We start from the raw sequence: 55,544 nt of genomic DNA, 5'->3' as shown, positions 1-55,544 counted from the left end.
CGGCGGATAGAAACTGACTTCTCGCGATGTATGAGGCTTCGATGTCGCAGCCTTATTCTCAGAGTAAAAGTGAGTCTCTTGCCTCCTTGGTTAAAACTGCCTTATCTGTTGAAGATTTCAACATGGCGGTAATTGCAGCAGATAAAATTCCTTATGCAAGGAGCAAGGCCGATGCTTTCCATTTGGTTGTGGAAGAGGCTGTAAAAAATAAGTCATCTATTGGGTATGCTGTCGTAGCAGCAGACAAAATGCCCTATTCAAGCGATAAAAAATCCGCCTTGGATAAAATTATAAAGGCATTCGATGTTCTTTCGAAATCGGAGGCATCAGCTAACAAAGCGCTCAATGCTCAGACTGCGCCTGCTAGGATGCCGAAAGGCGGCGGCCATTAGCGCGGCGGTAAAAGGAGTTAAATTATGTTCTGGCAAGTATCTTTCTGGATACTGGTTGCATTAATCGTTCTGCCGCTTCCGTTCAAGGTCTTTGAGTATGTGTCTGGTAAGGATAAAAGCCCTAGGATCGTTAAAGTAGAAGAATTCTCCAACGCCATATTTATGGCATTGGGGTTAGTCGCTTTTCACGGTTTTATTACAGACACGGTTTATCTTACCCCTGCTTTCTGGCAGGGATGGTTAGTCATTGCCATAGTATGGTCTGTATTACCTAATTTTTGGTCACCTAAGTTAGCTTACGCTGCTGAGGTTATGGGTAAAAATAAAATGCGCGTAATGGCTGGAGCAAGCTGCATTTTGTATTTGCCGTTACTTTTAGCGGTGTACTTTTATGCATTTTAAACGTATCAATGTACATTATTCGGGGTCTATAGATGAGATTATTCAAGGCAAGCTTTGTTGGGTTCTTTTTGATTCTGCTACTAGCTTGTTCTGATAGCTCTCAACAAGCCGATCCAGACTTTACCCCCCAAAATACCCACAAAACCTTTTCTGAGCAAAATAGCCCTGTGGTATTTATAGACGAAGCGCACAATAATTTTTTAACTGTAAATGGACGGTATAGACCGTTTGCTCAAGTTCTTAAAAGTGATGGTTATACGGTAAAACCTAATAAAAGTCGTTTTTCATCAGACAGCCTGAGTAGTGCTGATATATTAGTTATTGCAAATGCACTGGATAAAAGCAGAAGGGACTGGAACCCTCCTTTTACTGAGGCTATAACCAATGAAGAAGTCTCAAATATTAAGAGATGGGTACTAAGGCGTGTTGATCTTTCGCGATTAGTTTTTGAGCGGCATGGTAAAGAGTTATAATTTGTTTCGCCAAAAATAAACTAACAACTCAATACCATGCCGAGACTAATGCTAACTGATAAGCGGTGGAAAAAGCTACTTCAAGTAATGAAGAGCACAGGCCGCATTTACAATAAAACAGAACACAGAATGACGTTTGAAGGGATATTATTCCGGCTGAGAACCGGAATTCCGTGGCGTGACTTGCCATCGGAATTTGGTGATTGGAGCGCGGTTTATCGCCGGTTCAATTTGTGGTCGAAGAAAGGTTTATTAAATATGTTATTCAATGAGTTAGCAAAACTATCTGATTACGATTGGGTCTTTGCTGACGGCTCTATTGTTAAAGCTCATCAGCATAGTACCGGAGCGGCTACCGTGGATAATGAGTGCATTGGAAAGAGCCGAGGTGGTAACTCTACAAAAATTCATTTAGTCGTGGATAGTGGCGGCCTTCCTATTTATTTTGAACTATCAGAAGGCCAGAGAAATGACATAGCTCGGGCTCAAAGTCTGGTAGACCATTTGAGGGAAGTAAACATTTTCGTAGGCGACAAAGGATACGATAGTGACGCATTGAGGAAATATGTTGAAGTCAAAGGAGGGACTTCAGTCATACCCAAACGTAATTATGGCCAGGATATAGACAAATGCAGTGTCGATTGGTGCCTGTATAAATATAGGCATTTAGTTGAAAATGCGTTCGCACGAATAAAACATTATCGTTCAATATCAACCAGGTATGAAAAGTTAGCGAGAAATTATGCCAGTATGGTGTCACTGGCATTTTCATTGATGTGGCTACCGATGTATTGCTGAACAAAATATGTACAGGAAAGATCAACACGCCCTAGAAGGTGGCTCGCTTTTTTTAGTTGCAGACCACACACCATTTCCTAAAGTCATTGAAAATTTAGCTAGTGAATTTGGCTTTGAATTTAGTAATGGTCATGTTGGCAATGCGGTGTTTTATGCCAAGAATAAAACGCTCGGTGAGCATGACATTACTCTTGGAACAGGTAAGGCAGGACAAAGCTTATATCTACCTTCCACTTTAGTTGGAATGACTGAAAGTGCGATTCAATCTAATCGTATAGAGCGGGTTAGAACATTTGGTGGTTCAGCTTTTAAAACGCCACCAGAAGCTACGTCACTATTAAAGCTAGGCAAGGGAGCTGTTTCTGTTGTTCCTGAAATACCTTTTCAAATAAATTCTGACACGCCTAGAATGTCTATGAACGGCTGGAGTCAGGGGGCTGTATTAGAGATTGGAAAGGGGCGGATAGCTGTGTTTGCTGAAGGCATGATGTTTTCGTCTCAACTAGATACTAAAACGAATAGAAAAATTGGTTTGGTATCTAAAGGTGCCGAACAAAATGAAAGGTTTTTATTGAATGTTATGGGTTGGTTAGCCGAGCGTTAGCTCACAAAGGAGAGTTTGGTGGAATCACCGTCGCTAAGTATGAAGTTCGAAAGTGCGAGTTAATCAAGCAAGAGTAAGAAATGAAATGCTTTGTTTATATCGCCACCAGCACTAAAGGAACCTCATGGAACAGTTTCAGAAAATTGACTCACTCGGGCTTTCCGACAAGCATTATAATTTGTGCAGAATACGCATTTCATCGCCGTTTCGCGCGCCCGGGATAAATCACGCACGGCTTCGTCCTCAGGCTCAGGTACATAAATCGGGGTGAGATCCTCTGACTTTAAAAGCTTTACCAACTTCAGCGCATCACGGCGGTCGGTTTTAACTCGCTCGCCCGGTTTTTTCGGAATAAGTGACGGCGCAACGACATAACAACAGTGCCCGAGGCTGGTGATGAACCGATAAATCCAGTAACCGCAGGGACCGGCTTCGTAAACCACATGCAACGTGGCGCCGGGGTATTTGGATTCAAACTGGCGTATCAGCTTTTTCAGGCTGACTTTAGACGACGGGATACGGCCATAGTGAGCGGGCACAGCTCCTCGTTGCTCTTCACAATAGGCGACTTCGTGAAACTCTTTATGAGTATCTAATCCGATAAAAATCATGCTATGTTTGTTCATGCTAGCCTCCAAATGATTGAGTTTTGAACAAACTAATTATGGCACTGGCTTTCAGCTAACCCAGGAAAATGCGGAGGCTAGCATTTGAGCAGGGAGTCATTGTGTCTATGTTCTTGGGAGAATCTGACAGTAAGCTATGAAACTTGAGAATATTGAATTACTTGAAGATGTGACTGAACGACAAATATTTGTGGACGAGATCAATGAGTAGTGGGCAAGACGCTGTTCACGATTGTGACGGCATGCCGAAGCACGGCGTATCGATTAGGCTGGATAAGAATCATGTAGGGCGTGAAAATTTCGTATGGTGCCTGTTTGTAGAAAGGCAAGCGACGGAAGACGATTTAGAAGAAAACCATCAACTTGAGGAGGTTGGTGAAACGATTTGGGTTACGGTTGTTGAGGTTGGGTTCTGCCCATATTGCGGGCAAGAGCTTGTCGTCGCTCCAGACAACAACGAGCCAACTGATTTCGGTCGCTTTACTCATATCGACTGCTCAGCGTGGACGAGCCGACGGTAAAATATAACAGGCCATGCACCGGATGCCAAAACCTCCGCTTCGCTGCGGTTCTGTCACCGGTGATGGCTGGCGTTACAACGTCATTTTGGTCGTTTGAGATCGCGGTAGAAGTTTTCGTGTGAGCCTAGGGCCATCAGTTCAAGGACAAGAGCGCCATCATCAAAACTGTAGCCGAGTAGAGTCAGTTGCTTGTTCATCTTGAACTTATGGACTCGCAGAAAGGCCAGGTCCCCTTTCTTTTGTTCTCCGATGTTGGGGTTGGCCATAAGCTCCTTCACGGCTAAATCAACGTCCTCTTTCTGGTTAGGCTTGACCTTTTTTACCGCTTTCTTGAATGTAGGGGTCTGTAATACAGTTGTGGCTTTAACCAAAATCGTAGGCCTCTAGCTTTCCGGCGTCCCGTTCTGCCTGCGCGATGATGGCCTGCCTTACAAACTCGTAGGGTAAATCGGGGTTATCTTCCATTATTTCGCCGATTTTTGCCCAATGTTCTATTTGCTTGGGCGGGGTTCGATTAAGCGCTTTGGCCATAATAGTTGCCTTTTCGATTAGGTTTTGATCTAAGCGAATGCTGTTCGTAGCCATTTGTACCTCCAGAGTTGGATTTTCTTGATTGTAGCAGCATGCTACAATTGATGCAAGTTGTAACAAGCGGCTGTTGTCGGACTGCTTTTCCGATGGCGCTACAAAGCAACCGCGCAGGGGGGCGTTACAGTTGTTTAAGTTGTAATTCAACATCCATGCTTTTATGAAGAATACGAACAATCAAAATTGAGTTATCTTTATTTTCATAAAATATGGTATGGCTTTTATGGCGGTGTTTTCTTAAGCCAGAGATTATGTAGCCACAAGGAGTGCCAGACATTGGGTTTTCTGCTAAAAAAAGGAAGGCTAGATCAAGTTCTTTTATGTAGGATCTTCGCTGCTCAGCATCCCATGTCTTTTGGGTATATGCCGCTATATTTTTTAAGTCTGCACGCGCTGCCCTTGAAACTAAAACTAAACTCATTTACCAAGTTCGTCATCAAGCTCAGCCATCAAACCGTCATAACTGTATTCGGCGGTACCGCTGGCTATACCTTCTTGTATAAGCGCGCGAAGTGTTTCAAGCTTTTGGTTATCCTCCTCAAGCTTACGCAGTCCGGCACGAATTACTTCACTAGCAGAGCCATAGCGTCCATCAGCTACCTGTCGTGCAATAAACTGATCAAAATGGTTACCCAAGCTAATACTTGTGTTTTTAGCCATACATCACCTCAAAATTACCAATATATATTATATTTTGGTATAAAAACTATAACAAGTCAAAGCTTTCATCGGGCAGGTTGTTTGAGCGTAAACCGCTAAGGGTGGGTCAATTTTACTTTACCGCTAAGTGGGTCAAAATTAGATTGCCGTTGACAGTCATGTTGTTACTCGATAAATAAAACACGCTCATAGTGAAGAAATAATGACTGTACCGACCGAAAATGAATACGACCAATTATTTGAAGGTATTCGCAACGAAGTTCGACAGGCTAAGACGCTGTAAACTCGGCTCTCTTGTTCAAGCGAAAAGTGGTCAGATTCAGTTTTCTAATTTCGCAAAATCTGCTATATTTTCAATCAGTCCTTAAAAAGTCTTTTTAAAGGTTGTTATGAAAACGGAAACGGTTACTTATTTAAAAGAAAATGCGAATTCCCTCGAGTTGCAAGAGGATTTGCTAGTCACAAAAAAAGGTAAGCCTGCGTATGTAGTGCAGTCTTATACTGATTATGAGTTTCAGCAGGAAACTATGGCTTTACTTAAACTGCTTAAATTGTCCGAAAAATCTTTAAGCAAGGAGGCTTTGAGTCTGGATGAAGCCTTCGAATAGCCGTTATGCTGTGGTTGCTTCGCCTCTATTCAGGTTATCACTGCAACGCTTTAAAGCTTTTTTAAAAGGTAAGTATTCAGAGTCTACAGCTTTAAAAACCGTAGAGGCAATAAAGTTTCGCATTCAAACAGAGTTGCCGGACAATCCTCAAATAGCTCCCATTAGCGAACGACTTTTTGATTTGGGACTAACAGATTATCGGCAATTGTTGATTGATGAACATAATCTGGTTCTTTATAAAGTGAACAAGATCGAAAGTAGAATCGAGTTATTATTGGTTATGGACTCCAGGCAGAGCATCCGAAAGCTTCTTTTTGAGATGAATCTGCTTGTTTGATAGCGCGTTAATGTAAGCTGAGCGCTAACTACCCAAAGCGGTATCCAGTACAAACATCAGCACAAAACCCAGCATAAGACCATTAGTAGCGGACATTTCATGCCCTTGTTTGTGTGATTCGGGAATCATCTCATGGCTGATAACAAACAGCATAGCACCGGCAGCCATTGCCAGCCCCCAGGGCAACACGGCGGAGTTGGTCAATGCAATGGCACCAATAACAGCCATTAGTGGTTCTACTAAGCCAGATAGCAAGCCGACCCCAATTGAGAGCTTACGACTGTAACCGGCAGCCAGTAAAGCCATAGCTACGACAAAGCCTTCTGGTATATCCTGAATAGAAATACCGGTTGCCAGAGTAGAGGCTCCAACGTTATCGTCGCCTGCATAAGCTACGCCTATGGCAAGCCCTTCAGGAATATTGTGCAGAATAATTGCAATGACAAACAACCAGCTGCGCTTTAATATCAGTGCCTGATGTCCTTCAGTCCCTTTAATAAAATGCTCATGCGGTACACTGCGCTCCAAAGCCATCATTAAAAAAGAGCCCAGAAGAATCGCAGCCGCTACTTTCAAAGGACCTTGCCAGGTAGTTTGTGCTGTTACTTCAAATAAATCTAACGCTGGTACAATGAGAGAAAAAATACTGGCTGCCAGCATGACGCCACCACCAAAACCCAACATGGCGGCATGTAAGCGAGTGGATAGCCCACGTGAAAACAGCGCGGGCAGGGTGCCTGCAGCGGTAGCCGCCGCAGCCACCATTCCGGCGTAAAACGCATAACGCACATGGTCGTGATGCTGCATTAGCAAAATGAGTTGCTGCAGACCATAGCCAACAGCCAAAACTAGAGCGCACCAACCGAGTAGCTTACTTCCTCGCCGCCAACCCGGTTGAATTAATGCCATCACTTTCATTTATGTTCCTCAAAACGCCTGGCAACTTCTGGCCAGTGGATCACTTTATAAAATGCTGCAATATAGTCTGCACGTTTATTCTGATATTTCAAATAGTAAGCGTGCTCCCATACATCAAGCCCGAGGATGGGAGTCTGCCCGTCCATTAAAGGACTATCTTGATTGGCTGTGCTGGTTATTTCAAGTTTTTCATTAGCATTAATAACTAACCAGGCCCAGCCGCTACCAAAGCGACTGACCGCTGCCTGGGTGAACTGTTCTTTGAAATTCTGAAAACCACCTATGTCGCTCTCAATAGCTTTAGCGAGTTTGCCTGTTGGCTCACTACCACCCTGAGGAGACATGACTTGCCAAAATAATGAGTGGTTTGCATGACCACCACCATGATTACGCACAGCAGGCTGCATATTACTAGGTATACTCTGAATCTGTCGTAACAGTTCAAATAAATCCCATTTTTCGTAATCACTGTCGGCCAGTGCCTGGTTCAGTCCGTTGACATAAGTTTGATGATGCCGCTGGTGATGAATTTCCATAGTCATCGCATCGACATAAGGCTCAAGTGCATCGTAAGCGTAGGGTAATGTGGGTAATTCAAATGACATAGTTTACTCCTTATAAAGGTGAAGTTAACGGCAATCATTATCATTTGCATTTAATTAAATTGCAAGGCATGCTGATGAATAAAACAGGAGGTCGTTATGGAACTTATTGAGAATTGGAAAACGTTACAACGTATCGGTAATTATGAGTTTGAACAGGGGCAATGGCAAAACGCCAGTCATTACTACATGAACAGTATTTTGCTGCTACGGCAACATTTAAGTGAAATTCTTGAACAGCAACATGAGGACGCTGGCGAGGTTATTATTTGCCTGTCAATTGCTGTACAGAATCTAGCTGATACATATTATCGGCAGAGTCGCCCGAACTGTTGCATTTCTCTGTTAAACCGTGCGTTACGCAATTTTCAGCAGTTGCAGAATAGGTTGTCGCCAGAGCATCCGGCGGCTGTAGCTTTGCTTCGAGAAGCCTGTCAGTTACGGCAGCTACTGTTTATGCACAGGGAGACAGATAACCCGACGATGACCGTTGGCGACACTGCCGTTTCTGGATATGACAAGCCAGCTTGTTCGCGGCTGCATTAATGCGCTTTCTAATGCAAATGATAATGGTTTTTATTACTGTGTTTTTTGTGATTTAATACGGCTCTGTCAAAAATAAGAAACACCATTATTATGAAAACACGATTCAGAGATAGTATGACCTGGCTCCATACGTGGGCTGGTTTAGTGGTGGGCTGGATTTTATTTGCGGTCTTTCTGACCGGAACATTAGCCTATTTTCAACTCGAAATTACTCAATGGATGCTGCCCGAAGTAAAGCAGAACGCCACCCCTGAAAAGGCGGTTGCACAAGCGCAACGTTATCTTGAAGAACATGCCCCAGACTCTTCAGGCTGGTCCATTACTTTGCCGGATGAACGCTCCACTACCACTAGAGTTATTTGGCGTGATCCTAACGCCAGCAGCGGCCGTGGTTTTGATTACGCCGTTCTTGATGGTAACGGCAGTAAAATTGAGCAGCGCCAGACTCGCGGCGGAAACTTTTTTTATCGCTTTCACTTCGACTTACATTATATGCCGACTATTGTGGCCCGATGGCTGGTTGGTCTTTGCGCCATGCTTATGTTGATAGCAATTGTTACCGGCGTTGTTATACATAAAAAAATATTTAAAGATTTTTTCACCTTTCAACCGGGCAAAGGGCCGCGTAGTTGGCTGGACGGACATACCATCACCTCGGTGCTGGCTTTACCTTTTCATTTTATGATCACCTACACCGGTTTGGTGACATTAATGATGATGTACATGTCCTCGGCGGTATCGTTAAGTTATGGTGACAGGGGCGAATTTTCTAACGCCATACAGTCCCAGCCACCTGCGTTACAGGCAAGTGGCGAGAGTGCAGCTTTAACTGACTTGCAGGATCTTTACTTTAAGGCACGAGAAGCCATAAACGGTAATCCAATTCGTTTGGCCCGTATTAGTAATCCCGGTGATGAGAATGCCACCATTCGTTTTCTCGAAGCGCCTACCCAATCGCTCATGTCTGACTATACGACACTGACTTATTCAGCCGTCAGTGGCGAGCAGTTGCATGCCCAGCCTGTTGAAAATAGCGCAGAACTGACACGACGCACCATGATAGGCCTGCATGCCGGGCGTTTCGCCGACACACAACTGCGCTGGTTGTACTTCTTTTCGGGAATTCTGGGCACATTGATGATAGCCAGTGGTTTAGTGCTATGGTTTGAAAAGCGAAAGAAAAAACTGCAAGCCGCAGGCGGTCTTTCTTTTGGTCATTACTTAGTCAGCGGGCTAAACGCTGGTTTTATTATGGGGCTGCCACTTGCCGTTGCCGTTTACTTCCTTAGTAACCGGTTGCTTTCTGTCAGTGCAGATAATCGTGCGGAACTGGAAATAGGCTGCTTCTTTTTTGCCTGGCTGTTCATGATTGTTTATCCGTTGCTTCGCGGTGCAAAACATACATGGAGAGATGGCGCATTAATCAATGGTGTGGCTTATCTCAGTTTACCCTTCGTTAGTTTTGCCACGGTATCGAGCCATTTGGCAAGTTACCAGTACCCTCGCGACTGGCCCTTGTTTGGCATGGACATCAGCTTTTGGGTTATGGCCATCTTCTTTTTAGGACTGACCCGATACTTATTCCGAAAGGAAGATAAAAAGGAGAGTGCAAAATGATATTTGGAAAAAAGGAAGCCAATGCACCGACCCGGCTGGAGATAACCTACCGCATTATGCTGGCGACTTTCGGCGGGTTTATTTTTACTCTCATTGTTACGGTTTTTACACCTGAGCTGTTTTTATGGCTTTTCGGCTGGAACAAAGCGACAAGCTTGTTGTGGATGATGTTGCTGAGCTTTGGTGTCTACTGTGGGTTAGTTATGTGGATTATAGCCACTCGAAAACTACTGAAAACAAGCCTTATACTGTTGGTTTTTGGAATTGCCTTGTCTATTGGCTTTACGCAGCTGCAAACTCACAATTCGGGTCAGTTAGCAGCGCCCAGTGAGGTGACATCATGATATCCGTCATTATTTGGTTGCTTAGTTTGGTGGGTTTTTGGCTATTGTGTATTGTGACAGCCCGTCACCGTAAGCTATTTTATTTGAAACCTTTAAGCCAACGTGCAGAGCAAAGTTATAAAATCACCGGTTTTATCCTGCTCAGTATTGCTCTAGTCTGTACAAGCTTAATGCCCAATCCGATAGACGGAATACTGGCATGGTTTGGTATTCTAACCTTTGCTTCACTGTTTATTTCTGCGCTAATAGCCTTACGGAAACAGCGTGTCCAAGCTCGTAAAAGCTGCAGGCAGTAGTGTAACGAAGGAAGTCGATTTTGGCAGTCGGTATGTCACACTGGACCTTATACTCGCAATGGCAAAGCCAGCAATGTTGTGATTCATGAGTTTGCTCATAAACTGGATATGCTGCGTGACGGTGCTAACGGCGCACCGCCAATACATCCCGATATGCGACCGGGTGAATGGCATGATATTTTTTCCGCCGCCTGGAACCGGCTGAAAAATGACTTACATACCCATCAACCCTTGCCAATAGATGGCTATTCGCTGACCAATCTCGCCGAGTTCTTTGCGGTTTGCAGCGAAACGTTTTTTGAAGCGCCAAAAAACATGAAAGAACACATGCCTGAGGTTTATCGGTTATTGTGTCAGTTCTACCGTCAACAACCATAATAACTAAAACATCCAGCAAAGCCATATATTAGAAGGGCGAGGACACTATTAGTACATTGCCGCGATTCATTCTCTGCTATTAGTTAATTGAACGTTCAATTAATTTAAAGCACAATACCATTCAAAGCTCGAACAATACTCTGGTTATAAAGGCAGTCATTTCATGCGAATTTTTAAAAGCACAGCGATAACATTCTTATTGGGCTCAATGCTAAGCTCCCTTACATATGCGGATGTCACCGTCACCACTGGCAAAACGATGATTCCGGATGGCGAAGCTACCCACCTACAAGACATTACCGTAAGCAATGAACACCTTGCATTCGCATTAGCGGTCGAATCAAGTGCGCCGTGGGGCGTTCCGCGTGGTGCTTTGGTTGATTTAGCCGCGGTGAAAAACGGTCAATTGGATCTTGATCGCATAGCTTTTGCTGACTTTATACCCAATAGCTGGTCTGCCTGGCCGAACAGTCGCAAGTCTGTGTATATTATTGAAAACACGAATGAAAGAGCCGTCATTAAAGTAAGCCGTAATTTTGGTAACGTCGATATAACCACTTGGTACACTTTGGCTTCCGGTTCTGATGCTATTGAATTAAAGACGGTGATGACGAACCAGGGGAAAGACAAGCTTGAGCTAACTTCGGGGTTCACGCTATGGCCAGATGCGGGCACTATGTTTGCGGTGCCCGGCCTGGGGGAAGACGGAGCCGTCAGCCCCAATAAAACCCTATCGGATCGCACGGTAGGCTATGACAGAGACTGGGTTTTTGCGCTGCATGCGCCATATTTTGACCGCAATACCTACGGCGGTCGTGATATGTATCTCGGGCATAGTCTTAAAGCCGGTGAAAGCCGAACCTTTGAAGCTGAGTTACAAGTTGTGCCAAATGGTGATCTTGCGCCTGTGGTTGAAGCGGAGGCGAAACGCCGTGGCGAGCCAACCGGGAGCATTACCGGACAATTGCGTGCAAACGAGGGCAGCATTCCGGATGACGCCATTGTTATAATCGAAAAAGAAAATGAACTGTATGGCTGGACCTTAGCTAAAGAGGGTGAATACAGCATAGCGTTGCCGCAAGGTGAATATCAGGTTTACGGTACTGCCACCGGTCACGCGAACAGTGAAGTAGAAAATATCAAAGTTAAGGCTGACGGCACACAAACACTAAATTTCACTAACCTGGCAGCACCGGGAACACTCTCTGTGAGTGTCGAAGAGGCAAGCTCAGGCATAGCTAAAGATGCACGTGTTAGTATTGTTGAAGGCCAGGAGCCGCCTGTTGCGTTTCTGGGTAAACGTTCCTTCTTTACTGAACTGTTGCCAATCGGTCAGGCAAAAATAGAGCTGGCGCCCGGCGAGTACACCATAAGTATAGACTCTGGTGCGGGCTTTATCAGCCAGATGAAAACGTTAGATGTGAAACTGGCGTCTGGTAAAACCAGTCAGCAAAACGTCAAGATAGAGCAGGTGACTTATCCTAACCAACAACACTGGTACGGAGCCGATCTGCACCATCACGGCAATATTTTAGAGGCCGTAACACCCCCAGAAACCGTGGTGCGCTCTCAGTTAGCTGCAGCACTGGATTTGACCTTTATCAGTGAGCATGACTCTACGGTTAATCAGGAAATATTCAGTGAACTGTCTGCTCAGCGTAAGGTTCCTTTTATTCCATCCATTGAAGTGTCACCCTCCTGGGGCCATATGAACCCGTTTCCTATAGATGCAGATGCTAAACTGACTGCGGATCCGGGCACCGACGATGTGCAAGCTCTGGTTAAGGACATGAAGGCTATGGGAGCGGAAGTCATTCCCATGAATCATCCTTTTAACGACTATGGTTACTATACCAATCTGGCAAATAACAATGTGCCCGGTGGCGCAACCGATGCCTTTGATTTGTTAGAGCTGAATATTGCCGTTGATAACGAACCGACATTGAAAAAAGCCCACGAACTGTGGGATAACGGCGAAGCAATGTACTTCACTGCCGGCACTGATACACATGACGCCTGGAACCAGTTATCGGGCAGTATTCGGATGATGGCTCATGTGGCTGGTGAACTGACACCGCTCAACTTTGCTAAAGCTCTGAAAGCCGGCCATGGTTATGCGACACAAGGGCCTATTTTATACCCGCAAAAAATTATGTTTGGCGAGCAGGCACAGACGGGCGATGAATGGCCGGTAAAAGTTGTTGCAGTGGATGGCGTAAAAGAAGTGCGCATGCTCAGTCACGGTGGCGAAATCATCAAAACGATTACCCCGGAAGACGCACCACAGAAACTCGAGCTGACTTTATCAATTCCAGAGGAAGCTGAAACCTGGGTGAGTCTGGAAGTTGAAGATAAAGACGGCAGTATGGCCTGGACGAATCCTGTGTGGATACCATAGTGAGTCTTCGATATCTTGAGCTATCGAATTTAAACTCGGTGCTGGTGCTCATGGTTTAAATTCGATAAAGTAGCGGGCATGAAAATCCCATGGTTACTTATTACTGTCATACTGATACACAGTTTTTTCACCTGTGCGGCGGCGGTGGGTCATATGGAAGACTCAAGCCACAGCAGCGTGGATATTGTGTTTGATACTAACCATGATTTAGAGCATCGTTCCGATTCTGAGGCAAGTCATGAGGTTAGCCATGATCATCAGTTTCACGCACACGTTAGTTGCATTACCGGTTACGGTATTTGTTTTTCTGCCTGCCCTGTTATTACCGATGCGCAGCCAACGTCCGTTACTTTTGATAAAAGCTTAGCTCACCAACCGCCGGTTCCCCCACCAAACGCTTAATCTCCATTTTTACTGTCATTTCTAAATAACGAACTATTGGAGAAAAACATGAAGCGTTTGAGCTTCGTGGTAGCGTTTTTGGGTATCTTATTGGTGCTCCCGGTTAATGCTGCCGCGTCTGATCTAACCTTAAGCGATGCCTTAAGCCGCACGCTAAAGAGTAACCCTGATTTACAAAAGTACGAATACCAACGGCAGGCGGCTGAGGCGTTAACTCTGCAGGCTGAATTTTCGCCTAATCCGAAAGTTGGACTGGAAGTCGAAAACTTTGCCGGTTCGGGCGAAAACTCTGGTCTGGATAATGCGCAGATGACCTTGTCGTTTTCTCAGGTCATTGAATTGGGAGGAAAACGCCAACAGCGCGTTAATGCAGCCACCGCTGAGGAAAAAGTGCAACAAGCAGAGTTTGAATACCAGCGTATTGAGGTGCTGGCGCAAACTACGCAACGCTTTTACCAGCTCATGAAGTTGCAAGAGTTGATCAATCTCAGCAAAAAGCAGCTTCACCGAACTGAGAGCCTTTTAAAAACGGCTCGCGAGCGTTCCGAAGCCGGAGCCGTGGCTCACTCTGAAGTAACACGAATTCAATTACAACGTGAACGGCAGCTAACGGATAGAGATGAAATGAAAGGCAAGTTAGCTCAGGCGCAAGCAAAGCTCAGCGCTATGTGGGCTGAGGAGCCTGACTTTCAACAAGTGTCAGGGCATTTTCGTTTTCCTTTGAGTTTGCCGGAAAAGTCAGAGGCTTTACGTGCCGTAAATAAGGCTCCCGAATATTTGCGGTTGTTAGATTCTGAACGCTTATTACGCGCTCAGGCTAAAGCCCTGAAAGCCGATTCATCCTCGGATTTAAGCCTGGGTCTTGGCTTGCGTTATAACAACCAGTTAGACGATACCGGTTTTGTCGTGGAAGCTTCAATGCCGCTTCAGTTGCAGAACCCGAACATAGGGCGAATTAAGCAGCGCCGGGTGCTGCATCAGTCAAACTTGCAACAACAAAAGCTGGTGCGGACTCAATTACGCTCTTTGGCACTGGCGTTAGTAAACAGCCTGCAAACCCATCAAAGCTACCTGACTAAAGTGAAAAACACATTATTGCCACTGGCACAGCAACTTCTTGAACAAACGAATAAGGGCTATATGCGTGGTACCCACTCGCTATTGCAGGTACTGGATGCGCAGAATGAGCTAGCCGAGCTCGAGTATCAAAGAATTTCACGGGAGCACACCATTTACAGTGATGTGATTCAACTGGAGCGTATGACCGGACAAGCATTTTTAGGAGAACCGCAGTGAAGTTACCAACCTATTATTTAGCCGCCGCTTTGTTAGCGGTCTTTGCTTATACACAACCGGTGTGGGCGTCGGAAGATGACCCACATGAAAAGCGTCATACCGAACTGAGCGATAAAGCCATTAAAAATGCAGAGCTGACTATGGGACAGGTTGGTCTACAGCGCATGGCGGTGACTCAAACCGTGTTTGGTGTGATTGCCCCGAAGAACAACAATATTGCGCATATTAGCGCTCGCTATAAAGGCATTGTAAGTTCGCTTAATGCAAATATTGGCGACTCAGTTAAAAAGGGCGACGTTCTGGCTGTGGTCGAAAACGTTAGCACGGGTACTAAATTCGACGTGATCAGCCCGATTAATGGTGAGGTGTCTGAACGTTTTACCAATGTCGGTGAATTAGTTGAGCAGCAGCCGTTATTTCAGGTCATTAATACCGCTTCAGTCTGGGTGGAGCTGTCGGCTTTTCCTGAAAACGTTGAAGCAATGCAGGAAGGTCAAACCGTCAATGTTTACGGTTTGCATCACCATAAAACTGTAAGCGGTACGGTATCTTACATTGCCCCCCAAATGACAGGCGGGCATATTGCCCGGGCGCGCGTGGTGTTATCCAACCAGTCAGGACACTGGCGACCCGGAATGCACGTCAAAGCCGATGTTATAACCGACACTTTTACTGCCGGTGTCGCGGTAGAGTCTGACGCCATTCAGACTTTAAACGGAGAAACCGTGGTTTTCATCCGCAACGGCAACCGTTTTGAAGCAAACGAGATTAAAGTCGGTCGCAAATCGGGTAACTACGTGGAGGTACTTTCAGGGCTTGAGCCAGGCGCAGAGTATGTTGTGGGCAACAGCTACCTGATTAAAGCCGACATTCTCAAGCAAGGCGCAGGCCACAGCCACTAAGGGGAATATCATGATTGATGCACTTATTCGCTTTGCGGTTGAACGCCGCTGGCTGGTGGTGGCTGCGACCTTTTTGATTGCGGCTGTTGGTGTCTATAACACCATGAAACTGCCCATTGATGCAGTACCGGACATTACCAATGTGCAGGTACAGGTAAACACCGAAGCGCCGGGCTATTCTCCGCTGGAAACGGAGCAACGTATTACTTACCCGGTCGAAACCGCTATGGCGGGTATTCCGAAACTTGATTATACCCGTTCAATTTCCCGTTACGGACTCTCGCAAGTAACCGTTGTGTTCGAAGAAGGCACCAATATTTACTGGGCTCGGCAGCAAATTAGTGAGCGGCTGCAGCAGGTTAGGGGGGAACTGCCACAGGAAGTTGAACCGACAATGGGGCCTATTGCCTCGGGTTTAGGGGAAATTTTTAACTACGTGGTAAGAGCGGAACCGGGCGCAACCGACGCTGACGGTAACCCTTACACGTCGGAAAGCCTGCGCACTATCCAGGACTGGATCATCAAACCGCAGTTGGTAAAAGTACCGGGCGTTACTGAAATAAACAGTGTGGGTGGTTATGAGAAGCAGTACCAGGTGGCGCCTGATCCGGGTCGTATGTTGGCCTATAAAGTGACCATGCAGGACTTACTCAAAGCGCTGGATTTAAACAATCGCAACGCTGGCGCCGGTTATATAGAGAAGAACGGTGAACAGTGGCTGGTGCGCTCGCCCGGTCAGTTAAAATCGCTGGAAGACATTGGCAATGTGGTTGTCTCAAAACGCGATGATGCGCCGGTTCGGGTTCGTCATATTGCCGAAGTCAAATGGGGAGAACAATTGCGCACCGGTGCGGCCACGTCTAATCAGGAAGAAGTGGTGCTGGGTACGGCCATGATGTTGATTGGTGAAAACAGCCGCGTGGTAGCGCAAGCGGTTTCCGAAAAACTGGAACACGTGCAACAAAGCTTGCCTGAAGGTGTGGTCGCCGAACCTATTTATAATCGTACGACCTTAGTGGATAAAACCATTGCCACGGTCGAGAAAAACCTGTTTGAAGGGGCCGTTCTGGTTATTGTGGTTCTGTTTATTCTGCTGGGTAATATACGAGCAGCCTTGATCACCGCCTGTGTTATTCCTCTCAGTATGCTTTTCGCTATTACCGGAATGGTCACAAACAAGGTGTCCGGCAACCTGATGAGTCTGGGCGCAATAGACTTTGGCATTATTGTCGATGGTGCCGTCATTGTGGTGGAAAATGCTTTGCGGCGATTGGGCAATGCGCAGCAACGGTTGGGCAGGGTGCTGAATACCCGCGAACGTTTAATCGAAGTCACGAAAAGCACCCGTGAAGTGTTTAACCCTGCGGTATTCGGTGTGTCGATTATCATGCTGGTGTACTTACCCATTTTTGCGCTAAGCGGTGTAGAAGGAAAGATGTTCCATCCGATGGCCTTTACCGTGGTTGCCGCATTATTAGGGGCCCTGATTTTCTCTGTCACCTTTGTGCCTGCCGCTGTCGCGATATTTGTACGGGGCAATATCAAACACGACGAAAACAAAGTCATGCACAGTGCGCGTAAAGCCTATCAACCGGTATTACGAGGGGCGTTAAAACTCCCTGTGTTAGTTATTGCTATCGGTTTTGGTTTGTTTGCGGTTTCATTACTTCAGGCCAGCCGTATGGGTACCGAGTTTTTGCCGCAGCTGGATGAAGGTGATATCGCTATGCACGCGCTGCGGATTCCGGGCACCGGCCTGCAGCAGTCAGTGAATATGCAAAAAGGCGTAGAAGCTGTGATTGTCGAATTTCCGGAAGTGAAACGGGTGTTTTCAAAAATCGGAACGCCGGATGTGGCAACTGACCCCATGCCACCAAGTGTGGCTGATACTTTTATTATGCTGAAGGAACGTCAGGACTGGCCTAATCCGGATAAAAGTAAGGAACAACTGGTCAGCGAAATTCGTGAAGCGGTAAAAGAGTTACCGGGTAACAAGTACGAATTTACCCAACCCATAGAAATGCGGTTTAACGAGCTGATTGCAGGTGTCCGGGCTGATTTGGGCGTGCGTATTTACGGCGATGATCTTGACCAACTGAAGCAACTGGGTGACTCGGCAGCGGCGATTATCAGAGAGGTGCCCGGCGCCTCCGGTGTGCGGGTTGAGCAAATGACAGGTTTGCCGATTCTGTCTGTTGAGCCAAAGCGCGACCATTTGGCGTTGCTGGGGCTTTCGGTCGCTGATGTACAAAATACCGTGCAGAGCGCTGTCGGTGGCATTGAGGCGGGTGTTATCTATGAAGGTGACAAGCGTTTCAAATTAATGGTTCGGCTGGATGATGACTGGCGACAAAGCATTGATAAACTGAAACAACTACCGCTGGATGTGCCTGCAGCAAATAACCCGGAACTCCAGTACGTGCCTCTGGGGGAAGTGGCTAAACTGACTCTGGCCAATGGCCCTAATCAAATTAACCGCGAAAGTGGTAAGCGCAATGTCATTGTCAGCGCTAACGTTTTCGAGCGTGACTTAGGTTCCTTTGTGCAGGCCGTCCGTGAAAACTTAAATGCGCAGCTGGAGATGCCAAGTGGTTACTGGATTGACTATGGTGGTACTTTCGAGCAGCTACAATCGGCCTCACAGCGGTTAAGTCTGGTGGTTCCTTTAACGCTACTGCTGATTCTGGGTCTGTTGTATAGCGCATTCGGTTCTTTAAGCAGCGCATTGATTATCTTTACCGGCGTGCCATTGGCTTTGACTGGTGGTATTTTCGCTTTGTCATTGCGAGGTATGCCGCTGTCCATTTCTGCCGCGGTTGGTTTTATTGCCTTGTCCGGTGTCGCGGTTCTTAACGGGGTTGTTATGCTGTCCTTTATCCGGCAATTGCTTCGGGATGGCTTAGAGCTGAAAGACGCCGTATTCGAAGGGGCACAACAGCGCTTAAGGCCTGTATTGATGACCGCGCTGGTGGCAAGTCTAGGCTTTGTTCCTATGGCATTTAATACCGGTACCGGGGCCGAAGTACAACGTCCACTGGCCACGGTTGTTATTGGCGGTATTATTTCGTCAACGCTTCTGACTCTGGTGGTATTGCCCGCGCTTTATTATTTAGTTAGCCGGTTCAGGCAACCACAAAGCTAATTAATAAGGCTTATTCAAAAGCACGCCCGTTAAACGGCGTGCTTTTTAGTTACCCGCAACATCCAGAAATATCAGTTTTCTCACCGGCTTTCACGGCGCGGGCGTCGTGAATAATGCGGATTGCTGAGCGCAGCACAATTAAAGCAATAGCGGTGGCGATGACTAAATCCGGCCAGGCCATATCAAGCTGGGCGACTAGCAGTGCAGAGATAATCACACCGCTATTCATCAGCATGTCATTGCGGGAGCAAATCCAGCTGGCGCGAATATTAATATCGCCATTACGCGAGCTGTATAGCAGGGCAAAACACAAGACATTAACGGCAAGAGCGAGAAAAGCGATCCAAAGCATCATATTCGCGTTAGGCTGACTGCCAAACACTAATCGTTGCAGCACGTCTGCCAATACTACAAACGCTAATACGGTTTGCAGTGTGCCGTTAAAAATCGCGGCATTGGCTTTGTATTTTATAGCTTTTCCCACAGCGTACAGGCTGACTGCATAAACGAGTGTATCAGCCAGCATATCCAGTGAGTCGGCAATCAGACCGCTCGATTCGGCGAGCCATCCTGCGGTAAATTCAACAAAGAACATCACGCCGTTAAGAAGTAGGACTGTCCACAACAATCGCTTTTGTGTTTTGTCCATTTGTGCCTGAGCTGTACTACTGCAAGAACTATCACAGCATGATGACATTAAATAACTCCGAGGGTGTATTTTGACTGGCGTAATACTATCAAAAGTGCTTTGCTAATGACTAGGTTATGCGCTTTTTATTTGTTGTTACGGGCGTCTTTCGGTATACTACTTTCCCGTCTGAATCCAATCCCAAATTTGCTCTGACCAACTAGGTATCACATGGCGACAAACTATATTTTCGTAACCGGCGGAGTTGTATCCTCGCTGGGTAAAGGCATTGCTGCAGCCTCCCTGGCGGCAATTCTTGAAGCACGGGGCCTTAACGTAACTATCATGAAGCTGGACCCCTACATTAACGTAGATCCGGGTACCATGAGTCCAATTCAGCACGGTGAAGTTTTTGTCACCGTAGACGGCGCTGAGACTGATCTCGATCTGGGTCATTACGAGCGTTATATCCGCACCCGTATGACCAGCCGCAATAACTTTACCACCGGTCGTGTCTACGAAGACATTATCCGCCGTGAGCGTAAAGGTGAGTTTTTAGGAGCGACCATTCAGGTCATTCCGCATATTACCAACGAAATAAAACGTCGTGTACTTGACGGCAGTAAAGACTTCGATGTTGCCATTATTGAAATTGGCGGTACGGTCGGTGACATTGAGTCACAGCCTTTTCTTGAAGCAATTCGACAGCTGGGCACGGAAATTGGTCGTGACCACACGTTATTTATGCATCTGACTTTAGTGCCGTTCTTAGGTGCTGCGGGTGAGGTGAAAACCAAACCGACTCAGCATTCAGTGAAAGAGTTGCGTTCTATTGGTATTCAGCCAGATATACTCATTTGCCGTTCAGATCGCTCTTTACCGGCAACTGAGCGTTCAAAAATTGCCTTATTTACCAATGTAGGAGAACGTGCCGTTATTGGTCTGCGTGATGTTGACAGTATTTACAAAATTCCGTCGATGCTCAAATCTCAGGGGTTGGATGATATTGTCACTAAACGTTTTCGCCTGGACTGCCCTGAAGCCGACCTGCACGAATGGGAAGAAGTGTTGTATCAGGAGTCTAATCCGAACGGCGAAGTGACCGTTGGATTTGTCGGTAAGTATGTGGAACTGCCTGACGCTTATAAATCGGTTAACGAAGCATTGGCTCACGCTGGTCTGAAAAACCGTTTAACCGTGAATATTCGTTATATTGACTCACAAGATTTAGAAGCTAAAGGCATCTCAAAACTGCAAGACGTGGACGCCATTCTGGTGCCGGGAGGCTTTGGTGACCGTGGTATTGAAGGTAAGTTGATTGCCGCAAAATATGCGCGTGAAAACAACATTCCTTACTTAGGTATTTGTTTAGGTATGCAAGTGGCAATGATTGAGTTTGCCCGTAATGTCGCCGGTTTAGCTGGTGCTAACAGTACTGAGTTTGATGAGAACTGCAGCGACCCTGTGGTTGGCCTTATCACCGAGTGGATGGACGCCAGTGGTCAGAAAGAGCTGCGCGATAAGCACTCTGATCTCGGCGGTACTATGCGTTTGGGGTCGCAGGAGTGTCACTTAGAAGAAGCTTCTCAAGCCCTGAAAATGTACGGTAAAGAGGTGATAGAAGAACGTCATCGTCATCGTTACGAGGTGAATAACCATTACGTTGAAGCCTTAGAAAAGGCGGGTTTGAAAATTACCGGTTATTCGCACGACAAACAGCTGGTTGAGATTTTAGAGAATCCGAAGCATCCGTGGTTTGTAGCAGTGCAGTTCCATCCGGAATTTACTTCAACGCCGCGTGACGGACATCCGTTATTTAAAGGCTTTATCGAAGCCGCCGGCGAATTTCATAAACAGCGTTTGGGTTAATAACCCGGCTAATGATGAAGCAAAAAACAGGATTTAAGAATGAGTAAGATTGTTAAAGTTGTTGGTCGTGAAATTATGGACTCCCGCGGGAACCCGACCGTAGAAGCTGACGTGTATTTAGAGTCGGGTCACATGGGCCGTGCGGCGGCACCTAGTGGTGCGTCGACCGGTTCACGTGAAGCTTTAGAGTTGCGCGATGGTGACAAGTCGCGTTACCTGGGCAAAGGCGTTGAAACGGCGGTTGCGAATATTAATGGAGCTATTGCCGAAGCGTTAGACGGTATTGATGCGGTTAATCAAGAAGCGGTTGATAACATCATGTTGAAACTGGACGGTACCGACAACAAAGAAAAGCTGGGGGCGAATGCGATTCTGGCAGTGTCTTTAGCGGTTGCAAAAGCGGCGGCCCTGAGCAAAGGCATTGAGCTTTATGAGCACATTGCGAACCTGAATAACACCAGCGGCAAATACAGTATGCCATTGCCGATGATGAATATTCTGAACGGCGGTGAGCATGCAGACAATAACGTCGATATTCAGGAATTCATGATCCAGCCGGTTGGCGCAGAGAGCTTTAAAGAAGGCTTGCGGATGGGCGCTGAAGTGTTTCATGCACTGAAAAAGGTTCTGCAAAAGCGTGATTTAAGCACGGCTGTTGGCGACGAAGGGGGGTTTGCACCGAATTTAGCGTCTAACGAAGAAGCTTTGCAGGTCATTGTCGAAGCGGTTGAAAACGCGGGCTATAAAATGGGCCGCGACATTACCCTGGCGCTCGATTGTGCGGCGTCTGAATTTTACCGCAATGGCAAGTATGAATTGTCCGGTGAAGGTAAATCATTCACGGCTGAAGAGTTTGCTGACTATCTGGCTGAACTTTGCGACCGCTACCCCATTATTTCTATTGAAGACGGCCTGGACGAGAGCGACTGGGACGGCTGGAAAGTATTAACCGCGAAGCTGGGCAGCAAAGTACAGTTGGTCGGCGATGACCTGTTTGTGACCAATACGCGTATTCTGAAAGAAGGCATTGATAAGTCGATTGCTAACTCAATTTTGATTAAATTTAATCAAATTGGTAGCCTGACAGAAACCTTAGCAGCCATTGCAATGGCGCGCGAAGCCGGTTATTCGGCGGTCATTTCTCACCGTTCGGGTGAAACTGAAGACGCGACTATTGCGGACTTGGCGGTAGGCACTGCAGCGGGCCAGATTAAAACCGGTTCCTTGTGTCGTTCTGACCGGGTTGCTAAGTATAACCAATTATTGCGTATAGAGGGCGATTTGAATGGCCAAGCGCCTTACCGCGGACGACAGGAAGTCAACGCTGGCTAATCAACAGGCGGACATATTCCAGCCGCTGGCACAGCAGGGCGATTTCGCCGAGCTGTGCTCAGCGCTGTATGAACGCGAATTACCGCAACTGGCGCAGGTAAATGATATGCCGGTTACGGCTTTGCAACGTCGTCTGGCAAGTCTCCCGCATTATATACGTCACGCCGCTCATGGCTGTATTAATGCCGTGCAGTATTCGCCGTTAAAGCTGGATGTTCAGAACGCCAGCTGGCAGGCTCCTCAGCCAACAAAAGTTCCCTCCGCCCGTATATCTGCCGAAGGTCAGAGCCAGTGGTTCGCAAAAAATGCGGCTTTAGGTTTGGTGGTTCCGGTTCGCTATCAAACGCCGGAATTCACCACCATTATGCTGGACAGTATCGATCGCGTTGATCAGGATAAAAAGCGCTTGCACCTGAATTACCGTGGCTGGTTTGATTTTACCGGGCAGGGTGAGCATAGTCAGGAGACTTTACTCAAACCCAACAAGCGCATTATGACTGCCGCCAGTTGCGGCCATCAGTGGAATCATAAAGGCCGGATCAACCCACGCACCTTAACGCTGCGTGAGCTGTTACTGGTTGCTACTCTGGACTGGAAAAAGTTTCAGGTGGCATTGCGGATAGCTCGTTAAGCCAGTCCTGCCATACCGGTTGTAATCCTTTCGCTTTTATCGCTTTAGCGACCTCGTTGACGGTTCTGTCATCATCAATGGAAAACTGCTCGAGCTCGTGTTGTTCATTTGCGTAACCACCGGGTTGAGTCTTTGATTCGGCGCTGACCGATGTCACGCCTAAATTAAATAATCCATCACGCAGACTTTGCTCTTCGCGGGTGGAAAGGCTGAGTTCAACTTCCGGAAAGCGCAGCCGATACGCACAAATTAGCTGAACCAGTTGCTTATCAGACATGCTCTGTATGTTATCGACACCGCCAGCGCACGGGCGCAATCGTGGAAAAGAAAGTGAATAGCGACTGCGCCAGTAGCGCCGCTTCAGATACTCCAGATGAATGGCAGTGAAAGTGCTGTCGATGCGCCAGTCCTCCAGTCCAATCAGCGAACCTAACCCCATTTTATCAATGCTGCATTCGCCCAGACGATCGGGCGTTTCCAGTCGCCAGCGAAAATCACGTTTTTTTCCCTTTAAGTGATGCTTAGCGTAGGTATTGGCCTGATAGGTTTCCTGATAGACCATCACCGAATCCAGTCCCAGTTGACGCAGCTCGCGGTACTCGTCGGAGCTGAGTGGCTGCACTTCAAACATCACATAACTGAAATAGCGTTTTATAATGGGTAAAGCCTGCCGGAAATAGTCGATGCCCACTTTACTCTCATGTTCGCCGGTCACCACCAGCAAAGTGTCAAAGCCTTTGGCTTTTATAGCCCTGCATTCTTCTTCGATTTCAGCCAGCGACAGCGTTTTGCGCTTCAGCCGGTTGCTCATAGAAAAGCCACAATAGCTGCAGTCGTTCGCACAAAGGTTAGACAGATACAGCGGAATAAACAGCTGCAAGGTATTACCGAAGCGTTGCCGGGTCAGTTGCTGCGAGCGCTGCGCCATGGCGGGCAGGTAAGGTTCTGCTGCGGGTGACAGCAATGCCATAAAATCATCGGTATTGAGTTGCTGTTTGCTCAAAGCCACTTCAACATCTTTGCGGGTTTTACTGTATAGCTGCAGGCGAATATCGTCCCAACTGAGTGTTTCCCAAACGGAATAAAAGCTCATAACGACTCCAAAAAGTCAGTTAAGGGGCTGGAGGCTGTGGCTTTCAACGACGCGTTCTGACTTAACCCGGCTTCATAAGCCATGCGGCCTGCAATAACAGCATTGCGAAAGGCTTGTGACATAGCAACCGGGTCATTAGCGGTGGCAATGGCGGTATTGACCAACACCGCATCTGCACCCATTTCCATGGCTTCAACGGCGTGGCTGGGCGCGCCAATACCGGCATCGACAATAACAGGCACCGAAGCTTGTTCGATGATAATTCGTAAGAAATCGCGGGTCAGTAAGCCCTGATTTGAGCCAATGGGAGCCCCCAGTGGCATCACTGCGGCACAACCAACGTCCTGCAAACGTTTGCAAAGCACCGGATCAGCGCCGCAGTAGGGCAGTACGGTGAACCCCTCTTTTACTAAGGCCTCGGCAGCATTTAACGTTTCTATCGGGTCCGGCAACAGGTAGTTGGGGTCTGGGTGTATTTCCAGTTTCAGCCAGTGCGTACCTAGAGCTTCACGAGCAAGCCGTGCGGCAAATATCGCTTCCTGTGCCGTTTTTGCACCTGAAGTATTCGGCAGTAGCTGCAAACCTAAATTTTGGATAGGTGTCACAATGTCATCGCCCGGACGGTCTAATTGAACACGCTTTAACGCCAGTGTTACGAGTTCACTGCCCGAAGCGGCTAGCGATTCCTGCATCACATTGGCACTGCTGTATTTGCCGGTGCCTATTAATAAGCGCGACTGAAAGTCACGATCGGCTATTCTGAACATGGTTATCCCCCGGCAACGGCCTGAACCAGAGTAATGGTATCGCCGTCGTTGAGTTTGGTTTGCTGCCAGTGTCCGCGATGCATAATTTTCCCGTTCAGTGCAACAGCAATGGCCGTGGTATCAATATTCTGTGCCGATAAAAGTTCCGCTAAAGAGCTCTGTTCCGTCAGCTCCAGACCCTGATCGTTAATTTTAATGCGCATGTTCACCTCCGCATACGGGGCAGGACGTATCCCGTGGTAAATAAAGTGTCTGCCAGTGTTGGGTTAAGCCGTTAAAACTTTGCAGATAACCCCAGGGCAGCTTGTCGATTGTTAATGCATTCGGGGTTATGGTATCCAGGGTTAAGTAATTAATAGCGTTTAAGGCCTGACTGGCCCCTATAATGCCGACTACTGGCGCAGCGATACCGGCATTACTGCAATTCAGTGGTTCGGTGACGCTATCCGGGTATAGGCATTGGTAGCAGCCGTGATCATGTTCAGGGTTAAGCGCTATGAGTTGTCCATTAAAACCCCGGGCCGCCGCCGAAATGAGAGGAGTTTTCAGGCGGTAGCAGCTTTGGTTAATCAAGTATCTTGTCTTGCGGTTATCAGTACAGTCGAGTACTAGATCAGCCGCCGCGACAAGCGTTTCCAGATTCTGCTGAGAAGCTTTTTCAGTCACTGCTGTCACATTAATGTCGGGGTTCGACCTTAATAAACAATCAGCGGCCTGCTTAGCTTTGTGTAAGCCAATGTTGGTTACCGAATACAGTGTCTGCCGTTGCAGGTTACTGAGGCTAACGGTGTCGTGATCCACCAGTGTCAGTTGACCCACACCCGACGACGCCAGATATTGACTGGCGGGGCAGCCCAGACCGCCTAACCCAATAATCAACACATGACTTTTCAACAGACGCTGTTGTCCGGCTTCGCCAATTTCTTTCATGAGAATGTTACTGCTGTAACGCAATAGTTGTTCGTCATTGAGTTTATTGTGTACCACAAGCAGCCTCCGTTTCAGCCTTAATTTCAGCCTGTAGCTCGCGAACTGCCTGCTCCGGGTTATTGGCTTTGGTAATAGCACTGACTACGGCAATACCGTTCACTCCGGTCGCTTTCACTGCGCTTATGCATTCTAAGGAAATGCCGCCAATAGCAACCGTGGGTATGTGAGTCGGTGCTAATAGCTCAACGTAGCGTCGTAATTGTTTAAGCCCTTGCGGTTTAGAAGGCATGGCTTTAGTCTGTGTCGGGAAAATATGACCTAAAGCGATGTAAGAAGGCTGATATGAGTAGGCAATTAAAAGCTCGGTGTAACTGTGGGTGGAAATCCCGAGCCGTAACCCTGCCTGCTGAATGGCGTTCAGGTTGGCGTCGGTTAAATCTTCCTGGCCTAAGTGCACGCCATAAGCCCGATGTTTTATCGCCAACTGCCAATGATCGTTAATAAACAGTTGGGCAGAATAGTCCTGCGCTAATTGAACACTGGCTCTAATAGCTGATTCTAATGTTGGATCATCCGGGCTCTTGATACGTAACTGCAGTGTCTTTATACCCAGTTTTAGCAGTTTTTTTATCCATTCAACGGAATCAACCACGGGGTAAAGTCCCGGCTCCTGATGCAGTTCAGGAAACTGTAAACCGTTGTCAGGCAACCACGGCATGACTACTTCTGGGAAATAACTGAGCTGTCGCGGCCAATGCGTATGAGCCACAGGGCCTGGACCATCGCCAACACCGCATGCTTGCAAAAGACCTTTATGCACATAAGTACTAGCCAGCGTAATAGCATCGTCCAGTGGGCAGTCGTGCGCCATTGCTGCTGCAATAGCTGACGACAAGGTGCAGCCGGTCCCATGATTGTGGAGCGTATCTAAACGCTGTTGGCAGTATTGGATTGGCACGTCAGCGCTAAAATAATGATCACAAATGCTTTGTGGATCAGCAAAGCACACACCCGTTGCCAACACGCCGGAAGCGCCTTGTTGTAAAAGTTTTTCTGCGGCGCTTTGCAGGGACTCAGAGTCTTTAACGGTAAGGCCGGTTAACCAACTCAGTTCCTCTGAATTTGGCGTGATAATATCCACTAAAGGTATTAACTCAGTGCAATGTTCGGGGCTAAGTTCGGACAAGGTATCCTGCTGAGTACTGACAACGACCGGGTCCCAGACGACAAAAGGGCTGGGCAGGGTCTCAGGCCAGCTTTTCAGGAAATCCACAATAACCCGCAGTTGCTCAACATTGCTGAGCAACCCAATTTTTATCGCAGCTGGGGGCATATCCTGCTGCAGGCAGTCCAACTGCTGACGGACAGCATCAGCAGTTAAAGGAAAGAGACCGATGCTTGCCACCGAGTTTTGCGCAGTGACCGTGGTTATCACGCTGCAGCCATGCACCTCCATACTACGAAAAGTGTGGAGGTCTGCCTGAATACCCGCGCCACCGCCGCTGTCAGAGCCAGCGACAGTCCAGACAACAGGTACCGACATTACTCAACCCCTTCAGCAGCGGCGTCTTTTACGTTTACATCGATGCGCTTGTCCGCATGATACTGCCGCACTTCGTGTGAAATTTTCATGGAGCAGAACTTAGGCCCGCACATAGAACAGAACTGCGCAGTTTTGTTGGAGTCCTGCGGCAGGGTTTCATCGTGGTAACTCCGTGCGGTAACCGGGTCCAGCGCGAGGTTAAATTGGTCTTCCCAGCGAAACTCAAAGCGGGCTTTTGACATGGCGTCGTCACGCGCCTGAGCGCCCGGATGACCTTTGGCTAAATCGGCAGCGTGCGCGGCAATTTTGTAGGCAATCATTCCTTGTTTTACGTCTTCTTTATTGGGCAGGCCTAAGTGCTCTTTGGGGGTTACGTAACAGAGCATGGCGCAGCCAAACGCACCGATCATCGCAGCACCAATACCGGAGGTAATATGATCGTAGCCGGGGGCAATATCGGTAGTCAGCGGACCGAGTGTATAAAATGGCGCACCGTGGCAGTGCTTTAACTGCTCGTCCATGTTCTCCTGAATTTTATGCATCGGCACGTGTCCGGGTCCCTCAATCATTACCTGCACGTTGTATTCCCAGGCAATTTGAGTCAGTTCACCCAGAGTTCGGAGTTCAGCAAACTGAGCGTCGTCATTGGCATCAGCTATGGAACCAGGGCGCAGACCATCACCTAACGACAAGGACACGTCGTATTTTGCGCAAATTTTGCAGATATCGCGGAAGTGCTGGTAAAGAAAGCTTTCCTGCTGATGGGCCATGCACCATTTAGCCATAATAGAACCGCCACGGGAGACAATGCCGGTAACTCGGTTTGCGGTCAGTTTGATAAAGTCGTGCAGCACGCCGGCATGAATGGTGAAGTAATCCACACCTTGTTCAGCTTGCTCCAGCAGTACGTCTTTAAAGACTGGCCAACTCAGATCTTCGGCAGTGCCATTAACACGCTCCAGTGCCTGATAAATCGGCACCGTACCGATGGGCACCGGGCTGTTTCGTAAAATCCATTCCCGGGTCTTATGGATATTACGGCCGGTGGATAAATCCATCACGGTATCTGCGCCCCAGCGCGTGGCCCAGACCAGCTTTTCAACTTCTTCTTCAATGGAAGAGCTGACCGACGAATTGCCGATATTGGCGTTGACCTTGACCAAAAAATTACGGCCAATGATCATCGGCTCAGATTCCGGGTGGTTCATATTGGCAGGAATAATGGCTCGTCCGCTGGCCACTTCGTCGCGGACAAACTCTGGTGTTACAGGGTTCGCTAAATGTTCGCGTCCCATATTTTCCCGCAGCGCAATAAATTCCATTTCAGGGGTGACTATGCCGCGTCTGGCATAGGCTAACTGCGTTATTCCGAGACTAAATTTTTTATTGTCTTGGTAACGCTCGGTTATCCAGTCAATTCGTAATTTTTCTAAGCCAGATTTAACATCGATGCCGGCCTTCGAATCGCCATAGACGCTGGAGCTATCGTAAACATCAATCGGTTTGTTGGGCGGAAGCTTTGCACCGGGAGTGGGTTGATGCAGAGTTTCGCTTAAATGAATACGGCGAAAGGGCACACGAATATCGCTACGGCTGCCCGATAAAAACTCACGAGTAGAGCTTGGGTAATATTCCCCGGAAAGCGAGGACAGAAATGACTGAGCCTGTTGGCGGTTAATGCGGTTTGTTGATGACATAGCATGCTCTCATTTTGTTGGTTAGAGATGCTTGTCAGGAGTGTTGAAAGGAACACCAACGCAGAAATGGCGATAGATTTAAGCGGGTGCTCTCTTGTTCCCTTCGCAGGTATTAGCCTGATCAGGTTCAACGGATCCCGCAGTTGCGGTCTCAGCCTGTCGCTTTAAGAATGAAAAGCAACAGGCACTCCGACAAGATTCTTTTTTAGTGGAACAAAAACTTAGAGCGAATGCAACTGCTGTTAATGTTTAAATGCTACGAGCTTCTAACTCAATACGCGACGCTGCACCGTAAATTTTACTGGGGTCGCCTTTGAATTCACCTTTTGGGGTGGTGGTCGGCCAGAGGTTATTCAGGTTGTTAATTACCTGGCGAGTTTCATTGATCGCTTCTTTTGCTTTTTCAGCTTCTTTATCATTAATGCGATTCAAACGTTCCAGCGCAATTTCCTTAAAGCCCATAGCGTCCTGATACTCGTGAACATTTGCGACTTCGCCATTTTGAATACCAATAGCGTATTCGTCAGCCGCTACCATTAACATAGATGAAACGCTCAGTATGACGTCTTGTGCCGACATTTCAGTAATAGGCTCATTAGCACTGATAGACTCCAGCAGCGCGTTGTAATTACTCATCACCGTGTCTTCATTTTGATCATTGATGACACTTTCTGCCAGCCTATTCAACGGCTCAGCAAAACCGGGTAATCCGCGCGCTTCAAAAGCCTCTGTTAAGCCGCTGTAAAGTTCGTCGCCGGGGTGTTTCATATGAGTTTTTGCCATTTCAATGTGACCTTGCTCATAAAGTTTCATGCCCACCCATAAGTGCCCGCGAATAAAACCGAGCTGAGCCAGGAAAGCTGTGTCATTGGTGTTTAAGTTAATTTCAGGAGCGGCCATTTCGCCTTCTGCCATGGGAGCTGCCATAAACATTGCCGGTGCGGCATTGGGTTGAGTCAGTGGTGCTGCGCAGATTTGCGACGCTGTTACCGTGGTGGCTAAAACGCTGCCAACACTCAGCCAAACTTTTTTCTTTTCAAACATAGAAAAACCTTAGTAAGCTTTTTTAAGTGAATTAACTTCTGTATATTTGCAGAAATGATAACTATTCGCAAGTTTAAGTGAACTGAAAATGATACTACAAATTAGTAATGCCATTGATACAGAGACTGTAAAGAATATTGTTTCAGGGCTGGATGACAGTCAGTTCAGTGACGGTAAAGCTACCGCAGGCTGGGCGGCAAAAGATGTGAAAAATAATCAGCAGTTGTCGGGCAAAAAGTCACAGGCGGCGACTCAGGTTTTGCTGGACCGGTTGCAAAAAAATAGTTTGGTGCAGTCGGTTATGAGGCCTAAACAGGTTGCGCGGGCCAGTATTAATCGGTATCAGCAAGGCGAATACTACGGTACGCACATGGACGATTCCTTAATGAATGGTGCCAGAACCGATATATCTTTTACGCTGGGCTTATCAGCTTTAACTGAGTTTGAGGGTGGTGAGCTCGTCATCGAAGACCCAAGCGGAGAGCGAAGCTGGCGGCTGGACGCTGGCGATATTCTGATTTATCCCAGTCATTACCTGCACAGGGTTAATCCGGTAACCAAAGGGGCGAGACTGGCGATGATAGGGTGGGTACAAAGTTTGATTAAACAACCCAGTCACAGAGAGCTGTTATTTGATGTTGAACAGTCCGTGAAAGCCGAGTTTGACGCCAATGGAAAATCTGAAAACTTTGACCGACTGACTAAGGTATTTCATAACCTGTTAAGAGAATGGGCTGATGTTTGATCAGCCCATTTTGTTGTTACACCAGAGTAATGCCACACAAGATAAGCAAAGCGACATTTGCGGCCAAACCAATCATAAAGAAGTAACTGCGCGGGCTTGGGTTTTTCTCGGTAGCTATCGCGTAGTAAAGCATCATATGGATTAAGCGGGCAATAGCGAAAATCCAGATAAATAAGCCTGTCCAGAACGCGCTGGCACCGACGAAGAAGGCAAGGAACACGGTTCCCAGCATCAATGGGTAATTTTCCAGAGAGTTCATAAGTGTGCGATGAGCACGAAATACAAAAGAGGAATGACTCAAAGAGTCGTCGATTTTGCCGGGCACAGCTCCCGGTTGCTTAGCTTTTTGGCCACTGGCAATAAGCCACTGAACCAACAGGATAACCAGTGCAATGAGTACGCCCCAGTAGGCTATTGTGTAAGTTTCACTTCCGTTCATTTTTTTCTCCTTTCAAAATTAAGAGGGGGTATTTATCGAACTAATTCGCAAACTGCCTAATAGCGTAAAGTCTGGGATGCAAAGCAGCATATACTCATATCCCTTAATTATTTTAAGCCGGGTTTCCGCAGCTCCAGCAAACTTCAAAAGCGGCTCCGTTCACTTCCTGGCAATTATTGCAACGCCAGTCAGCACCATTAGCCTTCGCTTCTATATCATCAATCAATGTTTTAGCCTTAGCGAATTGTGTTTCTTCAACAATCCATAACTCAGGCCAGGTATCCAGCGGGGCTAAGTCACCTGCGGCACCGCTGGAGAACTCATTTTTTATAACAGTTTCAATACCTTCCATCTGCAGTAGGTTACGGGCATTTTCCACTAATAGTTTATTTTCGTGAGTATAAATAAGTTTCATAGGCAATTTTAAGAGTAAACTCCAATCTTTATTGCTTCGTAAGTTACAGTTAATGTATCAGACTCATCGTTAGTTTGTGTTCTCCATTTTAATTTAAGGGGTTAATTATGGCCGGTGGCTGGTCGCACGACGGCGCAGTTCAGGAGCAGATTGATGCCAGCACAGAAGACGAAGTAAAGCGTGTACGCAGTAAATTGTCAGTTGGCGAGAGTCTGGCGTATTGTGAAGAATGTGGTGAATCGATACCCGAAGCCAGGCGTAAAGCCATTGCGGGTGTTCGCTTATGCGTTAGTTGTCAGGCGGAACAGGATAAACAAAATTCAGAAAAGGGCGGCTTTAACCGTCGTGCGAGTAAAGACAGCCAGCTTCGTTAAAATTTATTGGCTGTCTTTAGGGCGTGTTGATCTTTGCTGATTGCTTTTGCAGCAGCTTGGCTGATATTTATACAAGGCAGAGCTTATGATGTGTAGTTATTCTACATGAACAAGCGATAACGCCGTAGAAATGTCAGCCAAGTGCTGCCCGAAGGGTTCGTCTGGCGACGCTTTGCTCTTTGTCACTCGTCGCTTATTTAGAATAACTAAACTTCGTTCCTCGTTTCGCGATCAAAACGTCGCCAGAACGAACAAAATCTAATCAGCAAAGATCAACACGCCCTAATAAAGAAAACGCTGTTTCAGGTTTCGGGTAAGGGTTTGCTGAACATGCGCGATCCAGCATATTGAAGACGAAGGATACATCAAGAATGTTTTCCATAAGCAGACTTTCAGTCAACTCAAGTTTAAGTTGATGAGCTGTTATGACAACAGCAAACTCGATGGCGCTTAAACGCGCAAAAAACGATTTCAACCTCGACTTGGTCAGAAGAGCCGCAGTATTGAGTACTACGACTATTTGATACTTTGTATTACAACACTCAGTCCTGAAAGTACCATAAGTAAAAGAGTGAGTTGTCGAAAACGTTGTTCTGATACGTGATGCTGAAGTTTATGGCCAATACCGGCGCCAATAAGAGCACAAGGCAACAGCGCTAAAATAAGATAAAGATGTGTTTCTGCGTAAATAGATTGACGTGAAAAGTTTGCGACATTGGCTATGGCAATGCAGCAAAAGAATAAGCTGAGCGTTGCACGGAACTGTTGTTTAGGTATACGGGCATTGGCTAAAAACAAAACGATGGGTGGTCCGCCTAAAGTCATTAGTCCATTAAGCAGTCCTGACCCGGCACCTACGGCAATATGACCCGGCGCATGTTCGGCTGTTGGCAGCTGTTTGCCGCTGGCTAAAATAAGCGCGACAGCAAGAATAATAAAACCGAGGATGAGCTTAATAAACTGCTCGTTAACGGTTAACAATAACGAGCCGGATACCAGCGAAGCAATAACGCCCGAAAAAATCAGCCATTTCCATTGAGACGGTCGTGCCGCTTCCTTGTTTTTCCAGTAAATCCAGCCACCAACAATAATATTAATAACCGATAAAGCCGGTGTGAGAACACTAATAGGGAACCAAAGTGCAAGAATTGGCACGGCTAACAACCCCGAACCGAAACCGCTGACACCCTGAAGTAAAGCAGCAAAAAAGAACACCAATGCGGCGGCAAAATACTCCAAATGAACCTCTTTTGTCTGTAAATTCTGAAAACGGCTTTTCAGTCACGTCATTAGTCTTCATAATGATAACAGGAAAAAACAACGGAGCTGAGCATGCGGGTGACTCTGGTCGTGTTGTTGGCCTTGTTTCTTGCGTTACAATACCGCTTGTGGTTTGGTAAAAACAGCTTACCGGATTATTGGCGGTTGCAGCAAGAAGTCAGTAATCAAAGGACAACAAATGAAAACCTGGAAAGGCGCAATCAATTGATTTACGCAGACATTGAAGATTTGCGTGAAGGCGAAGATGCGTTGGAAGAACGTGCTCGCAATGAACTAGGGATGGTAAAGAAAAATGAAGTTTTTTTCCGCTTTGTTCCCGATCGCAACCCCTAGCGTGAGAGAGCAAACAAGGTGAATAGTGCAGCGAAAGACACAGTGATTAATGAAAACCGTCTGCTCATGGCGGTGATTCCGGCAGCTGGTAATGGCAGCCGAATGCAATCTAAGGTGTCTAAACAGTTTCTGACCGTAGCTGAAAAAACCTTGCTGGAATACAGTATTGAAGCGGTGACCCGGGATCCTCGTGTCGAGCACGTGTTTATTGCCGTTTCTGACCCCGAAGCTGATTATTTGGTTGGTATTAAAAAGCAATTCACAAAGATTCATTTTGTTAAAGGGGGAAACAGCCGGGCCGAATCTGTTTTGGCCGGAATTGATGCGGCAACTTCGCAAGGGGCTACCCATGTGTTAGTTCATGATGCAGCGCGCCCATGTCTGCCCGAATCTGCTTTAAAGGCTGTTATCGATGCCGGTTTAAGTGACCCTCAGGGCGCTATTTTAGCTATTCCTGTAAGAGACTCTTTAAAACGTTGTGTTACTTACCCTTCAGGTGAAAACGGCACGGGCCGTATTGAGTCCAGTGTTGACCGCGAAGGGTTATGGCAAGCTCAGACACCCCAGGTTTTCAACGCCGGGCGGCTGCAGCAGGCAATTGAACATATGGGGGCGCTCAATCCTCAGTTAACCGATGAAGCATCGGCTATGCAGTGGTGTGGATTTCAGCCTGCGCTGGTGCCGGGGTCTGTCCGCAATTTGAAAGTAACTCATCCGGAAGATTTCGAATGCGTTCGGGACTGGTTACTTGTTACCAATAATAAAGAGGAAAGTGGTTGATGAAAATTCGTGTCGGGCATGGTTATGACGTTCATCGTTGGGGAGCTGATAAGCCGCTAATGTTAGGCGGGGTTAAAATTAAGCATCACCAAGGCTTAGTTGCACACTCTGACGGCGACGTCGTATTACATGCGGTCACCGATGCTGTATTAGGGGCATTAGCCTTAGGCGATATTGGTCAGCATTTTCCTGATACCGACAAACGCTATGCCGGGGCTGATAGTGCGGAGTTGTTAAGTCACGCAGTACAGCTGTGCCAAGACAAAGGGTTCAGAACCGGCAACATTGATGTGACTATTGTGGCGCAGACGCCGAAAATGGCACCGCATACTAACGATATGCAAGCCAGTATTGCCCATTGTTTAGACACCTGCGTTGATAACGTTAATGTTAAAGCGACAACCACCGAAAAGTTAGGCTTTGTCGGGCGTGAAGAAGGTATTGCCTGTCACGCCGTGGTACTGATGGAGTCGGTTTAATGCTGGCTCCTCTGCAAGTGACGCTGGCTGATTTACCGCGCTTGAATGAGGGCGAACGACCAAAAGCTGAGTTTAAGCAGACGCCACAGGACTTTCAGGTCATTGAACAACTGGATGTTGAGGATGATGGTGAGGGCGAGCATCAGTGGCTTTGGGTCAGAAAAAAAGGCGCGAACACTCACTTCTGTGCGGAGAAAATAGCTCGGTTTGCTGGTGTATCACCTAAAAATGTCAGTTATTCGGGGTTAAAAGATCGTCAGGCGGTTACCTGGCAGTGGTTTTCCATTCAGCTACCGGGCAAAGAAACGCTTAACTGGAATGAGTTGAATGATGAAGAAATGTCGGTTGAACGGGTTATACGCAGAACAAAAAAGTTAAAGAGCGGTTTTCACCGTGCCAATCGGTTTGTTATTCGATTAGCCAATGTCAGTTCGAAAGAAGCTTTAGAAACGCTTTGGCGATCGGTGTCTGAGCAGGGCGTTATTAATTATTTTGGTGAGCAGCGTTTTGGCCGTGCCGGCGATAATGTCGCTGAGGCGGAACGTTGGCTTATGGCTGCACGTCCCGCTCGTATTCGTCGGAATAAACGCAGTTTGTATTTGTCCGCGTTGCGCAGTTATCTGTTTAACCAAATTGTTGCCGGACGAATACGCCAGTTTGGGGCTCAAGGTATGCTGGCTGGTGACTGTGTCATGTTAAAAGGCTCGCAATCGGTGTTTACCGTGGAACAGTGGGACAATGAACTGAAACAGCGCCTGTTAAATAACGACATATATTTAACGGCGCCGTTACCCGGTAGTAGCAATAAACCTTTGGTCAAAGACGAAGCCGAAAGCTTTGAATCCAGTTTATTACAGCCTTATGAAAGCTGGTTACAGGCTATGAAAAAACTTCGGGTTGATACTTCACGCAGAGCTTTACTTTTGCGGGTAGAAGCGCCGGAAATAAGTTGGCAGGGCAACCATGCCGAGTTGCGGTTTACGCTTCCGTCCGGCGCTTATGCGACGACCGTATTAAATGAAATTGTAGATTTAAGTGGTGACTCCAAATGATGAAAATTTTATTAAGTAACGATGATGGTGTACACGCACCAGGTATTCGCGCGTTGCATCAAGCACTTAAAGAAGTGGCAGAAGTACGGGTTATTGCTCCTGATCGCAACTGCAGTGGTGCCAGTAACTCATTGACGCTGCATAACCCCCTTCGTGTGCGTCGGCTGGATAGCGGATTTTACTCGGTTAACGGCACACCGACTGACTGTGTGCATTTAGGCACCAATTCACCGATGGCAGAAGACGTTGACCTGGTGGTCTCAGGTATTAATGACAGCCCCAATATGGGGGATGATGTGCTGTATTCCGGAACAGTTGCGGCGGCAATGGAGGGCCGTTTTATGGGGCTTCCGTCTATCGCTGTTTCTATGGGAGGACGCGGCCACGACTATTACGATACGGCCGCGCGTTTTGTCGCAGAGATTGTGGCAGGTATGGAAAATGATCCGTTGCGGTTAGATACAGTGCTGAATATTAATGTGCCATACACAACTTACGATCAACTTAAAGGTACCAGGGTGACTAAGTTAGGTCGCAGGCATCGTGCTGAAACTATGGTTCATGACCGTGACCCCTTTGGTAGCGAAATATTTTGGTACGGACCAATTGGTCACCATGCCAGCGAAGAGCCAAATACCGATTTCACAGCAATACACGAAGGTTATGTATCCATTACGCCGTTAAGTCTGGATATGACGGCACAACGCCATACCGACACACTGACAGATTGGTTAGAACAACAAAAATGATGACTAGTAATGGACAGTCGTGGGTAAAGCGACTGATTCAACAACTGGAAGAGTTGGGCATTACGAATAAAGACGTTTTGCGCGTGATCGCTGAAACGCCAAGGCACTTGTTTATGCCTGAGTCTCTGGCTCATAAAGCCTATGAAAATACCGCTTTACCCATTGGTAACGGGCAGACGATTTCGCAGCCATTAATGGTTGCGACAATGACGCAGCTATTAATGCAGCATAATTGTAAAAACGTGCTTGAAATAGGTACGGGCTCAGGTTATCAAACGGCAGTATTAGCGCAGCTGGTGGATAAAGTATTTAGTGTTGAACGTATTGCTACATTGCAGTATCAGGCCAAACGGCGTATGCGTCAGCTCGATTTGCATAATGTTTCTATGCGTCATGGCGACGGCTGGAAAGGCTGGCGCAGTAAGAGTCCGTTTGACGGTATTATCGTCACGGCCGCAGCCAGCGATATTCCACCGCATTTAGTGGATCAACTTGCTGATGGCGGAGTCATGATTATTCCGGTGGGCGAACAGAATGAGTCGCAAAGCCTGGTGGTAATGCGCCGGTTTGGTGACTCACTGGAGCAACAGCGCATTGGCGATGTTCGCTTTGTACCTTTGGTCAGGGGAGATGTCATTTGAAGTTGTTCTCAGCGTTGTACGATAAAGTATTATCATGGGCACAACATCCCAGAGCGAACATTATTCTTGGTTTATTAAGTTTCTCTGAATCCGTCATATTTCCCATTCCCCCCGATGTCATGCTGGCGCCAATGGCTATGACCCAACCTGAAAAAGCCTGGCGGCTGGCTTTTTTAACCACGGTTACTTCGGTAGCTGGTGGTATCTTGGGGTATTTTCTGGGCTATTGGGCTTATGAATCTGTGGTTGTGCCCGCAGTGGAAGCACTTGGTTACGAAAGTAAACTGTTAACGGTACAAAGTTGGTTTGCAGACTGGGGAGTATGGATTGTCTTTATTGCCGGTTTCTCACCCATTCCTTATAAGTTATTCACCGTAACGGCGGGAGTGATGCAGATAGCCTTTTTTCCTTTTGTTATTGCGTCGGCTATTAGTCGGGGCATGCGGTTTTATCTGGTTGCCTGGTTGTTGCGCACTGGCGGCCCGGAGATGGGCGTAAAACTTCGTGAATATGTTGACCGTATTGGCTGGACACTGGTAATACTGGTTATTATTGGGTACGTAATAGCGCAATTGGAATAATGATGTTTCTAGCGTCCGGGGCAGTTAAACAATCGATATTATTAATTTTTGTGATAATTCTGCTTCAGGCTTGCAGCGGCCGATCAGCGCCTGCACCCGTTGAAGAACTTTATACCGGCAAGACCTACCGCGATTTCGAACCCAACTCGCTAAATGAAAAAGAGTACGAAGTTCAACCGGGCGAAACACTCTACTCAATAGCGTTTCGGGCTAATCTGGATGTTCAGGATATTGCCCAAATCAATAATTTACGTAAACCTTACACGATTTATCCGGGACAGAAATTGAGTTTGGTGAGCAAGCCGCAACTTGGTGTCACCTCAGCCAGAAAGACACAACAAACAACTAGCGCTAAACCGAATAAAAAAACCTCGAATAACGCACAAAATAATATAAAAACCTCCGTTGCTAATACTGAACAGAAAGAGTATGGTCAAAAAACAAACGCTAAAAAAACAGTTGCAAAACAAGTCGATAAGGGTCGTCAGAGTCAGTCGAAACCGCGAATTGAACGACCTGAATTGGAGCAACCGAGTAATGATAAAATTGTTTGGCGGTGGCCTTCGAGCGGCCGAATAGCAGCTGACTTTTCGCTGCGTGAACCGGGTAACAAAGGCATTGATTTTGCCGGTGAACGTGGTGATTCAGTAAACGCTGCGGCTGCAGGAAAAGTGGTTTATGTTGGAAACGCATTACGTGGATTTGGTAATTTAATCATTTTGAAACATAACGATGATTTTATTACTGCCTACGCCCACAACGAGGACATTCTGGTTAAAGAGCAAGAATGGGTGGACGTAGGAAAAACAATTGCCCGAATGGGGGACTCAGGGAGTCCGCGTGTGCAATTACATTTTGAAGTTCGTTTCCGCGGTAAGTCGGTAAATCCGAGGCATTACTTACCAAAGTCTCGCTAGTTATGTGGGAATAATAATAACAAGATAAGGAAGTCGACGTGTGTTGTAACACGGTGTTCAGTATAACGGGAGCTTGTTATGAGCCGTATAAAGGAAGAATCAGTCGACAATGTAGAAGAAGTCAACGAGCAAGAAGCTATTGTTGATAGTCCTGATGGTGCCGCAGAGGAACTGGAAGAGGCATTATTATCGTCATCAACGCAGTATCAGAAAAAAATGGATGCGACACAGCTCTATTTGGGAGAAATTGGTTTTTCTCCTCTGCTCACTGCTCAAGAGGAAGTTTTTTATTCTCGTCGCGCTCTAAAAGGCGATGAGGCAGCTCGTCGCCGGATGATTGAAAGCAACTTGCGTTTAGTGGTAAAAATAGCCCGCCGCTATTCTAATCGGGGATTACCCTTATTGGATCTTGTTGAAGAAGGTAATTTAGGACTCATACGAGCCGTTGAAAAATTTGATCCGGAAAGGGGGTTCCGTTTTTCAACTTATGCCACCTGGTGGATACGACAAACTATTGAACGCGCTATTATGAATCAGACGCGTACCATCCGCCTGCCCATTCATGTCGTTAAAGAACTGAATGTGTATCTCCGTGCTGCTCGTGAACTCGCTCATAAACTGGATCATGAACCGACAGCTGATGATATAGCAAGAAGCCTCGATAAGCCGGTAGGCGATATTATTAAAATGCTGCGTCTGAATGAACGTATTGGTTCTGTAGACACCCCTATTGGTGGCGATAACGATAAAGCGCTGCTGGATATCTTAACGGATGACGCAGATACCGGGCCTGAAGGTGTCCTGCAGGACGAAAACCTGAAAGGCAACATCACACAGTGGCTGGAATCTTTAAATGAGAAACAAAGGGAAGTGCTTGCACGTCGTTTTGGACTGTTGGGCTATGAGCCTTCTACCTTAGAGAATGTCGGTTATGAAATTGGCCTTACGCGAGAGCGGGTCAGACAAATACAAGTCGAAGCTTTGCGTAAATTACGAGACTTGTTAAAGCAGCAAGGCTTAACACTTGACTCTTTATTTAGTGCTCAGTAAAAACTAAAACGTTATTTTTTAATAAAAGGCTCAACCATAGGTTGAGCCTTTTTGTTTATGCTGCCATTGGTAAAGAATATCCAGCGCTTGTCGCGGCGTGAGCTCATTTAAGTCAAGTTGCTCCAATTCGTTAAACATTGGGTGCTCTTTTTCTGGCTGGTGTGCAGGAACGTCTTTTGGCGGAGTGATAAGTTCCATGGTTTTTTGTTTCGGCTCATTTAAAGCGCCATGGTGTGTTTCTTCAAGCTCTGATAACTTGTGTTTAGCGTTGTTAATGACATGCTCAGGAACGCCGGCTAATTTGGCAACTTGCAAGCCAAAGCTTTGACTTGCCGCACCCGAACTGACTCGGTGAAGAAACGCAATGGTATCGCCATGTTCTTTAGCATCAACGTGCACGTTGACGGTCGCCGGTAATTCTTCCGCAAGTTCGGTTAATTCAAAGTAGTGAGTCGCAAACAAGGTTAAACATTGGAGCTGACGGGACAGATAATCAGCGCAGGACCAGGCCAACGACAGGCCATCATAAGTTGAAGTTCCGCGGCCAATTTCATCCATCAAAACCAGGCTTTTTGCTGTGGCATTGTGCAAAATATTAGCGGTTTCTGTCATTTCTACCATAAAGGTAGAACGGCCTGAGGTTAAATCGTCTGAAGCGCCAATACGGGTGAAAATGCGATCGATATCACCAATAACGGCTTTATCAGCCGGCACAAAACAGCCCATATGAGCCAGAATCACAATAAGAGCGGCCTGTCTCATGTAGGTTGACTTACCGCCCATGTTGGGGCCGGTGATCATGAGCATACGTTGTTGCGGTGTGAGCGACATAGGGTTAGCAATAAAGGGTTCGTCGCTCAATTGCTCGATGACCGGGTGGCGCGCTGCGCTCAGTTCAATGAGACTGCTGTTTTCTTGCAGTTGTGGGCGGCAGTAATGGCTATTAACAGCCAGCCTTGCAAAACAACATAAAGTGTCTAGCTGAGCCAGACCAGAGGCACTTTGTTGCAGTTTATTGACCTGCGGTAATAAGTGCTCAAAAAGCTGCTCGTAAAGCCATTTCTCTCTGGCTAGTGACCGTGCCTGTGCATTCAGAACTGTGTCTTCATGTTCTTTCAGCTCAGGAATAATATAACGTTCAGTATTTTTAAGTGTCTGCCGGCGCTGATAGTCACTAGGCACAGACTCTGAAGACTGTCGACTGACTTCAATAAAGTAACCGTGAACTCTGTTGTAGCCAACTTTTAGCGTGGCTATTCCGCTTCTTTCGCGCTCGCGCTGCTCCAGTTGTTTCAGATAGTCGGTGGCACCGGTTGCAAGTTCACGTAGCTCATCAAGCTCCTGGTCATAGCCTGTCGCAATAACACCGCCATCGCGGATCAAAAGGGGCGGTTGTTCAATAATAGCGCTTGTCAGTAAGGTCACAGTTTCCGGAAAAGGCTGAATGCTCTGCTGCAGGTAATTAAGCGAGCGATGCGATAGAAAATTACGAATATCGGGTATCTGAGCCAAACTGTCCCGCAAACGGGCAAAGTCTTTCGGTCGGGCACTTCTTAATCCAATGCGGGCAATAATACGTTCAATATCAGCTAACTTTTTTAAAGCTGATTGTATGTTCTCAAAATTATTATTTTCCATTAGAGCGTCTATGGCATCATAACGCTTATTCAATTCGTTATGATGACGAATAGGGCGTTGCAGCCAACGTTGAAACTGGCGGCTACCCATAGCCGAGACGGTTTTATCCAGTACGGCAGAGAGATGGGTGTTGCCTTCGCCCATGCTCTGTTGCAGTTCGAGATTTCTGCGCGTTGCCGCATCCAGAATAATAGCGTCTTGTGGATGCTCTGTAACCAGCGCCTGAATATGAGGTAGAGCGGCGCGTTGTGTTTCTTTTACATAATGTAAAATAGCCCCCGCAGCGGCCAGCGTTGGTTCATTATTTTTGAGACCAAAACCTTCTAAATGCTGGGTTCCAAACTGTCGGGTCAGCAGCATAAAAGCGGTTTGCTGCTCAAACTCCCAGGCCGGGCGGCGCTTACATTTAGCGTTTGCCAGTGGCAGTCCTGCCAGAGAAATCGATTCGGGATAAAGCAGCTCTGCGGGCTCAAGACGCTGCATTTCTGCGGCCAGCTGCTCGCTTGACTGAGCTTTCGTTAACCAGAAACGGCCGCTGCTAAGCTCAAGACTGGAAATAGCGTACTCGCCTTCTGGCTGTTTAGGGTCTAAAGGACAAATAGCGACCAAAAGATTTTGTTGTCTTTCGGTTAACAGAGATTCGTCGGTCACGGTTCCCGGTGTGACAATACGAATGACCTTTCTTTCAACCGGCCCTTTGCTGGTTGCGGGATCACCTATTTGCTCACAAATGGCAACGGATTCACCCATGTTGACCAGACGTGCAAGGTAATTTTCGACGGCATGGTACGGTACCCCGGCCATAGGGATAGGTTCGCCATTACTTTGACCCCGGGCCGTCAGGGAAATATCAAGCAACTGAGCTGAACGTTTAGCATCCTCGAAAAACAGTTCGTAAAAGTCCCCCATACGATAGAATAAAAGCATGTCAGCATGTTCTGCTTTTATGCGTAGGTATTGCTGCATCATTGGGGTATGTGATTGGATCTGTTTATCGGACAATTCAGACATAGTCGATTATTCTTATCTGGAGCCAGTGTTATGTTAGCAACCACGGCGATTACGCCGCAAACCTTTGAACTCGCGGAACAATTAGGTGTTTGTCTACAGCAGAAGCAGCAGACAGTTTGCACCGCAGAATCTTGTACCGGAGGAGGAATAGGATACGCTATTACCGAAGTTGCGGGAAGTTCTGCTTGGTTTAATGGTGGAATAATCACCTATACTAATGCGCTCAAGCAAAAATTGTTATCGGTTGACGGCAAAGTACTTAATGAGCAGGGAGCGGTTTCAAAGGCTTGCGTTGAACAAATGGCGCGTGGAGCTCTCGTCGCATGCAATGCCGACTGGGGGATTGCGGTAAGCGGGGTGGCTGGCCCCGGCGGAGGCACTGCAGATAAACCCGTCGGTTTAGTCTGGATGGCTATAGCGAACAGCGAGAAATGTCATGCATGGTCTGATAATTTGAAAGGCGACCGTCGCGAAATTCGTTTGCAAACCCTGAATGCAGTTTTAAAGAAATTTATAAATATAATTGAATTACAGTAGCTTACTTATGTTCTCGGGAAAAAAACGGGACAACGCTTGATACTGTAAATGTGTACAGTATACTGTTTATAAAATCAGTAATTAATAACGGAGCTTATAATGAGCAATGATCGTCAAAAGGCTTTAGATGCAGCGCTCGGACAAATCGAACGTCAATTTGGTAAAGGTTCTATCATGCGTCTGGGCGACAACCAGACTATGGATGTTGATTCTGTTTCAACCGGTTCGCTGGGGTTGGATATTGCTCTGGGTATTGGCGGTTTACCTTTTGGCCGGGTGGTAGAAATTTATGGCCCGGAATCCAGTGGTAAAACAACGATGACTCTGGAAGTGATTGCAGAAGCTCAAAAAATGGGTAAAACCTGTGCTTTCGTTGATGCCGAGCACGCATTAGACCCTATTTATGCCGAAGCGTTAGGTGTTAATGTCGATGATCTATTAATATCGCAACCAGATACCGGTGAGCAGGCATTAGAAATTTGCGATATGTTGGTCCGTTCCGGTGCTGTCGATATTGTGATTGTTGACTCGGTTGCAGCGTTAACACCAAAAGCAGAAATTGAAGGTGAAATGGGTGACAGCCATGTTGGCTTACAGGCCCGCTTAATGTCTCAAGCGTTGCGTAAATTGACTTCAAACATTAAAAAGTCAAACACCATGTGTATTTTCATCAACCAAATTCGGATGAAAATTGGTGTTATGTTTGGTAATCCTGAAACCACAACCGGTGGTAATGCACTGAAGTTTTATTCTTCTGTTCGTCTGGATATTCGCCGTACCGGTGCGTTGAAAGAGGGCGATGAAGTTGTCGGTAACGAAACCCGGGTTAAAGTGGTTAAAAATAAAGTTGCACCACCTTTTAAAGAAGCACATTTCCAAATTTTATACGGCAAAGGTATTTCTAAAGAAGGTGAACTTATCGACTTAGGTGTTAAGCACAAAATGGTTGATAAAGCGGGTGCCTGGTACAGCTATAACGGCGATAAAATCGGTCAGGGTAAAGCGAACTCAATGAAGTTTTTACAAGAAAACCCTAAAATTGCCGACGAGTTAGAAGGTCGCATTCGTGAGCTTCTGTTGTCCAAGCCCGAAAAAAGAACAAAAGAAGATCGTGAAGCTGATCGTGCTACAGCGAGAGAAGATGCGAAAACCGAAGCAAAGAACGATAGGAAAAGTGACAAGAAAAATAGCGAGAAAGATGACATTAGTTTGTCATAAGCTAATTTGTTCTATTGAAGTTACAGAAGCCGGGGTTTTTACTCCGGCTTTTTGCTATTAGATGTTACTGAAAAGCGCTTTTGGGAGAGTTAACTGAAAATAACTCCTGGTAAAGTTTGGCGGCGTAACCATCGGTCATACCGGAAAGGTAATCTGAAATAACCCGAAAGGCATTACCGTCTTTTTGTCGCTGTTGAATGTAACGCACTCGGGTATTTTCAGGCAGTAAGCGTTCAGGCTCTACAGCCAGAACTTCAAAGAGTTCCATAACAATCTGCTGACCTTTAAATTCCTGAGCTTGCATTTCGGGTTTTCGAATGACCCATTTGAAGATAAATTGCTTTAATGCGTTCAGCAGAATTTTTTCCGCTGCCCCTAATTGAACTTGATACCGCAGCAGAGGACTGTCAAAGTCGTAATCGGTTGCTTCAAGTCTGGCTGAAGTAAGCAGTCTATTGACTAACCCGCCAATGGCTTGCTTGCGAAGGTGGTGGCTGCCGGAGAATAAGTCATCTGTTAACCGGGTTGCACTGAAATTGGTTAATTGTGTCTCTAATTGCTTTAAATCAGAGAGCATGTCCTCTTCCCACTGATGTCGATGAATTAAGTCAACGACAATAGCGTCTTCGAGATCATGCACGCCGTACGCTATATCATCTGCAGCTTCCATAATAGACGCATCAACGCTTTTTAAGGCACTTCTGCCATGAGTGCTTGCTGACGGTTGCTGCAGTAACGTCTGAAAAACTTTCTTGTCATTGCCACTGAGCGTTTCAAAAACCCAGTTTAATTGAGCTGAGTCATCATCGTACAGGGCCTTGGGCGGAAGCCACTCCCGAGTTTGTAAATGGCGGAAATTGGTAACGTCAGCCGGGAGTTTACTTTGCCTAATGTTGCTGGCCAATACAGGGTACTTTAACAAACCGAGCAGGGTACGGCGGGTTAGATCCATGCCGTGCCTGGGCGTGTAAGCCTCTAGTTGCGTGACAATACGAAATGTCTGACCGTTACCTTCAAAACCACCGTTATTGCGCATCATATAATTCAGAGCAATTTCACCACCGTGCCCAAAGGGCGGATGGCCTATGTCGTGAGCCAGACACAGAGATTCGAGCAAGGGTTCAGATAATTCAAGTTGATTCGCTAAATCAGGGTGTTGATTGCTTAGATGAACAACCATGCTGGCACCTATTTGACTGGCTTCCAGTGAATGAGTCAGCCGTGTGCGCGGGAAGTCATGCATTCCAACATACATTACTTGAGTTTTAGCCTGTAATCGTCTGAATGCCGCACTGTGAAGAATACGAGCTTTGTCACGCTGAAAAGCGGTTCGGGTGTCGTGGGGGCGTTGTTCTGATATACCTGACTGGCGTTCTGTCCAAATCATCTAACTGCTCAGTGATGTTGTTGACGAATGAGTAATCATAGTACGATAGATACATTATTAAGAAAAGTAGGAAAAAGTAGATGTCGGAAGTGAAAGTCGCTTTAGCTCTGGGCTCCGGAGCCGCCCGGGGGTGGTCACATATTGGTGTCATAAAAGCGCTGGAAGAGATGGGCGTCCGTATTAACGTGGTGGCCGGAACCTCAATTGGTTCGTTAGTCGGAGCGGGTTATTCGTCAGGACGACTGGCTGAAATAGAGCAGTGGGTACAGGGAATGAACCGCTGGGAAGTTTTTAATTTACTGGATTTTGGGTTTAGCCACGGTGGAATCATCGGTGGTGAAAAGGTATTTAATCGCGCAAGGGAAGAGTTTGGTAAACGTAATATTGAGGATTTGTCGGTTACTTATGGTGCAATAGCTACCGATTTGTACAGCGGTCGTGAAATTTGGCTACGTGAAGGGGACCTTTATGATGTATCAAGAGCGTCTTGTGCTATGCCGGGAGTTTTATCTCCTAAGTTTTTTGATGGTCGGTGGTTAATCGATGGCGGTTTAGTTAACCCTGTGCCGGTCTCTTTATGCAGAGCGTTAGGTGCTGATTTTGTGATTGCAGTGCATCTGAATTCACAGTTGAATTCTAAATCCTTACAGCGGCGTGGCCGCAGTATTCCACCACAGACAGAAAACGAGCAGCTTGAAAAAGAAAAAGCGGAGATGGAAATTCAGGACAATGAAAATGGCTTTTTCGACAATATGTGGTCAGGCAGTAAAGAATATTTAGACAGCTTTAAAAGCCGCTTCAGAAGCAATGGGGACAAAGCGCCCGGTATGTTCAGTGTTATGGCAAGCTCCATTGATATTATGCAGGAACGTATTACCAAAGCGCGGATGGCAGGCGATCCGCCCGATATATTAGTGCAGCCCAAGCTCGGTCACATAGGCATAATGGAGTTTTACCGCGGGCAGGAGGCTATTGATATTGGCTATGATACAACGACAAGGATGCGGGATTTGATCATGCAAGAAATTGAACTCTATCGTGAGCGCCGAGGCTAAGTAAGTTTCAAAGAAAAAAGCCGTTTCACCTAAATGAAGTGAAACGGCCATTGCTTTTGCTACTAGTAGCCTGCAGCGTATCCGTCCTTGCGGCTTTCAGAAGCACCAATATAGACGTCCTGTTCGTGATCCTTCCAAATAGCCTGGTAACCACCGTAAGGGCCTACTGCCTCTTGTAGTGTATGTCCCATTTTAATGAGTTCACGGCGGGTGTTTTTTGAGAAACCATTTTCCAGACGGACAACACCACCATCATTCATTTTAGAACCTGTTGGCTGACTGGAACCGGTATGTAAGATACGGGGTGCATCGCCGGCTTCTTGCAGGTTCATACCAAAATCAATGAGGTTAATAAGAATTTGAGCATGCATTTGAGGTTGAGTGGCACCACCCATAACGCCATAACTCATAATCGGCTTACCACCTTTGGTCACAAATGCGGGGATAATGGTATGAAAAGGGCGCTTACCTGGCTCAAATACGTTTCGGTGATTTGGATCAAGAGCAAAGAGTTCGCCGCGGTTTTGCAAAACAAAACCTAATCCTGTTGGTGTTACACCAGAGCCCATACCGCGATAATTACTTTGAATCAGTGACACCATATTGCCATCTTTATCGGCGGTAGTCAGATAAATGGTATCCCCGTCGGTTGGTGGCTTACCTGGCTCATAGGAGCGTCCGGCCCGTTCGGAGTTAATCAGTTGTGCTCGCTTTTTGCCGTAGTCTTTATCGATGAGTCCTTCGACAGGCACGTCATTAAAATCTGGATCGGAGTAATATTGAGCTCTGTCTTCAAAGGCGAGCTTTTTGGCTTCAACAAAGTGATGAATGTACTCAGGACTATCATAGCCCATTGCTTTAATATCAAATTGTTCAAGCATGTTTAAAATTTGAAGTGCGGCGATACCCTGAGTATTGGGTGGTAATTCCCATAAGTCGTAGCCACGGTAGTTAGTTGACACCGGATTAACCCAGGTTGAACTGTGTTGAGCTAAGTCGTCGTAGGAAAGAAAGCCGCCGTGCTCTTCAACAAAATCACTGATGGTGTGTGCAATTTCACCTTCGTAAAAGCTGTCTCTGCCTTCTTTAACCAGTGTTTTATACGTGTTTGCAAGCTCGGGGTTCTTAAAGCGTTCACCTTTTTCAGGAACCTCACCATCGCGCATAAAAACGTCGGCAAAACCAGGGATATCTTTTAACACCTCGGCGTTACGCTCCATATAATAAGCAATGACTTCGGTGACTGGAAAGCCTGATTCAGCATAGTTTATGGCTGGTTGCAGAATAGAGTCCATGCTTAACTGACCAAAGCGACTTTGAAGCTCAAACCAACCGTCGACTGTACCTGGAACTGATAAGGGCAGTACCCCGCGTGCTGGTATTGAGTCGTATCCGTTTTCTTTAAAGTAATCGAGCGATAGGCTTTGTGGTGAACGACCGGAAGCATTAAGGCCGTGCAATTTTTCCGATTCAGCATCCCACACAATAGCGTATAAGTCTCCACCGATACCGTTGCCAGTAGGCTCAACCAGACCTAGTACGGCGTTAGCAGCAATGGCGGCATCGATGGCATTACCGCCTTGTTGCATAATATCCAGTGCTACCTGAGTTGCTAACGGCTGGCTAGTGGCGGCCATGGCTGTCGGAGCCATAACTTCGGAACGGGTTGCAAAATGATGGCCAGTAATGCGGTCACTGGCATTACTGGGTAGAGTTGCCGCAGCACAAGAAAACGCGATAGCAGCGGATGCAATAATATTGAGTTTAGCCATAGTGTTTGCCTTTTTTGTTTTTTATTACTATAGGCTGGACTCCTGAAACAAAAAAGACCAGCCGCGATGGGCTGGTCTTTTTATCAGTTACATAGCGAAAGCTAAATTTTAGCCTTTTTTGTCGCCATGGTAGTACTCATCAATGACGCTTTCCATTTCTTCGAATTTATCCTGAAGCTCTTTGTTTGGCTCTTCAGTCATTTTACTGAAGATAATAACCGCCAAAGTGGAGAGGATAAAGCCGGGCACTATTTCATACACGTAAGCAGAAAGGTGCTCGCCACCAAAGGTTGGACCATAAATCCAGAACAGAACCGTAATAGCACCAGCCAACATACCGGCTAATGCACCATGGCGGTTCATACGTTTCCAGAATAGGCTAAGAATAACCACAGGACCGAAGGCCGCGCCGAAACCTGCCCAGGCATTACTGACCAGACTCAAAATGGTGTTCTCCGGGTTCCATGCCAACCAAATAGCGACTAAAGAAACCGCCAGAACCGACATGCGTCCGACAAAAACCAGTTCTTTTTGGCTCGCATTTTTTCGCAAGAAGGCTTTGTAAAAGTCCTCTGTTAAAGAGCTTGAGCTAACCAGCAATTGTGACGAGATGGTACTCATAATGGCGGCCAGAATAGCGGCTAGCAGGAAACCACCGATTAATGGGTGGAACAAGAACTGCGAGAATATGATGAAAATAGTTTCTGCGTCGGGTAGCCCCATTTGGGTTTTTGCAACATAAGCAATACCAACAAAACCGGTTGCCATGGCACCGATAATAGAAACGGTCATCCATGAAACACCAATACGGCGCGCCGCTTTGACATCACTCACTGAGCGAATGGCCATAAAGCGCACAATAATATGTGGTTGACCAAAATAGCCGAGTCCCCAGGCAAGTAATGAAATGATACCCAGGAATCCGAGCATTTCACCCGTTTCTCCATCTTTAAAGAACTGGAGGAAGTCGGGGTTGATATTGCCAACTTGACTAACTACGCTGCTGTATCCGCCAAGGTCAAGAAAGGCCACAATGGGTACCAGAACCAAGGCCACAAACATAATACAGCCCTGCACGAAGTCGGTCATACTGACCGCCAGGAAGCCCCCGAACAACGTATAAGCACATACCACTCCGGCTGTTATCCAGAGACCAGTGGTGTAATCCAGGCCGAAGGAACTGTCGAACAGTTTACCCCCTGCAACTAAACTGGCTGAAGTGTACAAGGTGAAAAAGATAATAATAACGACGGAAGAAAAGATACGCAGCCGCCGGCCTTCGTCAGTGAAACGATTGGCAAAATAGTCGGGAATGGTAATTGAGTCGTTAGCCACTTCAGTATAAGTTCTCAAGCGAGGCGCTACGACAATATAGTTTAAGAAGGCGCCAACGACCAAACCCACTGCAATCCACAGCTGTGATACGCCAGACACGTAAATTGCACCGGGTAAACCCATCAGCATCCAGCCACTCATGTCAGATGCACCTGCGGACAATGCTGTAACAGCAGGGCCTAAGCCCCGACCGCCCAACATATAGCCTGAAACTGAATCGGTGGACTTTTTGTAAGCATAAAGCCCAATACCTAGCATAACAATAAAGTAGAGCGCTAGTGATATCAGAGTACCTGTTTCCACATTAAACTCCTGTTTTTTAGTTATTAGTCAGCGATCTTAGCGCTTGTGTCGCTGCTGTATTGAATGTTCTGTTTTAAGTGTTCATGCAGCAACTGTTGAACATAAGATTGCTGTGTGTCCTTTAGGACTATGTCTGTTTTATCAAACGCGATCATTTTACCACGATATAAAATTAAGATCTTATCGGCAATGTGTTTCACGATTTGCGGTGAATGCGTCACTAAAATGTAAGAAATACCCATATCTTCCTGAAGATCGAGCATTAGGTTAATGATTTGAGCTCTGACAGATGGGTCTAATCCAACCAGAGCCTCATCGGCAACAACAATTTGGGGCTCCAGTATAATCGCCCGCGCAATACAAACTCTTTGTTTTTGACCACTCGATAACATGTGAGGGTAGAACTCCCAGTGTTCGCGTAGCATTCCCACACGTTGCAGTGTCACATTAACGCGCTCCTGTCTTTCCGCTACATTGAGTTTGGTATTGAATAACAAAGGCTCTTCCAGCTGTTTGCCTATGGTTAAGTGGGCATTTAGCGAGTTTTCACTATCCTGAAAAATCATACGAATGTTGTTGCATAATTGAGAGTACTTATTGCTGTGAAGTTTCTGGCCGTTAAGCCAAATTTCTCCGCTGGTTGCAGTGTCGACGCCTCCTATTATCTTTGCCAGTGTTGATTTTCCTGAGCCAGTTTCACCCATTACAGCAAGTATTTCGCCGGCTTCTAAAGTAAATGACAACGGTTCTATAGCCACTGACTGAGGTGTCCATGGCCATCCCTTACGGGGACGAAAGGTTTTACCAAGATTATGAATTTCGAGTAAATGACTCATGAGCTGGTAACCAATAATGGAAAGTGGCAGTGGTAAACACGTTGTCTTTCATGAGTTGCTGTGGGCGCTTTGACACAGGTTTTTTGAGCGTGAGGGCATCGGGGGCCCAACCGGCAGCCAATGGGCATATGGCGTAGTGTCGGAATAGCGCCGGGCAGTGTCGGTAATCTGGCTTTATGCGGAAGTTCTTGTTGTGTTTGCAACGACATACGGATCATTGAATCGGTATAAGGATGCGCAGGCTCTGATAAAATATCTTTTGCGGGCCCGGTTTCCATTAACTGACCACAGTAAAGCATGGTTAAACGTTTGGTTTCAGGCAGAATTGAACCAACATCCTGGGAAATGAGTACCACCGACATTTGTTGACTGACTGCCAGACGAGCGAGTAACCGATGAATTTGTAATCGTGTTGATGGTTCCATTGCGGTGGTTGGCTCATCCGCAATAAGCAGTTTAGGCCGGTGGGCAATAGCAATAGCGATACTGACTTTTTGCGCAACCCCCTGCGACAATTCAAATGGATAGCTGTCCATTATAGGCTCATGGTCACGAATACCGACTCGGTGGAGCAGTCTTTTAACCCGGGTTTTTCGGTCAACCCTCCGGCGCATAAAAGTGCCACGAACATCCCCCTGAGGAATAGCCTCAACAATTTGTTGCTCGACAGTGCTGTTAGGGTCTAAATAAGCGTTGGGATCCTGAAATATCATCGCCATATCGCGGCCGGTTATTTGTCGACGTTGTTGCGGTGACATTGCCAGCAGGTCCTTGCCATTCCACCAGAGACGATCAGCTGTGACCTGCCAATTGGGGTTAATAAACCCGACTATGGCTTTTGCGAGCAAACTTTTACCGGAGCCGGATTCTCCGACAATACTGTGAATTTCGCCCTCAGTCAGTTGCAGGTTTACTTTATCAAGTACACGCACAATGCCTTGTGGTGTCTGCATTTCAACCGTTAGGTTGCGAATATCGAGTAACTGCATTAACTGTTGACCCTTTCTTTTAAGGCGCGGCGTAAGCTGTCTCCGACAACGTTTATCGTCATTATCGTAACAAATAAGGTAACGCCCGGTAACACCATTGACCAAGGTGATAAGTAAACTTCATCGAGACTGCGGGCGAGCATACTGCCCCACTCTGGCGTGGGAGCCTGAATACCCAATCCAAGAAAACTGAGTGCGGCAATATCCATAATGGCAACTGAAAGTGATACCGTTAACTGCATGACCAGAGTTGGAGTAACATTAGGCAATATCACCCGGTAGAGTAAATAGGCTTTAGAGCAACCATTCAACCGTGAAGCGGTAACGTAATCTTTGTGCCACTCTTCGTGAACGGCATTACGCGTGACAAAAATAAACTGAGGGATCAGCGACAGCGTAATGGCAAAAGCAACGTTGTTAAAACCTGTTCCTAAAATGGCAATAATAATCAATGCCATGAGGAATGAGGGTATCGACAGTAAGGTATCAAATAAGCGCGACAGACTCTGGTATTTGATGGTCCGGTCAATACCCGCCAGTGCGCCAATGCTCATTCCAATTAATGAAGATACAGCCACCATTAATATCGGCAATCCCAAACTGTAGAGCCCGCCAATTAACAGTCTGGACAGCATATCCCGGCCAAGATCATCCGTGCCGAATAGATATTGCATATTGCCACTTTCAACCCACGAGGGTGGCAGGGCGATGGCATCAGAGAATTGAGTTGAAGTATTAAAGGGTGCCAATAAAGGGGATACCAAAACAAGCAGTATCATTGCCAGTAGCAGGTACAACGCGGCCATCGAGAGGAACCTCGCCCGAAAGCTTTTCCAGACCAGTTGCAGTGGTGAGGGTGTTTCGTCGTGATGATAGAGATTAACGTGTGGCATATTGTTCGTGCCTCACTATTGGGAACCGCCAACCATGATATAATTCTACCAGCAGGTTAAAAAATAGAATAACGAAAGCAAACATCAAAACCGCTGATTGAATGATGGGATAGTCGCGTTCGAAAATACTACGAATGAGCCAGTTACCCATGCCCGGCCAGTTAAAAATTGACTCAACAACAATGCTGTTAGTTAACATCAAACTGAAAAGCAAAGTGGTCTGCTGCAGTACAGCTTGCAAAGCATTTGGAATGGCGTGCTTTACCAGCACCCGCCATTCACTTAATCCCCGCGCGCGTGCTGCTTTTATAAACGGTTTTTGCAGCATTTCCTGGGTCGCATTTCGCATCAGTCGGAGCAACAGCATCATCGGCATAATTGCCAGTATCATCACCGGTAAGACAATATGGTTAATGGCATCCTGAAGGGCCGCTGCCTTATATTCTGAGTTACTTAAAAACACATCAATGAAGATAGAGCCTGTTTGTGGCTCAACGCCGTAAAGAGGATTAATTTGACCGGTGATAGGGAACCAGCCCAGTTTTATGGCAAACAGTAATATCATTAGCTGAGCCAGCCAGAATACAGGAACTGAATAACCGACCATAGCAAGGCTTACCACCGCTTTATCTGAGCCTTGTCTAAAACGTGAAGCAGCAAAAACGCCTAAAGGCAAACCCAGAGTCACAGCAACTAACAGGGCAAGAATGATTAACTCCATTGATGCCACAAAGTGTTGAATGCCGTCATCAAATACCGGAGTACCGTTACTAAGTGACTGTCCCCAATTACCGGTAAACAGATGATGCAAATAATGCATGTACTGAGTGGCAATATTTTCCTTCCCCCCGCGCATTTCCATTATTAAAGGGTAGCTACTTTGAAAGCTCCTGACACCACTCATATTGGTTATCGGGTCGCCGGGAAAAAAGTAATTAAGGCTGAAGCTAAAAACCGTTAACAAAAATACGGCAATAATAAATACGCTTAAACGGCCTGCCAGATAACGGGTCATTGAGTTTCGTCCTCCGCGGTACTTTTTGTTGCCAGACGAAAATTAATGCCGCCATAAGGAGGCAGCTCTACGCCGCTGATATTTCTTTGCTGTGCCTGGAAGCGCTTAGAATGAGCTATTGGCAGCAAGGGTTGCTGCTGATTTAATAAGTGTTGGGCTGATTGATATAACGCTTTGCGCTCTTCAGGCTTAGTTGTTGCTATGGCGCTGTACAACAACTGATCAAAGCCCGGATGACACCAGTTCGCACGGTTGCCACCGGTAGCAACCGCTGCACAGCTGAGTAACGGTCGGAAGAAATTATCCGGATCGGCATTGTCGGCATACCAGCCTATTAGTACGGTGTCATGCTCACCGCGGGAAAGGCGCCGGCGAAAGGTATTCCATTCGTAAGAAACAATACGTGCAGAGACACCAATTTGCGCGAGGTCTGACTGCATTAATTCGGCCATTCTGCGGGCATTGGGATTGTAAACACGCTGCACCGGCATAGCCCATATAGTAATGTTTAAGTCTGAATGGCCTGCTTCTTTTAGTAAGCGTTTTGCTTTCTCTGGAGCGTACTGATACTGAATACCCTTGTTGTCATAGGCCCAGGAAGTTGGTGGCAGTATCGATTGTGCAAGCTCGGCGTTGCCGTAATAAATGGTCTGAATAATGGCTTCACGATTAATGGCGTGGCTTAAGGCCCGACGCACCATAGGATCATCAAACGGCTCTTTTTGCGTGTTGAACGCCCAAAAAGAAACATTAGGGCTAACTTCATTAGTCACAATGAGTTGCTCTCTGTTTAATGCGTTTAATTCGCTGACCAAAGGGTAGGGAATAATATCACATTCGCCGGTAACCAGCTTCAGCATACGCTTGTTAGCATTAGGGGTAATAGAGTAAACAAGATGCTCTATGCCCGGGCCCTGACGCCAGTATTCAGGATGGCGTGAATAGCGGATCAACACGTCTTTGCGGTAATTTTCAAAGCGATACGGACCGGTTCCTATGGGTAATAGGTCGATTTGCTCAGGGTGATCGTTAACCAGCAGTTGCTGTGCATATTCAGCCGATAAAATAATAGCAAAATCGGTAGCCAGGTTCGCCAAAAAAGAACTGTCTGCGTTATTGAGTACAATGTCGACAGTCATTTCGTCAATTTTGACAACTTTCTGAATTAATTGATCCAGGCCGGTTGCACTGAAAAAGGGATAACTCCCGCCACTAACCGGATGATAGAGACTTGTTTCGTCTAACCAGCGATTGAAACTGAACTGAACATCTTCAGCGGTCAACGCCCGGGTTGGTTGAAAGTAGCCGGTGCTATGAAACTGAATACCCTCGCGC

The 55,544-nt window shown here is 46.8% G+C and carries 61 protein-coding genes, 2 pseudogenes and 1 riboswitch (2 of these 64 only partly in view); of the genes and pseudogenes, 36 read left to right on the top strand and 27 right to left on the bottom strand.

What is annotated here, in order from left to right:
• The 6 genes in view from L8G48_RS04045 to L8G48_RS04020 are tightly spaced (at most 36 nt apart) and all read left to right on the top strand, a layout consistent with a single transcriptional unit that may run on beyond the window.
• Nucleotides 1-17, top strand: partial view of a hypothetical protein gene (locus L8G48_RS04045; protein ID WP_248263316.1) — the 3' end only. Its footprint begins 157 nt before the window's first position; the window shows 17 of its 174 coding nt (coding positions 158-174); its start codon lies beyond the left edge, outside the window; the stop codon is at nt 15-17.
• Nucleotides 18-41: 24 nt separating this feature from the next.
• A complete protein-coding gene (locus L8G48_RS04040; RefSeq protein WP_248263315.1) occupies nt 42-392 on the top strand; it encodes a hypothetical protein in 351 nt (116 codons plus the stop codon).
• Nucleotides 393-416: 24 nt separating this feature from the next.
• Nucleotides 417-794, top strand: a complete 378-nt coding sequence (locus tag L8G48_RS04035; protein ID WP_248263314.1) for a hypothetical protein — start codon at nt 417-419, stop codon at nt 792-794.
• A gap of 32 nt (nt 795-826) precedes the next feature.
• The gene (locus tag L8G48_RS04030; protein ID WP_248263313.1) at nt 827-1,267 is read left to right on the top strand and encodes a hypothetical protein; all 441 of its coding nucleotides are present in this window, start codon (nt 827-829) and stop codon (nt 1,265-1,267) included.
• Between the two features lie 36 nt (nt 1,268-1,303).
• A complete protein-coding gene (locus L8G48_RS04025; protein WP_248263312.1) occupies nt 1,304-2,065 on the top strand; it encodes an IS5 family transposase in 762 nt (253 codons plus the stop codon).
• Nucleotides 2,066-2,072: 7 nt separating this feature from the next.
• Nucleotides 2,073-2,669, top strand: coding sequence for a hypothetical protein (locus L8G48_RS04020; protein ID WP_248263311.1), 597 nt, complete (start codon nt 2,073-2,075; stop codon nt 2,667-2,669).
• Between the two features lie 194 nt (nt 2,670-2,863).
• Here L8G48_RS04020 and L8G48_RS04015 read toward each other — a convergent pair.
• Nucleotides 2,864-3,295, bottom strand: a pseudogene (locus tag L8G48_RS04015) (IS110 family transposase); the annotation flags it as partial.
• Nucleotides 3,296-3,498: 203 nt separating this feature from the next.
• On the opposite strand from L8G48_RS04015, the gene L8G48_RS04010 reads away from it, so the two are divergent.
• Nucleotides 3,499-3,816, top strand: a complete 318-nt coding sequence (locus tag L8G48_RS04010; protein ID WP_248263310.1) for a hypothetical protein — start codon at nt 3,499-3,501, stop codon at nt 3,814-3,816.
• Nucleotides 3,817-3,896: 80 nt separating this feature from the next.
• Here L8G48_RS04010 and L8G48_RS04005 read toward each other — a convergent pair whose 3' ends face one another.
• The 4 genes from L8G48_RS04005 to L8G48_RS03990 all read right to left on the bottom strand — a co-directional run bounded on the left by L8G48_RS04005 (nt 3,897) and on the right by L8G48_RS03990 (nt 5,064).
• On the bottom strand, nt 3,897-4,187 hold the full coding sequence (locus tag L8G48_RS04005; protein ID WP_248263309.1) for a type II toxin-antitoxin system RelE/ParE family toxin: 291 nt from the start codon (nt 4,185-4,187) through the stop codon (nt 3,897-3,899).
• Nucleotides 4,180-4,401, bottom strand: a complete 222-nt coding sequence (locus L8G48_RS04000) for a TA system antitoxin ParD family protein (RefSeq protein WP_151058737.1) — start codon at nt 4,399-4,401, stop codon at nt 4,180-4,182. Before L8G48_RS04000 ends, L8G48_RS04005 begins: the two co-directional genes overlap by 8 nt.
• Before the next feature lie 124 nt (nt 4,402-4,525).
• A complete protein-coding gene (locus tag L8G48_RS03995) occupies nt 4,526-4,825 on the bottom strand; it encodes a type II toxin-antitoxin system RelE/ParE family toxin (RefSeq protein ID WP_248263308.1) in 300 nt (99 codons plus the stop codon).
• Entirely contained in the window at nt 4,822-5,064 is a 243-nt protein-coding gene (locus L8G48_RS03990; protein ID WP_248263307.1) for a type II toxin-antitoxin system ParD family antitoxin, read from the bottom strand. Before L8G48_RS03990 ends, L8G48_RS03995 begins: the two co-directional genes overlap by 4 nt.
• A gap of 389 nt (nt 5,065-5,453) precedes the next feature.
• Here L8G48_RS03990 and L8G48_RS03985 point away from each other — a divergent pair, with 389 nt between their 5' ends.
• Nucleotides 5,454-5,672: a type II toxin-antitoxin system prevent-host-death family antitoxin gene (locus L8G48_RS03985; RefSeq protein ID WP_248263306.1), complete on the top strand. Its 219-nt coding sequence runs from the start codon at nt 5,454-5,456 to the stop codon at nt 5,670-5,672.
• Entirely contained in the window at nt 5,656-6,009 is a 354-nt protein-coding gene (locus tag L8G48_RS03980; protein WP_248263305.1) for a hypothetical protein, read from the top strand. The genes L8G48_RS03985 and L8G48_RS03980 overlap by 17 nt, the downstream gene beginning before the upstream one ends.
• Nucleotides 6,010-6,033: 24 nt before the next feature.
• Here L8G48_RS03980 and L8G48_RS03975 read toward each other — a convergent pair whose 3' ends face one another.
• Nucleotides 6,034-6,927 carry a ZIP family metal transporter gene (locus tag L8G48_RS03975; protein WP_248263304.1) on the bottom strand — a complete coding sequence of 298 codons (894 nt, stop codon included), beginning with the start codon at nt 6,925-6,927 and terminating at the stop codon, nt 6,034-6,036.
• Nucleotides 6,924-7,532, bottom strand: coding sequence for a superoxide dismutase (locus L8G48_RS03970; RefSeq protein ID WP_248263303.1), 609 nt, complete (start codon nt 7,530-7,532; stop codon nt 6,924-6,926). The genes L8G48_RS03975 and L8G48_RS03970 overlap by 4 nt, the downstream gene beginning before the upstream one ends.
• A gap of 96 nt (nt 7,533-7,628) precedes the next feature.
• Here L8G48_RS03970 and L8G48_RS03965 point away from each other — a divergent pair, with 96 nt between their 5' ends.
• The 10 genes and pseudogenes from L8G48_RS03965 (at nt 7,629) to L8G48_RS03925 (ending at nt 18,850) form a co-directional block, all read left to right on the top strand.
• Nucleotides 7,629-8,075, top strand: coding sequence for a DUF2753 family protein (locus L8G48_RS03965; RefSeq protein ID WP_248263302.1), 447 nt, complete (start codon nt 7,629-7,631; stop codon nt 8,073-8,075).
• A 90-nt stretch (nt 8,076-8,165) separates the two neighbouring features.
• Nucleotides 8,166-9,692: a PepSY-associated TM helix domain-containing protein gene (locus tag L8G48_RS03960; RefSeq protein ID WP_248263301.1), complete on the top strand. Its 1,527-nt coding sequence runs from the start codon at nt 8,166-8,168 to the stop codon at nt 9,690-9,692.
• Nucleotides 9,689-10,036, top strand: coding sequence for a hypothetical protein (locus L8G48_RS03955; protein WP_248263300.1), 348 nt, complete (start codon nt 9,689-9,691; stop codon nt 10,034-10,036). Before L8G48_RS03960 ends, L8G48_RS03955 begins: the two co-directional genes overlap by 4 nt.
• A complete protein-coding gene (locus L8G48_RS13585; RefSeq protein ID WP_443986706.1) occupies nt 10,033-10,332 on the top strand; it encodes a DUF3325 family protein in 300 nt (99 codons plus the stop codon). The genes L8G48_RS03955 and L8G48_RS13585 overlap by 4 nt, the downstream gene beginning before the upstream one ends.
• A 63-nt stretch (nt 10,333-10,395) precedes the next feature.
• Nucleotides 10,396-10,710, top strand: a pseudogene (locus tag L8G48_RS03950) (zinc-dependent peptidase); the annotation flags it as partial.
• Between the two features lie 163 nt (nt 10,711-10,873).
• Complete coding sequence (locus L8G48_RS03945) at nt 10,874-13,108, top strand: CehA/McbA family metallohydrolase (RefSeq protein ID WP_248263298.1); 2,235 nt, start codon at nt 10,874-10,876, stop codon at nt 13,106-13,108.
• 78 nt (nt 13,109-13,186) lie between these two features.
• A complete protein-coding gene (locus L8G48_RS03940; protein WP_248263297.1) occupies nt 13,187-13,510 on the top strand; it encodes a hypothetical protein in 324 nt (107 codons plus the stop codon).
• Between the two features lie 48 nt (nt 13,511-13,558).
• Nucleotides 13,559-14,806, top strand: a complete 1,248-nt coding sequence (locus tag L8G48_RS03935) for a TolC family protein (protein WP_248263296.1) — start codon at nt 13,559-13,561, stop codon at nt 14,804-14,806.
• Nucleotides 14,803-15,708: an efflux RND transporter periplasmic adaptor subunit gene (locus L8G48_RS03930; RefSeq protein WP_248263295.1), complete on the top strand. Its 906-nt coding sequence runs from the start codon at nt 14,803-14,805 to the stop codon at nt 15,706-15,708. Before L8G48_RS03935 ends, L8G48_RS03930 begins: the two co-directional genes overlap by 4 nt.
• A 10-nt stretch (nt 15,709-15,718) precedes the next feature.
• Entirely contained in the window at nt 15,719-18,850 is a 3,132-nt protein-coding gene (locus L8G48_RS03925) for an efflux RND transporter permease subunit (RefSeq protein ID WP_248263294.1), read from the top strand.
• A 49-nt stretch (nt 18,851-18,899) separates the two neighbouring features.
• Here the strand turns inward: L8G48_RS03925 and L8G48_RS03920 are convergent, their stop codons facing one another.
• The gene (locus L8G48_RS03920) at nt 18,900-19,547 is read right to left on the bottom strand and encodes a cation efflux transmembrane domain-containing protein (RefSeq protein ID WP_248263293.1); all 648 of its coding nucleotides are present in this window, start codon (nt 19,545-19,547) and stop codon (nt 18,900-18,902) included.
• A gap of 162 nt (nt 19,548-19,709) precedes the next feature.
• Between L8G48_RS03920 and pyrG the strand changes: the two genes are divergently transcribed.
• The 3 genes from pyrG to L8G48_RS03905 are packed head-to-tail and all read left to right on the top strand — an operon-like array spanning nt 19,710 to nt 23,310.
• Complete coding sequence (gene pyrG / locus L8G48_RS03915) at nt 19,710-21,347, top strand: CTP synthase (RefSeq protein ID WP_248263292.1); 1,638 nt, start codon at nt 19,710-19,712, stop codon at nt 21,345-21,347.
• A 39-nt stretch (nt 21,348-21,386) separates the two neighbouring features.
• Complete coding sequence (gene eno, locus L8G48_RS03910; RefSeq protein ID WP_248263291.1) at nt 21,387-22,679, top strand: phosphopyruvate hydratase; 1,293 nt, start codon at nt 21,387-21,389, stop codon at nt 22,677-22,679.
• A complete protein-coding gene (locus L8G48_RS03905) occupies nt 22,633-23,310 on the top strand; it encodes a hypothetical protein (protein ID WP_248263290.1) in 678 nt (225 codons plus the stop codon). Before eno ends, L8G48_RS03905 begins: the two co-directional genes overlap by 47 nt.
• On the opposite strand, the gene thiH is transcribed toward L8G48_RS03905, so the two are convergent.
• The 7 genes from thiH to L8G48_RS03870 form a co-directional block, all read right to left on the bottom strand.
• Nucleotides 23,261-24,403 (bottom strand): 2-iminoacetate synthase ThiH, encoded by a 1,143-nt coding sequence (gene thiH / locus L8G48_RS03900; protein WP_248263289.1) that lies wholly within the window; start codon nt 24,401-24,403, stop codon nt 23,261-23,263. The genes L8G48_RS03905 and thiH overlap by 50 nt on opposite strands.
• Nucleotides 24,400-25,170, bottom strand: a complete 771-nt coding sequence (locus L8G48_RS03895) for a thiazole synthase (RefSeq protein WP_248263288.1) — start codon at nt 25,168-25,170, stop codon at nt 24,400-24,402. Before L8G48_RS03895 ends, thiH begins: the two co-directional genes overlap by 4 nt.
• Before the next feature lie 2 nt (nt 25,171-25,172).
• The gene (thiS, locus tag L8G48_RS03890; protein WP_248263287.1) at nt 25,173-25,373 is read right to left on the bottom strand and encodes a sulfur carrier protein ThiS; all 201 of its coding nucleotides are present in this window, start codon (nt 25,371-25,373) and stop codon (nt 25,173-25,175) included.
• The gene (locus L8G48_RS03885) at nt 25,363-26,157 is read right to left on the bottom strand and encodes a HesA/MoeB/ThiF family protein (RefSeq protein ID WP_248263286.1); all 795 of its coding nucleotides are present in this window, start codon (nt 26,155-26,157) and stop codon (nt 25,363-25,365) included. Before L8G48_RS03885 ends, thiS begins: the two co-directional genes overlap by 11 nt.
• On the bottom strand, nt 26,144-27,643 hold the full coding sequence (thiE, locus tag L8G48_RS03880; RefSeq protein WP_248263285.1) for a thiamine phosphate synthase: 1,500 nt from the start codon (nt 27,641-27,643) through the stop codon (nt 26,144-26,146). The genes L8G48_RS03885 and thiE overlap by 14 nt, the downstream gene beginning before the upstream one ends.
• Complete coding sequence (gene thiC, locus L8G48_RS03875; RefSeq protein WP_248263284.1) at nt 27,643-29,340, bottom strand: phosphomethylpyrimidine synthase ThiC; 1,698 nt, start codon at nt 29,338-29,340, stop codon at nt 27,643-27,645. The genes thiE and thiC overlap by 1 nt, the downstream gene beginning before the upstream one ends.
• A gap of 81 nt (nt 29,341-29,421) precedes the next feature.
• A riboswitch (TPP riboswitch) is annotated at nt 29,422-29,542 on the bottom strand.
• 47 nt (nt 29,543-29,589) lie between these two features.
• Nucleotides 29,590-30,384, bottom strand: a complete 795-nt coding sequence (locus L8G48_RS03870) for a 4-helix bundle domain-containing protein (protein WP_248263283.1) — start codon at nt 30,382-30,384, stop codon at nt 29,590-29,592.
• 88 nt (nt 30,385-30,472) lie between these two features.
• Here L8G48_RS03870 and L8G48_RS03865 point away from each other — a divergent pair, with 88 nt between their 5' ends.
• Nucleotides 30,473-31,129: a Fe2+-dependent dioxygenase gene (locus tag L8G48_RS03865; protein WP_248263282.1), complete on the top strand. Its 657-nt coding sequence runs from the start codon at nt 30,473-30,475 to the stop codon at nt 31,127-31,129.
• Between the two features lie 16 nt (nt 31,130-31,145).
• On the opposite strand, the gene L8G48_RS03860 is transcribed toward L8G48_RS03865, so the two are convergent.
• Complete coding sequence (locus L8G48_RS03860; RefSeq protein WP_248263281.1) at nt 31,146-31,568, bottom strand: MAPEG family protein; 423 nt, start codon at nt 31,566-31,568, stop codon at nt 31,146-31,148.
• Nucleotides 31,569-31,680: 112 nt separating this feature from the next.
• Entirely contained in the window at nt 31,681-31,983 is a 303-nt protein-coding gene (locus tag L8G48_RS03855; protein ID WP_248263280.1) for a putative signal transducing protein, read from the bottom strand.
• A gap of 107 nt (nt 31,984-32,090) precedes the next feature.
• Between L8G48_RS03855 and L8G48_RS03850 the strand changes: the two genes are divergently transcribed.
• On the top strand, nt 32,091-32,357 hold the full coding sequence (locus tag L8G48_RS03850; protein WP_248263279.1) for a DksA/TraR family C4-type zinc finger protein: 267 nt from the start codon (nt 32,091-32,093) through the stop codon (nt 32,355-32,357).
• A 516-nt stretch (nt 32,358-32,873) separates the two neighbouring features.
• On the opposite strand, the gene L8G48_RS03845 is transcribed toward L8G48_RS03850, so the two are convergent.
• Nucleotides 32,874-33,596: a sulfite exporter TauE/SafE family protein gene (locus tag L8G48_RS03845; RefSeq protein WP_248263278.1), complete on the bottom strand. Its 723-nt coding sequence runs from the start codon at nt 33,594-33,596 to the stop codon at nt 32,874-32,876.
• Nucleotides 33,597-33,689: 93 nt separating this feature from the next.
• Here L8G48_RS03845 and ftsB point away from each other — a divergent pair, with 93 nt between their 5' ends.
• The 9 genes from ftsB to rpoS all read left to right on the top strand — a co-directional run bounded on the left by ftsB (nt 33,690) and on the right by rpoS (nt 40,220).
• Entirely contained in the window at nt 33,690-33,971 is a 282-nt protein-coding gene (gene ftsB, locus L8G48_RS03840) for a cell division protein FtsB (RefSeq protein WP_248263277.1), read from the top strand.
• Nucleotides 33,972-34,037: 66 nt separating this feature from the next.
• Complete coding sequence (ispD, locus tag L8G48_RS03835; RefSeq protein WP_248263336.1) at nt 34,038-34,751, top strand: 2-C-methyl-D-erythritol 4-phosphate cytidylyltransferase; 714 nt, start codon at nt 34,038-34,040, stop codon at nt 34,749-34,751.
• Entirely contained in the window at nt 34,751-35,230 is a 480-nt protein-coding gene (gene ispF, locus L8G48_RS03830; RefSeq protein ID WP_248263276.1) for a 2-C-methyl-D-erythritol 2,4-cyclodiphosphate synthase, read from the top strand. Before ispD ends, ispF begins: the two co-directional genes overlap by 1 nt.
• Complete coding sequence (truD, locus tag L8G48_RS03825; protein ID WP_248263275.1) at nt 35,230-36,282, top strand: tRNA pseudouridine(13) synthase TruD; 1,053 nt, start codon at nt 35,230-35,232, stop codon at nt 36,280-36,282. The genes ispF and truD overlap by 1 nt, the downstream gene beginning before the upstream one ends.
• Entirely contained in the window at nt 36,279-37,031 is a 753-nt protein-coding gene (surE, locus tag L8G48_RS03820) for a 5'/3'-nucleotidase SurE (protein ID WP_248263274.1), read from the top strand. The genes truD and surE overlap by 4 nt, the downstream gene beginning before the upstream one ends.
• Entirely contained in the window at nt 37,031-37,672 is a 642-nt protein-coding gene (locus tag L8G48_RS03815; RefSeq protein WP_248263335.1) for a protein-L-isoaspartate(D-aspartate) O-methyltransferase, read from the top strand. The genes surE and L8G48_RS03815 overlap by 1 nt, the downstream gene beginning before the upstream one ends.
• The gene (locus tag L8G48_RS03810; RefSeq protein ID WP_248263273.1) at nt 37,669-38,253 is read left to right on the top strand and encodes a YqaA family protein; all 585 of its coding nucleotides are present in this window, start codon (nt 37,669-37,671) and stop codon (nt 38,251-38,253) included. Before L8G48_RS03815 ends, L8G48_RS03810 begins: the two co-directional genes overlap by 4 nt.
• On the top strand, nt 38,253-39,170 hold the full coding sequence (locus L8G48_RS03805) for a peptidoglycan DD-metalloendopeptidase family protein (RefSeq protein WP_248263272.1): 918 nt from the start codon (nt 38,253-38,255) through the stop codon (nt 39,168-39,170). The genes L8G48_RS03810 and L8G48_RS03805 overlap by 1 nt, the downstream gene beginning before the upstream one ends.
• A 78-nt stretch (nt 39,171-39,248) precedes the next feature.
• Nucleotides 39,249-40,220: an RNA polymerase sigma factor RpoS gene (gene rpoS / locus L8G48_RS03800; RefSeq protein ID WP_248263271.1), complete on the top strand. Its 972-nt coding sequence runs from the start codon at nt 39,249-39,251 to the stop codon at nt 40,218-40,220.
• A gap of 30 nt (nt 40,221-40,250) precedes the next feature.
• On the opposite strand, the gene mutS is transcribed toward rpoS, so the two are convergent.
• The gene (gene mutS, locus L8G48_RS03795) at nt 40,251-42,869 is read right to left on the bottom strand and encodes a DNA mismatch repair protein MutS (RefSeq protein ID WP_248263270.1); all 2,619 of its coding nucleotides are present in this window, start codon (nt 42,867-42,869) and stop codon (nt 40,251-40,253) included.
• A gap of 30 nt (nt 42,870-42,899) precedes the next feature.
• On the opposite strand from mutS, the gene L8G48_RS03790 reads away from it, so the two are divergent.
• Both L8G48_RS03790 and recA read left to right on the top strand, forming a co-directional pair.
• Entirely contained in the window at nt 42,900-43,406 is a 507-nt protein-coding gene (locus L8G48_RS03790) for a CinA family protein (RefSeq protein WP_248263269.1), read from the top strand.
• A 99-nt stretch (nt 43,407-43,505) separates the two neighbouring features.
• Nucleotides 43,506-44,624, top strand: coding sequence for a recombinase RecA (gene recA, locus L8G48_RS03785; protein WP_248263268.1), 1,119 nt, complete (start codon nt 43,506-43,508; stop codon nt 44,622-44,624).
• A gap of 64 nt (nt 44,625-44,688) precedes the next feature.
• On the opposite strand, the gene L8G48_RS03780 is transcribed toward recA, so the two are convergent.
• The gene (locus tag L8G48_RS03780; protein ID WP_248263267.1) at nt 44,689-46,011 is read right to left on the bottom strand and encodes an anti-phage deoxyguanosine triphosphatase; all 1,323 of its coding nucleotides are present in this window, start codon (nt 46,009-46,011) and stop codon (nt 44,689-44,691) included.
• A gap of 80 nt (nt 46,012-46,091) precedes the next feature.
• Between L8G48_RS03780 and rssA the strand changes: the two genes are divergently transcribed.
• Nucleotides 46,092-47,066, top strand: coding sequence for a patatin-like phospholipase RssA (gene rssA, locus L8G48_RS03775; protein WP_248263266.1), 975 nt, complete (start codon nt 46,092-46,094; stop codon nt 47,064-47,066).
• 62 nt (nt 47,067-47,128) lie between these two features.
• Here the strand turns inward: rssA and ggt are convergent, their stop codons facing one another.
• The 7 genes from ggt to L8G48_RS03740 all read right to left on the bottom strand — a co-directional run.
• On the bottom strand, nt 47,129-48,838 hold the full coding sequence (gene ggt / locus L8G48_RS03770; protein WP_248263265.1) for a gamma-glutamyltransferase: 1,710 nt from the start codon (nt 48,836-48,838) through the stop codon (nt 47,129-47,131).
• Nucleotides 48,839-48,946: 108 nt separating this feature from the next.
• The gene (gene putP / locus L8G48_RS03765) at nt 48,947-50,476 is read right to left on the bottom strand and encodes a sodium/proline symporter PutP (RefSeq protein ID WP_348983638.1); all 1,530 of its coding nucleotides are present in this window, start codon (nt 50,474-50,476) and stop codon (nt 48,947-48,949) included.
• A 23-nt stretch (nt 50,477-50,499) separates the two neighbouring features.
• Complete coding sequence (locus L8G48_RS03760; RefSeq protein WP_248263264.1) at nt 50,500-51,312, bottom strand: peptide ABC transporter ATP-binding protein; 813 nt, start codon at nt 51,310-51,312, stop codon at nt 50,500-50,502.
• Nucleotides 51,309-52,301 (bottom strand): oligopeptide/dipeptide ABC transporter ATP-binding protein, encoded by a 993-nt coding sequence (locus L8G48_RS03755; RefSeq protein WP_248263263.1) that lies wholly within the window; start codon nt 52,299-52,301, stop codon nt 51,309-51,311. Before L8G48_RS03755 ends, L8G48_RS03760 begins: the two co-directional genes overlap by 4 nt.
• On the bottom strand, nt 52,301-53,194 hold the full coding sequence (locus tag L8G48_RS03750) for an ABC transporter permease subunit (protein ID WP_248263262.1): 894 nt from the start codon (nt 53,192-53,194) through the stop codon (nt 52,301-52,303). The genes L8G48_RS03755 and L8G48_RS03750 overlap by 1 nt, the downstream gene beginning before the upstream one ends.
• Entirely contained in the window at nt 53,181-54,209 is a 1,029-nt protein-coding gene (locus L8G48_RS03745; RefSeq protein WP_248263261.1) for an ABC transporter permease, read from the bottom strand. The genes L8G48_RS03750 and L8G48_RS03745 overlap by 14 nt, the downstream gene beginning before the upstream one ends.
• Nucleotides 54,206-55,544 carry the 3' portion of an ABC transporter substrate-binding protein gene (locus L8G48_RS03740; RefSeq protein ID WP_248263260.1) on the bottom strand. 290 nt of this gene lie beyond the right edge of the window, so only the last 1,339 of its 1,629 coding nucleotides appear in the window; the start codon falls outside the window, past its right edge; the stop codon is at nt 54,206-54,208. The genes L8G48_RS03745 and L8G48_RS03740 overlap by 4 nt, the downstream gene beginning before the upstream one ends.

This window comes from Idiomarina aminovorans (genome assembly GCF_023155095.1).
GTDB classification, from domain to species: domain Bacteria; phylum Pseudomonadota; class Gammaproteobacteria; order Enterobacterales; family Alteromonadaceae; genus Idiomarina; species Idiomarina aminovorans.
This window is presented reverse-complemented; position numbering and strand designations above follow the sequence as displayed.

Excerpts from the sequence above, each read along its gene's own strand:
- L8G48_RS04040 (WP_248263315.1), top strand. The coding sequence starts at position 42 with ATGTCGCAGCCTTATTCTCAGAGTAAAAGTGAGTCTCTTGCCTCCTTG.
- L8G48_RS04035 (WP_248263314.1), top strand. The coding sequence starts at position 417 with ATGTTCTGGCAAGTATCTTTCTGGATACTGGTTGCATTAATCGTTCTG.
- L8G48_RS04030 (WP_248263313.1), top strand. The coding sequence starts at position 827 with ATGAGATTATTCAAGGCAAGCTTTGTTGGGTTCTTTTTGATTCTGCTA.
- L8G48_RS04025 (WP_248263312.1), top strand. The coding sequence starts at position 1,304 with ATGCCGAGACTAATGCTAACTGATAAGCGGTGGAAAAAGCTACTTCAA.
- L8G48_RS04020 (WP_248263311.1), top strand. The coding sequence starts at position 2,073 with ATGTACAGGAAAGATCAACACGCCCTAGAAGGTGGCTCGCTTTTTTTA.
- L8G48_RS04010 (WP_248263310.1), top strand. The coding sequence starts at position 3,499 with ATGAGTAGTGGGCAAGACGCTGTTCACGATTGTGACGGCATGCCGAAG.
- L8G48_RS04000 (WP_151058737.1), bottom strand. The coding sequence starts at position 4,401 with ATGGCTACGAACAGCATTCGCTTAGATCAAAACCTAATCGAAAAGGCA.
- L8G48_RS03995 (WP_248263308.1), bottom strand. The coding sequence starts at position 4,825 with ATGAGTTTAGTTTTAGTTTCAAGGGCAGCGCGTGCAGACTTAAAAAAT.
- L8G48_RS03990 (WP_248263307.1), bottom strand. The coding sequence starts at position 5,064 with ATGGCTAAAAACACAAGTATTAGCTTGGGTAACCATTTTGATCAGTTT.
- L8G48_RS03985 (WP_248263306.1), top strand. The coding sequence starts at position 5,454 with ATGAAAACGGAAACGGTTACTTATTTAAAAGAAAATGCGAATTCCCTC.
- L8G48_RS03980 (WP_248263305.1), top strand. The coding sequence starts at position 5,656 with ATGAAGCCTTCGAATAGCCGTTATGCTGTGGTTGCTTCGCCTCTATTC.
- L8G48_RS03975 (WP_248263304.1), bottom strand. The coding sequence starts at position 6,927 with ATGAAAGTGATGGCATTAATTCAACCGGGTTGGCGGCGAGGAAGTAAG.
- L8G48_RS03970 (WP_248263303.1), bottom strand. The coding sequence starts at position 7,532 with ATGTCATTTGAATTACCCACATTACCCTACGCTTACGATGCACTTGAG.
- L8G48_RS03965 (WP_248263302.1), top strand. The coding sequence starts at position 7,629 with ATGGAACTTATTGAGAATTGGAAAACGTTACAACGTATCGGTAATTAT.
- L8G48_RS03960 (WP_248263301.1), top strand. The coding sequence starts at position 8,166 with ATGAAAACACGATTCAGAGATAGTATGACCTGGCTCCATACGTGGGCT.
- L8G48_RS03955 (WP_248263300.1), top strand. The coding sequence starts at position 9,689 with ATGATATTTGGAAAAAAGGAAGCCAATGCACCGACCCGGCTGGAGATA.
- L8G48_RS13585 (WP_443986706.1), top strand. The coding sequence starts at position 10,033 with ATGATATCCGTCATTATTTGGTTGCTTAGTTTGGTGGGTTTTTGGCTA.
- L8G48_RS03945 (WP_248263298.1), top strand. The coding sequence starts at position 10,874 with ATGCGAATTTTTAAAAGCACAGCGATAACATTCTTATTGGGCTCAATG.
- L8G48_RS03940 (WP_248263297.1), top strand. The coding sequence starts at position 13,187 with ATGAAAATCCCATGGTTACTTATTACTGTCATACTGATACACAGTTTT.
- L8G48_RS03935 (WP_248263296.1), top strand. The coding sequence starts at position 13,559 with ATGAAGCGTTTGAGCTTCGTGGTAGCGTTTTTGGGTATCTTATTGGTG.
- L8G48_RS03925 (WP_248263294.1), top strand. The coding sequence starts at position 15,719 with ATGATTGATGCACTTATTCGCTTTGCGGTTGAACGCCGCTGGCTGGTG.
- L8G48_RS03920 (WP_248263293.1), bottom strand. The coding sequence starts at position 19,547 with ATGTCATCATGCTGTGATAGTTCTTGCAGTAGTACAGCTCAGGCACAA.
- pyrG (WP_248263292.1), top strand. The coding sequence starts at position 19,710 with ATGGCGACAAACTATATTTTCGTAACCGGCGGAGTTGTATCCTCGCTG.
- eno (WP_248263291.1), top strand. The coding sequence starts at position 21,387 with ATGAGTAAGATTGTTAAAGTTGTTGGTCGTGAAATTATGGACTCCCGC.
- L8G48_RS03905 (WP_248263290.1), top strand. The coding sequence starts at position 22,633 with ATGGCCAAGCGCCTTACCGCGGACGACAGGAAGTCAACGCTGGCTAAT.
- thiH (WP_248263289.1), bottom strand. The coding sequence starts at position 24,403 with ATGAGCTTTTATTCCGTTTGGGAAACACTCAGTTGGGACGATATTCGC.
- L8G48_RS03895 (WP_248263288.1), bottom strand. The coding sequence starts at position 25,170 with ATGTTCAGAATAGCCGATCGTGACTTTCAGTCGCGCTTATTAATAGGC.
- thiS (WP_248263287.1), bottom strand. The coding sequence starts at position 25,373 with ATGCGCATTAAAATTAACGATCAGGGTCTGGAGCTGACGGAACAGAGC.
- thiE (WP_248263285.1), bottom strand. The coding sequence starts at position 27,643 with ATGTCGGTACCTGTTGTCTGGACTGTCGCTGGCTCTGACAGCGGCGGT.
- thiC (WP_248263284.1), bottom strand. The coding sequence starts at position 29,340 with ATGTCATCAACAAACCGCATTAACCGCCAACAGGCTCAGTCATTTCTG.
- L8G48_RS03870 (WP_248263283.1), bottom strand. The coding sequence starts at position 30,384 with ATGTTTGAAAAGAAAAAAGTTTGGCTGAGTGTTGGCAGCGTTTTAGCC.
- L8G48_RS03865 (WP_248263282.1), top strand. The coding sequence starts at position 30,473 with ATGATACTACAAATTAGTAATGCCATTGATACAGAGACTGTAAAGAAT.
- L8G48_RS03860 (WP_248263281.1), bottom strand. The coding sequence starts at position 31,568 with ATGAACGGAAGTGAAACTTACACAATAGCCTACTGGGGCGTACTCATT.
- L8G48_RS03855 (WP_248263280.1), bottom strand. The coding sequence starts at position 31,983 with ATGAAACTTATTTATACTCACGAAAATAAACTATTAGTGGAAAATGCC.
- L8G48_RS03850 (WP_248263279.1), top strand. The coding sequence starts at position 32,091 with ATGGCCGGTGGCTGGTCGCACGACGGCGCAGTTCAGGAGCAGATTGAT.
- ftsB (WP_248263277.1), top strand. The coding sequence starts at position 33,690 with ATGCGGGTGACTCTGGTCGTGTTGTTGGCCTTGTTTCTTGCGTTACAA.
- ispD (WP_248263336.1), top strand. The coding sequence starts at position 34,038 with ATGGCGGTGATTCCGGCAGCTGGTAATGGCAGCCGAATGCAATCTAAG.
- ispF (WP_248263276.1), top strand. The coding sequence starts at position 34,751 with ATGAAAATTCGTGTCGGGCATGGTTATGACGTTCATCGTTGGGGAGCT.
- truD (WP_248263275.1), top strand. The coding sequence starts at position 35,230 with ATGCTGGCTCCTCTGCAAGTGACGCTGGCTGATTTACCGCGCTTGAAT.
- surE (WP_248263274.1), top strand. The coding sequence starts at position 36,279 with ATGATGAAAATTTTATTAAGTAACGATGATGGTGTACACGCACCAGGT.
- L8G48_RS03815 (WP_248263335.1), top strand. The coding sequence starts at position 37,031 with ATGACTAGTAATGGACAGTCGTGGGTAAAGCGACTGATTCAACAACTG.
- L8G48_RS03805 (WP_248263272.1), top strand. The coding sequence starts at position 38,253 with ATGATGTTTCTAGCGTCCGGGGCAGTTAAACAATCGATATTATTAATT.
- rpoS (WP_248263271.1), top strand. The coding sequence starts at position 39,249 with ATGAGCCGTATAAAGGAAGAATCAGTCGACAATGTAGAAGAAGTCAAC.
- mutS (WP_248263270.1), bottom strand. The coding sequence starts at position 42,869 with ATGTCTGAATTGTCCGATAAACAGATCCAATCACATACCCCAATGATG.
- L8G48_RS03790 (WP_248263269.1), top strand. The coding sequence starts at position 42,900 with ATGTTAGCAACCACGGCGATTACGCCGCAAACCTTTGAACTCGCGGAA.
- recA (WP_248263268.1), top strand. The coding sequence starts at position 43,506 with ATGAGCAATGATCGTCAAAAGGCTTTAGATGCAGCGCTCGGACAAATC.
- L8G48_RS03780 (WP_248263267.1), bottom strand. The coding sequence starts at position 46,011 with ATGATTTGGACAGAACGCCAGTCAGGTATATCAGAACAACGCCCCCAC.
- rssA (WP_248263266.1), top strand. The coding sequence starts at position 46,092 with ATGTCGGAAGTGAAAGTCGCTTTAGCTCTGGGCTCCGGAGCCGCCCGG.
- ggt (WP_248263265.1), bottom strand. The coding sequence starts at position 48,838 with ATGGCTAAACTCAATATTATTGCATCCGCTGCTATCGCGTTTTCTTGT.
- L8G48_RS03760 (WP_248263264.1), bottom strand. The coding sequence starts at position 51,312 with ATGAGTCATTTACTCGAAATTCATAATCTTGGTAAAACCTTTCGTCCC.
- L8G48_RS03755 (WP_248263263.1), bottom strand. The coding sequence starts at position 52,301 with ATGCAGTTACTCGATATTCGCAACCTAACGGTTGAAATGCAGACACCA.
- L8G48_RS03750 (WP_248263262.1), bottom strand. The coding sequence starts at position 53,194 with ATGCCACACGTTAATCTCTATCATCACGACGAAACACCCTCACCACTG.
- L8G48_RS03745 (WP_248263261.1), bottom strand. The coding sequence starts at position 54,209 with ATGACCCGTTATCTGGCAGGCCGTTTAAGCGTATTTATTATTGCCGTA.